Here is a 57,671-nt window from a genome sequence, read left to right as displayed (position 1 = left end):
CGATTGGAAAAGCTTTATTCATGACTGGATGCGCAAGAACGGGCTTCCTGCCGATGGTATGGCGGTACTCGTCCGCGGACCGTCCCGTGAGCATCCCGACGCAAATCACAGCGTCGAAATTATTTTGCCCAACGCGTAATGATCCGGGGCGGAGACCAACGGCGTCACCACTACGCAACGCATGTTCGCCTCTGATTCGATTTAAGACGCGCTCGCCATGACATAAATCCAACGCCCTGCGTAGGCAGGCACCGCGTCAAGGATCAGGATCCCCGCTTCCAGACGAGCATCAAGCACAGCGCCGCGGCTGCCCGGGTGTGCGCCCTGTGCGCATACCTCCACTTGCGTCGCCGTACCCAATTCCGGGACCGGAATGCGCAAGGTACCGGAACCATGATAGAACAGACTCAGCACGGCACCGCCGGGAATCGTTCGGTCTTCGCGAACCGGAGCCCAAGCAATGAGCGGCATGGCCTGATCGGCAAAGGTGGTGGTGATCCCGTCCACCGTGATGGATTGGCTATGACATCCTGTAAAGGCGATGAGCGCGCCCTCGTCATTGACACGAAAACTCAGCGCATGATTGCCGTCGTATGAAACTTTCTTTCCATTCACCTTGAAGTCTTCCAAGTGAATGCGTCCGTCAGGCAGATCAAGAGTCTTTATCAGCGCTTCATCCTCTTCCTGTTTGCGCGCGAAACCGCCGGGCCAATCCTCTTTTAAAGCGTGAAGATGGGGCGCAACGGCCACCGTCTTATTGGGGAAACGGCAACAGAGGTAGTCCGTAGTTCGGGATAGATATTCTGTATTGTCGTTGACGCCCGGGAAAACGCCCGTTGGCGGATAGACACCGAGTGCGACAGCGATTTCAAACCAATGGCGCATTTCATAGCCTAGACTTTTCGATTGATCGTCGCGAGGGCGAAAGCCCAAAGTCGTCACGGTACCCGCGCCAAGACTTCGAAGGGTACCCACCGTATGCTCTTCCACCTGAGCGACCACTTCCGTATCCGCCGCCGCTGTCACGGGATACACCCGATCCACCAAGAAAGAGGTCAAGATGGGCATATCGGGAACAGACGCCAAGGTCCCCGAGAAACGGATATTTCGTCCCGGCAGCAAAAGCCCGTCTTCTTCCGTAGGCGTGTAGGTGGTACCGGTGAGCGTCTCCCATTTTTCAAGAATGGAATCGCCCGCCCTGTTAATCAACGGCGGCGGTCCCGACCAGATCACTTGCCCGCCCTGCTCTGCTAAATCGTGCATCATCGCAAGCAAGGCTTCTTCTGGGAAAGGTTCAAAGAGGGCGGCAAGGGTGGTGAAACGGCGTCCGCCCAACAGTATAGCGCCATCTTCTACCCGCCCCATCTCAAGGAGTTTTTCTTGGGTCACATAATTCGTGTAGCCGTATTGGGTCATCCAACTGCCGAAGCGGTCATTGACCGACACCAGATCAAGAGGATAGAGCATGAGCATTTCCACATCGCGATGCTCCATATCCTGAACCATGCTGAAGTGAGCCGAGCTAAAAGCGCCGAAGGTATTGACCAAGGCATTGCGCAGATGACTGATAGCGCCGGGCATCCCCCAGTGCGCACAATAGGCGTAGGGAATGGGATTGAGAATGCCCGTGGAACAGGCAAGGGCGAGGGCGTAGTAATTACGGTCCAGCCATCCTCCTTCGGGATGATCGTTGCCGCCGCCCGTGAGGAAGTCGTTCCATTTAAAATAATCATGACAAGCGGAGGCGGCTTGATGGACCGTACAAGACCATACAAAATTCGGCGTATATTCGTATTGCTGTTGCGGCCGGTTTTGCCGTTCCACATACCAATGATCAATGGTTGGGCTTTCCGCCCACGTCGCATGAGCCCGTGCCTCCAGACGATGTCCCATCAATCCTTCAACATGTTCTTTGGCGGCAGCGAAAAGATCGACCACCCCATTTTGCAGCATTCGGTAATAATTGGAACGCATCAACGCGGTGCGCCGTATATCCTGCGGTGATGATCCGAATACGTGCATCACATCCATGGTGGCCGTTAAATTGTTAACCGTATCTTCCTGACCATTGACAAAGTAGATCATATACTTTGCAAAATCTTGATAGGCTTCACCATAGCGTTGCGCGAATCGCTTTTCGAAACCCGGGCTCACATAGCGCAGCGCAAATTGTCCGTGATCATGATGTCCAAAATAATTCCAATCTTGTTGGATGTGCATTTCATCACTGTAAAGACCGTTCAACAGAACACCAGCCGCACTATAGCGGTCGCCGAGTTCAGTGAGATAGGGCAGCGCCGAATCGCTAAAATAATCCATTTCCGGCGTACGGTACAGCTGCACGACACAGACCCGATCCAGTCCCTCAGCGCCGCCGCTTCCATGCACGCGTACGCGCACTGCCCCATAATCACCGCTATTATTTTGCAGTCCCTCAAAGACCTCAACGGACGCTGTATCGCTGATATCGACAATGTCTTCAGGCCGCACGACGCGGTAGGGTGTACCGCCAATAGGGCGTTCTCGAAAGGCAAAGACGCGCACACCATCATCCTTCACTTCAACGACACCTTTATTGTTGCCCCAGCGCTGCTGCCGCCAGAGGGACACGCTATAAGCGCCTGTTTCCGGATCGCGCAACCCTTTGCGTACATGCATCCACCGCCCAGATTCACCTGTCGCTTCATGGTATCCGGGCCCGATTTCCAGAGGAGAGAGGAGACTCAGTTCCAAGCCTAAACCATAGCCCTGTGCGAAGCGGCTGATCACGCCAATATGTTCTATGTAAGCGTCACGGTCCGGCGTTAGTTGGCGCGGCTCTTTGAGACCGCCTTCCCTGTATTGGGAAAAAAAGCCATCGAAGGCAAAGATCAACGTCCGTTGTCCCGCGGCTTGGGCACGCTCACAAATCTCACGCAAACTTTCAACTCGCTTGTCGTAGGTCAAGCTTAAATCTACTTTCGCATCGGGGTCCGTCAGTGTCCGCAATTGCTCATCATTCACCAGAATAATATGTTGGCGGTTGAGCAAAAAGCCATAGGGCCCGGGATAGCGGAGCAACTCGCCCGAATACACCAATTCGGGAACGACCTCCGCGGCATCAACAGCGTAAAGAGGGGCGGCGCCAAAGACAATCAAGAGGGAGAAAAGCAGGGTGCAAACAAAAGAAACAGCAGTAGTATTCATAAAAACAATCCTTCAGGCTTAGACGGAAGTGAAGCATACTTCTTCAAGTACGTAAGACAAAGTATAGGGGAAAGACAGCTGTATAAACCACCTCTTTTCTTCAAAAAATCTAGGCCGCTTCGAAATTTATTGGTCGTCTCGGCTTTATAAACTTCCATGGAATAGCCGCCTTATTGGTTGTGTTTTCTCAACGGAGTATGCCACACTATTCGTAGTGCTTGAATCTACAAAAGGAGCCACACCATGAAAACATCCCGCCTGCTGTCTGTTGTTCTGCTGACACTTTTTTTAGTGCCCGCCTACGGTCAGGAACCCCTTCTTAAAAAACTGGAAGATCCCGTAGAAGAGAGGCTTCAAAGCGCGCAATCGACCCAAGCCGATCAGACTGATGTAGCAGTGACCGTTTATAACAGCAACCGTGCTTTGGTACGCGATCGCCGCGCCCTGAAAATGCTGCCCGGAGAACATCCCTTGCGCTTCATGGATGTAGCCTCAGCCATTATTCCGGAAACGGTGAATCTCCGTTCATTGAACGATTCAGGGGCACTCCATATTCTCGAACAGAACTATGAATACGATCTGATGAGCCCGGATAAATTGATGGAAAAGTATGTGGGCAAAGAAGTGTTGCTCGTGAACAAAAACACCGATTACGATTTTTATGAACAGCCGGCAACCTTGCTCAGCGTCAATAACGGTCCCGTATATAAAGTGGAGAATAAGATCTATCTCGGTCATCCGGGCTATGTGGTACTGCCCGAAATCCCCTCCGAATTATTCGCCAAACCAACCTTGGTCTGGTTGCTGGACAACCAAGGCACGGATCATGAAGTAGAAGTCAGTTACATGACAAACGACATCAATTGGCAGGCCGATTATGTACTTACTATGAATCGTGAAGAAACGCTTATTGATCTTGAGGGCTGGGTGACCCTTAACAATCAGTCAGGAACTACTTATCAAGACGCCCAATTGAAGTTGGTCGCCGGTGATGTGAACGTGGCTTCCCCGCAATATCGCATGCAATCGAAACAAGTCATGGCGGATATGGCGATGGCGGGCGCAGCACCCATGATGGAGGAAGAGGCCTTTTCGGAATACCACCTTTATACCTTGGAGCGGCGCACAACCATAGCGGAAAATCAAACGAAGCAAGTAAGCCTGCTCCGCGGCAGTAATATTACCGTTGAAAAAGAGTATCAATTCCGAGGCAGTACGACAAATTACAGCCCTCAGCGGAAACAACAGCAGAATCTACATGCTGATGTGGTCTTGAAGTTTAAAAATTCTGAAGATAATGGACTCGGTATTCCCTTGCCCGCAGGTGTCTTGCGTGTGTATCAAGCGGACAAGTCGGGTATGCTCCAATTTTCCGGCGAGGATCGCATCCAACATATCCCGAAAAATGAAAATGTCCGTTTGATTATGGGCAGAGCATTTGATGTAGTAGCCGACCGCGTACAGACTGAGTGGCAATCGCTTGGACCAAGGACTGAAACAGCCTTTACCATTTCAGTGCGCAATCGCAAAGACACGCCCATTACCGTAGATTTGATTGAGCCCATGCCCAACGCTAATTGGGAGATCATCGAAGAATCTGCAGCCCACGTAAAAAGAGATGCACAGACGATCGTCTATACATTAGCCGTCGATGCAGATAGCGAAGCAATTCTCACGTACCGAGTAAAGAATATAATTTTTTAAGATGAAACAATTGACCACTGCACAAATGCGCGAAGCCGACCGCCGCTGTATTGAAGACTTGGGCATGCCCGGCGTCGTATTGATGAACAATGCGGGCACAGCAGTCTTCAACCACATCACCCGCGGACCTGTAGGCGTGGTTTGCGGTAAAGGCAACAACGGAGGCGACGGCTTTGTGGTCGCGCGGCTGGCCCTCTTAGCCGGATTTGAAACCCGAGTGGTGCTGACAGCGGAACCTGATGCCGTCAGGGGCGATGCTGCTGTCTTTATGCGCTTGTACCAAAATATCGGCGGCTCCCTGATCAGCGCTGCTACAGAAGAGGAAGCAATCCAAGCCGTGACGGCACTGTCGGACTGCGCGGTACTCGTCGATGCTCTTTTAGGCACCGGTATCAAGGGCAGCCTTCACGGCCCTGTTCGCGCTGCTATCGCCGCATGGCCCTCCGTCTACACGATCGCTGTCGATCTGCCCTCCGGCATGGATTCTGATACAGGGCAATCCTGCGGGCGCTGCATTCGCGCTAATCTTACCGTGACCTTTGCCTTTGCCAAGCAAGGTTTTGCTGCTCCGGAAGCACGCGCCAATTTAGGAAAATTGGTCGTGGCAGACATCGGTATTCCTGATTGCTGCTCTGATGATGAGGCTTGGGCACGGTGTAAACCGGCGCCAAGCCGTTAACCCTCAGCGTAATTGTCAGTAATTAACGAGAATAAAATCCTGTCCGTCAAAATAAATAGACTCATCTATTTCAAAAAGGGTGAACGGATCGTCCACAGCTTCATCAAAATCAAAGCGTAACATGGCGCCAAAGGAGGCAAAAGGCAGGGGCTGCGAACCGGACAAGGTAATCCATTGTCCGTCTTCGCCGTCATCCTCAATATCCATGGTCCAATTTGCCAACAAGCCATCATTCGAGGCGCTGACCACCGAAGTCGTAAAGGGGTAAGCGCTCTGTACGTGCAAACGTAAATCTTCAATGCCGTTGGGCACATAGGCAGCCCGTAAAAATACGGTGGAATTATCCGGCGTATCGGACTGCATCAGCACCACCTTGCCTTGCAGCGGGTCACCGGCATAGCTGAGGGCACGGAACGATTTGTCGGCGCGCCAGCTCGCTTCCGTATTGCCATAGATCAGTTTAATAGAGGGTGTCACGTTTTTATTGTCCCGGCGCAGGCTTGCCCACCGAATGACATACTGACCGCTGAGATCTTCCACCACACGTTGGAAGGAATAATGAAGCTCTTCGATGGAAGCTGCGGAAATAGCGCGGCCTCCCGTGCCCAAGGCAACTGTTATCAAGTCGGCGGCTTCCATAGTATCGCCGAAGGTAATAACAACGATACGTACGCCGAGTTTTTTGGCAGAACTAATAATGCTCGGCGCACTTACAAGACTGGATGTGTCGATTCCATTGCAGAATAAGACGATATATTTTTCGTCGGTGGCATTGGATTCCAACGCACTGAAGCGAGACAAGGAAGACGCCAGCGCATCATATACCCGTGATCCGGATGCCCAACCACTAAACTGTTCCGCCCTGATTTTTTTTATTTTATCGGCCACATAGGCGTGATTCATGGTAAAGGGAATCAGCAGCGAGGAGCTCAGGTTATCCCGATAAAAGCCGCTCACCCCGACAAATACGTCTTCGTTTAATTCGGGAAGCAACATGTCGGTGACCGCATTTTCCATCTCATCAATGGCGTTGGGAAGATTGCGCATATAGGCACTATAATCCAGAATGACTTCCATCCATAATTGCCGTGCCGCGCCACGCTGCATGAGCAAGCCGTGGGAAGGTCCTACAGCCAGATCATCCTCCCAGCCATAGACTTGGAACTGGGCGGGTTCTCCCGTAACGGATCGGTTTGTTCCATCACGCAAGGAAAAAGCCAACTCCACCAAATAGGGTGAACTATAGGTCACCACCGGCGTTTGGATATTTAGTTTATCCAGCCGCTCTACAAGGCGATCCTGCACCACCTTGACACGGATAGAAACAGACTTTACGCCTGGGGCAGACAAGGTAATGTTGCCTTCATTTTCTCCTTCTTTGGTAATGAGGCTGCGATCAATACGCACTTCAATCTTGTTTCCGACCAGGCTCCCGCCCCTAGGCGCTTCGCTTGGAACAACGTCCGGCGAAACCAAGATCCAATTTTTGTTCGGTTTCACATGGATGTCTATCGTACCCAGTTCGGTACTGGCATTCGCCACATCAAAATACATGGGGTTCGTATCACGTTCGAAATTAAGTTCGGCGCGGCTCACCCAAATGGCATCTACATCGCAGCCGGCAAGGAACAGCACGGAAAGGATACAGAGACTGAGCAGCCCAAGTTGTTTTTTAGATGACATAAAATCTACCTCCTGAGTTTTGAAGCGGCTTAAAGCCAACATTCTTGGGAGTAACATCGAGAATCACTATTATAGTTTCTACTACTATTTTACACATATTTGTATCGGATCTACTACTTCAAGAATTAAAATGCTGTGAAGGATTGCAGTTCTTTATGTTATTAACGCCAACAGCCACTCTCAAGTACTTGCAAACCATCCAAATACTCACGGTCGTGAGCCGCATACATAAAGCACTCCATCACTTCGCCATCTATAAGTACTTTGACGCGGAACCTGTCAAAGAGCACACCAACACCTTCATAGCGATCTATATGTCTAAGTACTTCATCATCGATTTCCCACACTTCACCCTTGATTGTACCGGTTGGCGTATCCATGGACACCGTCGGAAAGCCGCCGTCATACATTGTATATTTATCTTGGGTCTCACCGTCTCCAATAAATGCAGCGTTGCCCCATTGACTCAGCTCTGCCCTCTGTCCTCGTTTGAGCGTTCCATAAACAAATACTTTGTGCATTCAAAGTCCCCTCAAGGTTATAATCATTGGGTGCAACTACCCAATGATTTGACTGCAACTGCATTTCTAACTATTATACCATTGAACTTCGATAGTGTCACATCGCCTACAGACACTATGCATCGAATCCCTGTTTTATAATACGAATTTTAACCGAAAATCGGATACTTATTTTTGATATGAGTCTCATACGACTGGAAAATGTCTGTAAAAGCTATTCCGGGGAAAGACTCCTGGATAATGTCAACTTCCGCATAGAAAACGGAGAACGGATCGCACTGATCGGACGCAACGGTACGGGTAAAACGACCCTGTTTCGCTTAATTACGGGTGAAACAGAAACGGATGGTGGTGTGGTAGAGCGTATGCGGCGTATACGGACGGTCTACTTGTCTCAAATACCGGAAGTCTCACCCGAACAAAGCATTTATGAAATTGCTTTACATTCCTTTGCTGATTTGCTTGAACAAGAAAAAGTGCTGCAGGAACTGGAGCATCGGCTTGCGCAGGACTCGGACGAGGTATTGTTGACGCGCTACGGAGAATTGCAGCATCTCTTCACGCAACAAGGCGGTTATGAATTTCGCGTGCGCACCCGGCAAATACTCTGCGGGCTGGGCTTTCATCCCGATGAATTTACCAAGCCTTTCCAATCCTTAAGCGGCGGCTGGCGCGCACGGCTCCTACTTTCCCTTGCTTTGTTGCGCGATGCCGATCTGCTGCTCCTCGACGAACCGGAAAACCATCTGGATATGGAGGCGCGCGAATGGCTGGAAGAACATTTGCGTAACCGTCCCGAAGCCATCGTACTCATCTCACACGATCGGCGCATGGTCAATACCCTGGCCCGTCGTGTGATCGAATTAGAACGGGGCGAAGCCCTATGCTTTACAGGCAATTATGATCGCTGGTTAAAAGAGAAACTGCTTCGCCGTGAGCAGCAACAACGCGCCTTTTCGCGGCAAGATGCCTTTATCCAAAAGGAAATGGCATGGATTGACCGTTTCCGTTATAAAAACACCAAGGCGCGGCAAGCTCAAAATAGGCTGAAGCGCTTGGAAAAACTGGAGGTCGTGGAAGCACCGCCCGCTGAAATGGGAGCCGCCTCTTTTCAGATGGGCGCCGTGGAACGGAGCGGAGACATCGTATTGAACGCCCAAGACCTGAGTATGGGCTACAACGGATCAAGCCTCTACAGCGGTCTGTCCTTTTCGCTCCATCGCGGCGACAGGCTTGGTATTATCGGACCCAACGGATCGGGAAAAACAACCTTGCTGCGGCAATTGATCGGCAAACACAAAGGATGGAGCGGTACCATTTGGATGGGCGCCAACGTGATGCCCGCTTTTTATGATCAGCATCAGGAAAGCCTGCAAAATGATCGGGATCTGCTCAGCGAAATGCAGGCGTTTCGGCCCGATTGGTCGGCACAGCTGTGCAGAAACCATCTTGCCCGATTCCTATTCACCGGCGACGAAGTATTTAAAGCCGCCTCCATCTTAAGCGGTGGTGAACGCAGCCGTCTCGCCTTAGCAAAATTGGTCGCCTCTGATGCCAACTTGCTGCTCCTTGATGAGCCGACCAACCACCTGGATATGGCGTCGCGGGAAGCGCTGGAATCAGCTTTGGAGGACTACGAAGGTACACTGGTCGTCGTCAGCCATGACCGAACCTTGATTGATAAGGTGGCGGAACGGCTTGTGGTCATTGAAGAGGGTAAGGCGCAGCTCTTTTACGGCAACTTCTCCGATTGGCGTTTATACCAAAAGGAACAAGGTCTGGAAGAGCGCAGGATTGTTGATGAAGAAACCGTGGAGCGCCGCCAAAAACAGAGCGCTATCCGAGAAGAGAAAAAAGCCCAAGAACGGGAAGACCGACGCAAACAACGACGCGTTGAAGCCCTGGAAAAAGAAATCGAGGCTGCAGAAGACGCCATAGAAGCCTTAAACAGCCGCTTCGCAGAAATTGATCCGGCCGACTTTTCTCTTGCACAGTCGCTTAAAGAAGAGTATGATACGATTCAGCAAGCGGTAGAATCTTTATATGAAGAATGGACCGCACTTCAGGAAGAATAAGGTAACGGGAGAGAAAGAACAGCAATCCCTTTTCTAAAACAATCTGACACGCCGAATGTTTATTCTCCGCGGCAAAGGCAGCTATAAGGAAAAAACATGTCAATCCCAAAACAAATTTGTATGAGTCTGCTTGTTGTTTTTTTAAGCACAATCCCTGTGATCGCACAGGAATTGGTCAAAGAAAAAGACATCGTCATTTATCAGGATGAACGCTTTTACAGCGCCTTTCCCTCCATCATAATGCGGCCCGACGGAGAATTGATTACCGCATTTCGACGCGCCCCGGAACGGCGTTATCTCGGTGAAGCCTCTACCGATCATACGGATCCCAATAGTTACCTCGTTTTGGTGCGGTCGCAAGACAATGGAGAAACGTGGAGCACAGAACCGGAATTGATCTTTGCCCACCCCTTTGGCGGCTCTCAGGATCCCTGTCTCATTCAACTCAAAAACAATAATCTGCTTTGCAGCAGCTATGGTTGGGCACGGATCCAGCCCGAAGTGGCAGAAAAGATTGATACCATCGTCCATGACGGCGGCTTTGTTTTTATGGGCGGGTATTTGCTTCAATCTGAAGATGGCGGAAAGCACTGGAGCGGACCCATCATACCGCCGCCCGTACCGGGCAAAACAGAACAAAACCTATTCAAAGAGCCTTGTCCCGCCTATAATCGCGGGCCCATGTGGGAAGGACGTGACGGATTGCTCTACTGGGCGGTGGCGTGTCGGGCAGACTCAGAATCCGGCCGTACGGAAGTACATTTGATGGTTTCGCCCGATGGGGGAAGCACTTGGGATTACCGCTGCCCTATCGCAACAGACCCTGAAATTACTTTCAACGAAACGGCGTTGATCGAAACACAAAAAGGCACGCTCATTGCCTTTTTGCGTACCGCATACCTGGATGACCACACCGTCGTGGCACGCTCGGAAGATGGCGGCAAAAGCTTTTTACCATGGGAAGATACCGGATTCAAAGGACATCCCCACTGCGCCACGTGCCTGCCCGATGGCAGGATCTTGCTCGTCTATGGGTACAGGCATAAGCCTTACGGCATCAGAGCGCGCATATTAGATCCCGAAGCAACGAATTTCGCAGACAGTACGGAAATCGTCTTGCGCGAAGACGGCGGCAATAGTGACCTCGGTTATCCGTGGGTCACCGCCATGGCAGACGGCCGCTATCTTGTCGTCTATTATTTTAATCAAGACAATGGAATTCGCCACATTGCGGGCAGCATCCTGTCCTTAAATTCGGAGTAATGATCTGTTTTTTCGCGTCGCCACGGCAAAATCCGAAGCGTGAAAAGAGCGGAAGCATTGCAAAATATCTTCCTGCTAGCAATTTGACGGCGTTTTTGTTACACTATAGGGTGTATGCAGAAAGATGGATAAGTGCATACCCAGTACCTGTACGAATAGTTATTGCATCAAAGCGATAAAAAGAAGGTATCATGACAGCCCAAACACCAGAGCCATGGATCAAGCCACAGGAAAGTAATGCCGTGCCCGATGCGAAAGTGTCGGATACCGCATCCGCACTGCAGCAGCTTGAAGACGACGCCCTGATGGCAGAACACAAAAAGGGGTCGGAAGCCGCTTTCGAAGAACTGGTTCACCGCTATCAACGCAGTATCTTCGGCTATGCCTATCAGATGTTACGGAATAAGCATATTGCCGAAGAAATTACACAAGAAGTATTCGTGGCGCTCGTCCACAACGCCGACCGCTACAAAAGGCAGGGCAAATTCGCATCCTATCTTTTCGCCATTGCCTCCAATAAGATACACAAGGAATGGGAACAGCGCCGTACACGCCCCAAGTTTTTCAGCCTGTCTTTCTGGAACAATACGGCAGTCAGCGAAGATGACGACAATATTCCCATGGACGCCATTGAAGATGAAACGGCTTGTGTCGTTCATGCCTTCGAATTGGGAGAAGTATCAGAGGCCGTTAACGCGGCATTGCAACATTTATCAGAACATTATCGGGAAGCCTTTGTGCTCCGCCGATTTATGGATTTGTCGTACGAGGAAATTTCAGAAATTACGGACTGCCCCATAGGCACCATTAAATCCCGCGTTGTACGGGCAGAGCGGGGACTAAGACCTCATCTGGAACGATTTCGGGAATATTTACAAGATTAAACGGAGTCCCATCCTATGCGACTCAATTACAAGGGCATCGGTCATCCGACACAAGGCCAACTGGTAGACTTTGCAGAGTCATTGCTTGATCCCAATGGCTCTGTCTCGTCCTTGTTGGCAGCGCATATTGCTTCCTGCTCCCGTTGTGCCGGGGAAATCAGGCGCATGCGCACCTCCCTTGAGCTGGTGGAATTATCCTCTTCTCCCGCACCATCCGGCGCCCTAACACAGGAAATCATTCTTCGAGCACGCCGTGAATTGAACCGACGCAGTGCCCCGCCTCCGAAAAAACAATACTTCCGCGCCTTTCAATTCGCAGCCTGTGCGGCGGCGTTACTTTTAATCACGCCCCTTTACTTTAGGACAGCGCTGCAAGACGCCGTGATCCGATCCGAAACAGCCGCTTTCAGCATGACATTACCTACCTATAAAAGAACGGATCATTCGGGAGAATTGTTACGGCATACGGCTGCACTGGAAGCGCTCTCCTCATCACCTGCTATCAGAAACGATGCACTCGACTCACCGCGCAAAAAAGAATATCGGCGGTCTCTTGAGTTGTTGGATAATGATTTGAAAGCGGCACAAGCCGCGCTGCAACGTAATCCCGGGCATAATCGCGCGAATCAGGTATTTGTTTTAAGCCTTGAACGTCAGATGGAAGATTTGCGAGATCTCTATTTTGACCGCAGTCTTTAGGGGACCTTATGACAGGAAGTAGTAAATGAAAGACATTCACGGGAGAAGGCTTTTCTTTTTTTTACTGTTGGCGCTGGTGATGGAGTGTACAGCAGGCGCACAAATCATCGAGAACATCCAGACCGGAATCGAAGATTTGGCACGGGGCATGGATTATCTGGGGCGGCGCACAGGCGAGATCATCGGATCGGGCTTATCCTTTTCTGAAGGGGACAGCACCGTAGTTGTCGCAGAACGTACCTTCGACGAACAATACTCCGTCGGCCCAACGCCCATGCTTTTCCTTTCCAATGAATTTGGTGAAATACGCGTCAATGTCTGGAACGAACGTCTGGTACGCATCAACGCCTCCATTATGGTCGGGGCAGAGACGCGGGCGGCGGCAGAACAAGTGGCAGAACTTATAGACGTCAACGTGACAGAAGGAATCGACTTTCTCGAGTGCCGCTCACAGCTGCCCGATATTAAAGGGGGCGGCAAGGTGTCCATGACCGTAAACTATCAAGTCTTGTTGCCCCGCGATGCGAATCTCTCTGTCGAAAACTATTTTGGTGATGTCTATGTCGCCGGTCTAGCCGGAACCCTCACTGCAGGCGTGCAATATGGCGACTTGGAATTGTCTCAAATCAGCGGTACCGTCCGCGCTCAGGTCATTGGAGCCTTCCAAGTGCGCGCCGCCGGCTTAAAACAAGGCGGTGTCTTTACCCTGCAAAATGCCGATGCCGATTTCAGCGATTTCCAAGGCGAACTTTCAGTCCAGCATTTCCGAGGATCCGTAACCTTCCGACGCCCCGCGCCCCAGTCGTCCATCATACTTTCCAGTGACAACGGGCACGTGCAGATTGTGCTGCCCGCAACGACCCGCCCCGATCTCAATGCGACCCTTTCCTACGGGAAGTTTGAATCGCAAGTGGAAGTTACCCGTCAAGAACGGGGCAGGCAATTACTGGTCAAACGATCTGATGCCGATGCAGATCACCACATCCTCATCAACGCGGCTTTCAGCGATGTCTCCATTGCCATGGAAGGCAAAAACTTTGAAGGTGCATTGCCTGCACATAGTGACTTCAAAGCCTTTACCGACCTCGTCACAGAAAACATTCCTATCTCTGAAGACAATTCTATGGTTCTGCAAGCCATACCCGGCAATATCCATATTGAAGGCATTGAAGGGACGGAGCTCTCCCTTGCGGCGACACGCGTTGTATGGGCGCCCTCGGTGGCAGCGGGTATGGGCGCGCTGGAGGCGCTGCACTTGGACACCGACCAAAACGCGTCGCTCCTCTCCTTGAAAAGCCTTGTTGCCGGATCCATGGCAACTTGGGGCTGTGAATCCTATCGCGTCGACTTTGATGTCCAAGCACCGCATAGCATGCCTATGGTCATCACCGCCGAGGAAGGGATAACAACCATTACCAACATGACCAACGGATGCCAATTAAGCCAGAAAAAAGGAGAGATCATTCTGGACAGCTGTCAAGGCGAATTGCGTATCGACAATAAAACCGGCGCAGTAACACTCAAGAACTGTGGCGGAGCAGCCGTGATCAACACACGCTCCGGCGCTGCCGTCGTGGAATCCATGGACGGCAATCTCGTCTTGAATGTGGCAGAAGGCCCGGTCTATATAGACGCCCCGGGAGGGGATGTCTCCATACATTGTAAAGGTGGAGATGTACGTCTCTTATCTTTGGAACCGGTTCGAGGCAACTACGACATCTTAGTGGAGGACGGGAATTTGAATGCCTTTATCAATCCAAATTCTGATGCTTCCATTACGGTTAGGACCGGCGGCGGACGCGTGCAAAGTGCCTTACCGCTTTTAGGATCCATTAACCAGGATGTCCAGGAATTTTTCGGACGCATCAACGAAGGCAACTACACGGTAGTCCTCGAAAGCCGTAACGGCGATGTCATTTTGAATTGAGCGCGGCTCACAGATTGACACAAAAGCAAAGAACCTTAGCCATAGGAAAGGGAGGGAATGCATATGGGGAAAAAGATTTGTGTCCTCGCCGGGAGTCTTGTCTTGCTTGGGCTTGTCCTCGGTATAGGACTGTACTTTACCCGATGGAATTCCCCCATAGAGGATGAGGTATTCACCGCTATAGAAGACTTAGAGCCTCTCCTTGAGAGCGGGGATGTCGTTGCTGCGCCTATCGCCGCCGCCGATGTAAACCTTGCGATATCCCTCATAGAACCGACACCTGTACATAACGGTCCCTCTGTGGTAGTCTCTGTTGCCGGCGCAGTACGACGGGCAGGCACCTATACATTCCAAGAGGGACAGCGCGTTCAAGCCGCCCTGAATAAAGCCGGCGGATTTCTCGAAGACGCAGACATGAGTGATATCAACATTGCCGCGTCCTTAATAGATTGCAGTGATTTATATATTCCCTTTCAGGAAATTAAAAGCGGTACAGATCAAGGGGTTGCGATGCGGCGCAGCGCTTTATCCAACAACGTGAATACAAGATCTTATACGCGCAGCGGCTGGCAAGCTCCCTCCGCAAAATCACCGGGATTACCTATAGACCATCAAACCGGGGCGGCGGCAAGTGAAACCTATGGAGAAGCCGCTGCAGCCCCTAAAGTAACGCAAACAAATGGGTTGATCGATCTGAACACGGCATCCCTCACAGAATTACAGCAATTGCCGGGCATCGGTCCCAAGACTGCAGAAAAAATTGTTGCCTATCGCGAGCAATGTCCTTTCCAAAAGATTGAAGATCTCATGGAAGTCTCCGGTATTGGTGAGAAAAAATTCGACGCCGTGCGGCTTCTTATTAGGGTGGAATAAAATCCGGTCTTCCATGTACGCTCCACAGCGCACACGAAAGCTTCGATGCTCACCAAAGATTTCTCTGTTCTCAATCGTCGTGGATGGTGGGGCGCTCGGACAGTTGTAAGTGTTTCTCCTTTTATACGGCCATTTCGTGTAAAATAGTGGTAGGACATTATGGACTCCTTCGGGTGTTTTGCTAGAACTATTCTACGGAGGATCTCTGTGATGTCCTCTTTTTTTGAACCGGTCGTATTTCAACCTTAAATCGGCTTCTTGAAAAACGCATGCCATCTATTACGTCACACGGAGACGGTCGTGCTACCATGATAAGCGACCATTAGTTCGCGCACTGACGCGGTGCCGATAAGAAAGTGCAACCCGGAAAGCACGGTTATGTATGAAACAAATGCCCACGGTTCCGATGACCACCTCAGAAACTGTGTTGTGGTGGTAATCCCTTGTTTCAATGCAGGGCCGCGTCTCCGTCCCGTCCTGGAAGAAAGCTTCCAGTATGTGAACAGGGTCATAGTTGTCGATGATGGCAGTACGGACGGCGGCACGGAAGACATCGAAAACGAAGCTGTTACGCTCATTCGATTCCCTCATAACAAAGGTAAAGGACATGCGCTGAATGCCGGTATACGCCGTGCCATCGCCATGCCCGGCCTAAAGTGCATTGCCTTGCTCGACGCCGACGGACAGCATAATCCCCACGAACTGCCCCATTTGTTTGCGGTCTTCCAAGAAACTGTCGCCGATTTACTGGTCGGTTCTCGCCATTTAGACAAATCCAAAACACCGTGGCGCAGCCGATTCGGGAATCGACTGACTGCGTGGATCATGAACCGATTTTTCGCCTGCCCTTTAAGCGATACCCAATGCGGCTATCGCTTGTTATCGCCGGGCTTTGCACAAGACTTCGTCCACGCCGTTCCCTGTGGACGCTACGAGACCGAGCTGCTCATGATTCTTTACGCGATTCGGCGCGGGTATCAATTACAGGCTGCATCGGTCTCCACGCTCTACGAGCCGGGCAATCGAAGTTCTCATTTTCGTAAGTTCCGCGATTCATCCCGTATCTATAGCGCTTTGCTCCGCTCCCGCTTCACGTCCAAGCTGTTTCACCCCGGCCCCGCCGACAACGAACACGACCAACCGGCAGGAAAAGAAAATGATCGTCCTTCTTGAAAAGAGCCGCCCATCATGAATAGCGTGTCAAAGTGCTGCTATTCCTTCTTTGTGGGACTGGTCTTCCTGCTAGCCGTCTCGACCACGTCGTCTTGGGGGCAAGATCTACCCATTTCAACGGGAATGACTGTCTACCGTCAGCATGAATCCTTTTACCATCCCGGGCAGCCCTTTGATATAACCATCACCATACTAGGTGCAGATCTGGACAATGCACGGGCTATCGGATTGGAAGAATATCTTCCCGAAGACTGGCGCTTCTTATCCCTTCAAGGCGATGCTTATTCCACACCTGCTGTGGCGCCGGAACCGAACAGCATGCCGCCCTTCGGCTTTGCGTGGATCGTCCCGCCTCGACCAATCTGTGTATTTACGTATACGGTTCTTGTGCCGGAAAGCGCTTGGGGCAATAAGGAACTTTTGGGAAATCTCGAATATCGCCTTGGTGACGGTCCTTTGTGGGCGGCACCTCCAATTAGCTTTGTTGAAGGTCCCGAACCACAGGCGCCGGAATTAACGCTGCTGGGAGCGAACCCCCTCGAAATACAACTCCATGCACTGTGGCAGGAACCCGGCTATACTGCAATCGATCACGATAAACAGGATATATCCGCCTACGTTTTGGTCACCGGTTCTGTGGACACGCAAACTCCCGGTGAGTACACCCTCGAATACAGTGTGAGTTCAAGAACGAGTGAACAAAACGCCACCGCCACACGGCACGTAATTGTGCTGGAGGAAGAGGAAGCGCTGCCCGCAAGAGATCGTCCTGCTTCAATTACCGCGCCGCCGCTGCCTATGGCGATACAACAAAGCGCTCCCTCAACACCTGCCCTTCAGGATCAACAAGACGCAGCCAGTGCACCCCTCACAGAAGAAGCACAGCAACATAGGGCACTTGATCTGCCTGATCTCTCCGCGTTACGGCCAAAATCCTTTAAAGACGAACTGGAAGAAAGAAGTACCGATACGGAAGGAGAACAACAGGCTGACACGGAAACAGAAGGGGACGGTAATATAGGAGAGGAAAAAAAGGAAGCGGCGCTGCTCCATGCGGAGGAATCGAAAAGAAAACAAGAAGAGATGATTCCCGGGCAGGGTTCAAGGGCAAAGACTATGAGAGGCTCTCAAAATAGAGACCTGCCAACAGAAGAGCCCCAAGAAGGCTTCCGCGTATATTTGGTTGTTGCCCTAATACTTGTTGGAATTCCCCTAGCCGCAGGCACCTATCTGATCCGACAAAGAGCCTATAAACCGGGGAATCGACGCCGCGGGAAAAAAGAGCGCTAAAGGGGCAATTGTGTATCGGAGAGGTCAGTAAAGATCAACACTACTCATCCAGATGGGAACCTTCCCACTGGATGCGCCAGACGGGGGCGTATTTGACGACCCAATCAGCGGCAGCAGCACGGCCGAGATCTTTCCGTGCTTTTTCAGACTCAATCCATTTGTGCCGTGAGATGGTCTCGCGCTGATCATGGAGCATACATTGCATACGGCGGGCGCGCCATGCGTCGCAATGATTGTCGTTCCAGTCTTGGCATGCTTCTTCATAAGATACATCACGATCCCACGCTTTCATGAGCGACTCACGATGACGAGAGATGGCACGTTTTTCAGCTTCTTTTAATAAGTTGCGGGCTACTTCATAACAGCGTTTCAATTCGTCTTCTGTATATTGCAACATGGTAGCAAATCCCTTTTATTAAAACTGATATTTATGAATTATAAACAGAAGAATGACAAAAATCAACTCTCTATTGATTGTACCATGAAATTGTCAGCGATATGGGCTATTCGTCAATCCATTATCGAATTAAACAATAGTATTCCTTGTAATCCCATTAAATTTTAAAGACTGGATCTCGATTCAGGAGGATATATTCCCTATAATCCCATATTCAGGAGTTATAACAATTGGATCAATAACGAAATTAAAGAAGGAATAATGAACCTTGGATCAACGAAACACGGCGCCAAAATGGAAAGAATAATGTTCCGTGGCTCCTCTAAAATACCCCTGATTACAGATAACACCAAAAAAAATCCGGAGGCGAGCCTAAACCGCCTCCGGATCCTGATCAAGAATATTTTCTCAGCAGCCATAAAATCGCTTAAAGCTGCTGTTTTGCATCCCTATTATTTCTCAAATTCAGATACAACTTGGTTGAAATATTCGACACACGCCGCGATATCCGGTACATTGTTATCCCAATTGTACTCATATTCGATGGAGAACACGGGGGTTTCAACACCCTGGTCCTTGACTTCCTTTAACAGGGCTTTAAGATCCAAAGCGCCGGTTCCCCAGATCACATCATGGGCGTCCGCTTCGCCTGCCGCATTGAGATCTTTGAGGTGGAAGGAGATGAGACGTCCTTTGAGCGCTTTTACCGCATCAAGCGGATCCAGCCCGGAGCGGGACCAGTGCCCTGTATCGGCACAAACACCAAGGCGCGGGCTGCAGTCCTCCAAGGCATCCAATGCCACCTTATAATCCCAATAGTAGGAAGGTTTGGGATGATTATGAATGGCAACATTGATATTGTATTCTTTTGCCAATTCATCAATAGCAGGCAGGTTCTTCTTCGCCGGTTCCGATACGACCGTCTCAATGCCCATCACTTTCGCAAACTCAAATACTTTCCGCGCCTCAGTTTCATTTCGGGAAAGGCCGACCACGCCATAACACAGCAATTTCACTCCTGCCTCTTCCAATTTCTGCTGCGCCAGCAGACGGTGTTCTTCGCTCATGGTATGGTCGAATTTGACGGTTTCAGGCAGAACAAGACTTAAGCGTTGTCCGGGAAAAGCCTCTGCATATTTCAAGCCAATGGAGGCGGTCTTATCGATAGCTTCCATAAAGCTGAACTTGTTAAAACTCCACAACTGGCAGCCGATACGCCAGCCGATGGCGTCCGCGTCGGGGGCTGTGGAATCGGCAGCGGCTACACCGACGACAACGCCGGGCAACGCAAAGACAAGTGCCATACTTGAGAAAGCCAAAGCGAGGTTTGCTGATTTCATGTTACTCTCCTTTTTGGGTTGAAAAATAAAGATGCTGCAACAAAGATAATGTTACAGAACAGGACAACTCTCAAATTGTATAATAACACTCGTCATGATTCTTCACAAAATTTCATGGCAGAAAAAAACAGGCATGATGAAGGAGACGGGGAGCAGTGCGGAAATCGGCGCGAAGATATTTTAGATCAGCAGCAGCGGCGGGCAAGGATTATCTCAGGGGCAGCATTAATCCTTCCAGATCGGCAAGGGAAAGTTCAGAAAGTTCGCCGCTTTCCATGGCGCCCCAAAAATACTTTTTCACAGCATGATATCCCAACCGTCCGGGCTCTTCATTCGATGCCGTTCCCGTCATCATGACGGCGCAACAGTCCAATTGCTGCAGCATATGGGTTTCAATTTTTGCCAGAAAGGCGCGGCGCTCACCGAGCTTGAGAGCAGGGTCAAAGACAAGACGATCTAAAGCGAAGTAGCGTTCCCCCCGATACACAGGATTGATGTAACCGTGGGCGAGCGCCAGCGGAACCCCCTGGCGCGATAAAAGCCAGCCGAAAGCCTGAATGTCTTCTTGATGAAAAGTAGTCTCCCAAAGGAGTTGTTGCGGCGCGTAATTAAGCGTGACCCCGTCCGTCTGAAAACACTTTTTGAGTAAAGACACTGCCAAGTCCACATTCTCTTGTCCAATGGGCTTCAACACATAATCTTTGGGAAGACGATTGAAGAAGCGGCGGCAGGCGTATAAGAAAGTGAGCAAGGTCATGCCCAGCTTTTCTTTTTTAGAAATGCGCCCCATAACAGCGGCACGGCTAAGGTGCAAGGGTCGCGCAAAAAGCGGTGAGCTGCCTGCATAGGCGAGAGCCTGTCCCGCACTGCGCCCTTTTGATCCTTTTGTGGCGCGCCAATGGAAACTCCACGAAATGCCTTTTTCCGCTAAAGTCAGCCCGTGACGGATCAACAGCAATTGGAGCAGCCCCTGTTTTTCCCAAGTTTTAGTCACACAAAGCCCCGTAGTCAACACGGCAGGCGGCGAAGTCTTTTGAAATTGGACGGGCAGCGGAAAGGCGAGTATTACCCCCTGCAATAGGCCCTCTTCCCATGCCGTCACAGCGAAACCATGGGTTGACTCTGGCCCCATACAATAACGCAGAAATGCCGGCGAATAGGCAATACGTACACGCTCTCCATAGACACGGCACCATGCTTGATCAATGAGCAACGCGATCTCCTCAATAGGCGCCTCATCCAAGGTATGCACCACAATGGAAAGTTGGTTCAACGTGGGATGCATTTTTCGCAGCATCGATTCATGCCGCTCTAATTTTGCATGATCAAAAGCCATGTTGAACAGGTTATACGCCGCAGATAGCGGGTTTTAACGCGACCGTTTCCATGCTTGTGCGGATCTGTTCATTGATGGCGTCGGGGATCGTGCCGTATAAAATCCATTCGCGGGCGACCATAACAGGAACCGTTGAAGAACCCATATAAAACAAGGTGTCGCCCATAGGGACAAGAGGAATATTGCGTGTCCGCAGGTTCTTATAAAAGTGTTCATCAATCGTTGCCATAGCGAATCGAGTTCCCGCTTCCACGAAGATTTCGGTGAGCCGTTGAATTAACGCCTGGCGTACCGTTCCCCCGCGGAATTCAGGGCGGATGACCATGGTTCCAATTTGCATGAGCCGGTCTGTATCCACTTCACGAAGCAGCGAATCCGCCCAGGGCCAAATCTGAAAGGCCTCGAAACAGGGCAGATTGAACAAATGCTTATTGGCGCCGGAATTGATGACCACACGGACAGAGCCCACGGCTTTGTCTCCAGAAAAAGCAACGACGACCTGATGATCGGGATAACAGTCGTTTTCCAGTACGCGGCGATGGGGATTGGGCGCAATATAGCCCGCCTCCAAATAAATTTCGTATTCGAGAGTCTGAACGTGTTCATCAACACCGGATAATGTTTTCAAAGAAATAGTGTCGGACATACAAAAACCTTTACTGCTCATTAAAAAAATCTGACATGATTAATCCCATAGGAAGAACCCATGTCATGTGTCTTACTACGGCACAATACAAGCCAACACAAAAAGTGTTACAATTATGAACAGAAAACTTGCCGTGGCTAGACATCACCTATCCGCAGGATGATGAAGTTCTTATGCTTTATTAAAAAGAAAAAGTCGCGGTATACAGCGTTGATTTGTTGTGACCGGTCTTGAGTCTCTACGTCTCTTTTACCAACGCGTCTTGGAGCCACTGAGGAGTGAATGCGGCATTACGGGACAAGGAGCCCGACAATTACTTTCGCCCCGCTGTATTTTTCAAGGCCTTTCACACGTTATCTTAAACGGTATGTTTGCATTGAACGCAATATAAACCCCACAATATCCTTTTACCTGACTATAAAAATGAGGAGATACCGCCTTGTTAGGCTTGTTAAAAAAGCTCTTTGGTACCAGTACTGAACGAGACATCAAAAAACTAACCCCTTTGTTGGAACAAGTGAACGCCCATGAACGGCGGATCAGCGCCATGAGCAATGACACACTGCGCGGACAAACAGGTCTGTTTAAAGAAAAGCTGCTTCAGGGAGCCACCTTGGATGATCTGCTTCCCGAGGCTTTTGCTGTCGCCCGCGAAGCGGCGAAACGGGTGGTAGGCATGCGTCCCTTTGACGCGCAGATCATGGGCGGCATCGTCCTGCACGGCGGCGGGATTGCCGAGATGGTCACGGGCGAAGGTAAAACACTCGTCGCCGTCATGCCTTCCTACCTCAATGGACTGACCGGCGACGGGGTGCACATGGTCACAGTCAACGACTATTTGGCGCGCCGTGACGCCGAATGGATGGGGCCTATCCATCGCTTTTTAGGGCTCAACGTTGGCATCATTCAACATGATATGTCGGAGTGGGAACGCCAAGCAGGCTACCGTGCAGATATCACCTACGGCACCAATAATGAATACGGCTTTGATTATCTGCGCGATAACGGATCTCCGTCCCTCAAACACTGTGTACAACGCAAGCTGAATTACGCCATTGTGGACGAGGTGGACTCGATCCTCATCGACGAAGCGCGCACGCCTTTGATCATTTCCGGCAGACCTGAAAAAAGCTCGGATATGTATTTGCGCGTAGATGATGTGGTCCGTCAGCTGCGCAAAGATATTCACTTTGAAAAGGACGAGAAACAACGGCATATTATTTTGACCGATGACGGCATGGTCATGTGCGAGCGGCTGCTGGGCGTGGATGATATGTATACAGACGACAGCATCGGCTATGTGCATATGATCGAACAGTCGTTGAAAGCCCATCATTTCTTCAAGCGCGATGATGAATATATGGTAAAAGATGATGAGGTGCTGATCGTTGATGAGTTTACCGGGCGCGTCATGGAAGGACGCCGCTACTCCGACGGATTACACCAAGCCATTGAAGCCAAAGAACGGGTTCCGCTGCGCTTCGAATCCCAAACCATCGCCACCATCACCTATCAGAATTACTTCCGCATGTACAATAAATTGGCGGGCATGACGGGTACCGCATTAACGGAAGCCGTTGAGTTTGAAAATACCTACAACCTAACGGTTACCCAAATCCCTACGAATTTGCCCCTTATACGACAGGACCAAACGGACTTGGTCTTCGCTTCTGAAATGGGTAAATTCAACTATGTTATCCGCGACATTGCGAAAATTACCGCTAGCGGTCGCCCCATTCTCGTGGGAACCGTATCCATTGAAAAGTCGGAACAGGTGGCGCAAATGCTTGATCAGGCAGGCATCACGGGCTATCAGGTCTTGAATGCCAAACATCACGAACGGGAAGCTGCTATCGTTCCGAATGCAGGTAAACGCAGCGCCATCACCATTGCCACCAATATGGCGGGCCGCGGCACCGACATTAAGCTTGCCGAAGGCGTTCGTGAGCTCGGCGGTTTGTACATTATCGGCACAGAACGCCATGAATCCCGTCGGATCGACAACCAGCTGCGCGGCCGCTGCGGTCGACAGGGCGATCCCGGAACCACTCGCTTTTATGTGAGTTTGGAAGACGAAGTGGCGCGTCTTTTCGGCGGCAATCGGGTGAAGAGTTTTATGGGCCAGCGGGGCGGCGAAGAAATGGATGAGACACCCCTGAATATGCGTATTTTGTCGCGCTCCATTGAATCTGCCCAGCGCAAGGTGGAAGAGTTCAACTTTGAAAGCCGCAAACATCTGCTTGATTATGACCAGGTCATGGACAAACAGCGCAAATATATTTACGGCTTGCGTCGCGAGATTTTAGAAGGGCGCAATCTCACCGACCATTTACATCGTATGATCCAAAATATTATTGGAGACATGATGGATACCTATGCGCCGGAAGATAAAAGCCCCGACAATTACGATTATGAAGGACTGGAAGCCGCTTTTTTCGCCATGTTCGGCTTTGAATTCGATCTCGACGATTCAACGGATGAGGCAGAGCCGCTCCCTGATTCGCTATTCCGTCAAGCCACAGAGGAATACCAACGACGTGAAGCCTTGTTTGTAGAAAAGCTACAGATTCATTTCGATGAGAGTGAAGATGAAATCTACCGCACCATCAGTCCTGAAAAATATGCACGCAAACGCTTTCAACAAATAGAAGCTTCGGAATTGCTGCGCGTTATAGATGAAAAATGGATCAACCATCTCTATGAAATGGATTATCTGCGTGAGTCCGTGCGCTTGCGTGCCTTCGGACAAAAAGATCCCTTACTTGAATACAAAGAAGAAGGCTACGAACTCTTCAACAACCTCATTCAGGTCATTGAAGATAGTGCCATTCAAATGTTGTATAGAATTACCGATCCGGAACGGCGGCACGGCATGGCGCCCGACACGGGGCGTGCCCCTGAAGGACAAGCCAAAACGCAGCGTACACGGGAATATCAATACAGCGGCGCTACGAAAGAAGGAGGCGGTGGCTTCGCCCACCTGAATACCGATCAACTGAATGTTGCCGCGCAAAAAAAGAGCAGCCGGTCGGAAAAACAACAACCGGTGCGGGTAGTGGAAAAAATCATGCCCAATGATCCTTGCCCCTGCGGTAGTGGAAAGAAATACAAAAAATGTTGCGGTCGTATAAACAACTGATTCCTATCCTCATCCTTATTTTTTGGCTGGTTATGGTGGGGATGTTGATTTATCGTGAGGCGATTTTACCGCGTATTTATCGCGGTCTGAGTTCCAAAAGAATTGATGTGCCTCTCGACAGTTGGCTGGGCTTGTATTTCGATGAAGACCAGTCCGTGGGCTTCCTCCATTTACGTACGATACCCGAAGAACGCTCCGATGAAAAGGGCTACCACTTAAGCGTGGAAATGCAAATGAACTTTCCGCTCTTCGGTCAGGAAACGAGACTTCGTATTGTCGGCAACACGTGGTCATCCGCCGTGAAGGGACTCAAAGAATTTGATATGCACCTGAAAGCCGATGAGCACGAAACTCGCGTGGAAGGCGTGGTAGAAGATAACATGCTGCGTGCGACCCTCCATACGGCCGGCGAAACCATGCCCTTCAGCCTGCCCGCGCCCGGAGAATTACTGCTGTCCGGTAATCTCGGGCTAAACGCCGCTTCCTTGCCGCCACTCCACCCCGGTGAGTTTGTCTATGTGGATGCCTTCGATCCCACCACACTGTCCATGGGCCGCGCAAAAATTTCTGCCATTGGCCGGGAAACCTTAACCATCAATGACGAGGAAATAGAAACGACCGTTCTGCAAACAACTATTTCCGGGATCAACACGCTGGCGTGGCTCTCTGATGACGAAGAAATTGTCCGTGCACAAACGCCTTTCGGGTTGATCATCAAAAAGATTGCGCCTGAGTCTGCCATCAGCCCCTTGCCTGTAGAAGAATCCGCGAATCTTATGCGTAATTTGTCGGTCACGTCAACAGGGCCCGCTCCCGACGAAGACGCTGACATGTTGCGCTTCAAGATCGCAGGTATTGATGAATCCTTGATGCCTCCCGAAGACTTGCGGCAATACCGCGACGGAGACACATGGTATACAAAACGTTTGGATCCCGAAGATCGCTTTCTCCCGCCTGCCGAAGAGGAAGAAGACCTTGAACCATACTTGGGCGCAGACATGCTGATCCAGACCACCCATCCCCGTATCCGTGCCGCCGCTGAGGACATGATCGGAGATACAGAAGATCCGTGGGAGAAAGCCGTCAAGATCCATGATTGGGTCTATACGCATATCGACAAGCGCAGCGTGCTCAGTGTGCCCAGTGCCTTGGACGTGCTTCAGACGCGGGAAGGAGACTGCAATGAGCATGCGGTCTTATTTGCCGCCCTCGCACGTGCTGTCGGTGTACCAACACGCATTGCTATCGGTTTGGCGTGGAGTTCCTTCATGAACGGCTTCGGATATCACGCTTGGCCCGAGGTCTATGTGGGGCAATGGATCGCCATGGATCCTACCTTTGGAGAACACACCGCCAATGCCACCCACATCAAATTGTTTACCGGAGGTATCGACCAGTGGCCCCGACTTATGGGCTATCTGGGCGTGCTTCGTATTGATATATTATCGGATCCGACCGAGGCAGAAGACCGTCATGAAGGAGAGAGGACTCCATGAACTATTCCATTGAAACCGTGGGGCTGAGTAAACATTTCGGCGAAAAATATGCCGTCGACGCCCTTGACCTTTCAATCAAACCGGGTACTTTCTTTTGTTTTTTAGGACCCAATGGAGCCGGTAAAACAACGACGATAAAAATGTTGACAGGCTTGCTTCATCCCAGTGCAGGCAAAGCGCTGCTGAATGGCTTCGACATCACGAAGGACGCCGTGAAAGCAAAAGAACTGTTGGGCTATGTGCCCGATCATCCTTTCCTGTACAACAAACTTACGGGAAACGAATTCATGCGTTTCGTGGCAGGCCTATACCGCATTCCCGATTCAATCTATCGCGAACGAAGCGCCCATCTTCTCGACATCTTTGAACTGAGCGATGTGGCCGATCAATTGATTGAAGATGATAGCCATGGCATGTGCCAAAAACTGTCTTTCGCCTCTTGCTTCCTGCACGACCCGTGTATCGTCATCGTCGACGAACCCTGGGTCGGCTTGGACCCTAAAAATATACGCTTCGTAAAACGCTTCTTACGCAACCAATGCCGCGAAAACGGATTGACCGTGTTCATGTCGACTCATACCCTCGCCATTGCCGAGGAGGTGGCTGATCTGATTGGGATTATCAACAACGGCCGGTTGTGTACGCTGGGCACGGTGGAGGAGATTAAGGCGCTCAATGACCGCCCGGGCACGCTCGAGGATGTGTTCTTGGAAATAACGCAAGGCGTTGACGAAGAAGCACAAGAAAGTGTTGCAGCCCTCCAATCCGGGGATACACGATGAATCAAGTTTGGACGATTATCCGAGCAAAAATGCGTATTGGCGTACATGAAATTGCAAGTGTACGCCATCAGTCTAAACTCAAAGTGGGCGTGATCAGTGTGGCTGCTCTCGCTTTATGGGTGGGCGCTTTCTTTTTCTTTCGCTCCGGATTTTTGTGGATCATGTCTTTCGGCGGCCAAGGCATAGAAGGCGTGAATTTCGGCGATTTGGTAATGACACGGCTTCTGAGCATTTTGACCTTGTCCATCTTTATGCTCCTCATCTTTTCCAATGTGCTGATCGCTTTCTCCACCCTATACCGTTCTTATGAAGTGATGTATTTGGTGCAGGCACCAATTCGTTTCGATCATTTCTTTTACGCGCGCTTCTTCGAATGCGTTGTCTTCAGCTCTTGGTCTCTCGCATTTTTGGGTTCACCCTTGATGCTCGCCTATGGGCTGGCAACGAAGGCACCTCTCATCTTTTACGGAGCGGTAGCCGCTTTTTTCTTGCCTCTCATCTTGGTGCCCGCTACCTTGGGAGCGATCATTACCATGGTATTGGCGCGGATATTTTCCCGACTCAAAGCGAAGTGGATTGTTGGATTAGGCATTACCATACTCCTTCTCTTTTTCCTGTATATCCGCAATGTTTTGCGGGGCACCAAAATATCTGATGATACGATTTTACCTGTATTCATGGATGTTACACGGCGCGCCCAATCCTGGACATTACCCAGCCATTGGGCGTCGCAAGGTATGTTGGATGCCGCCCACAACAAGCCGAGTGAATCGTTGTTCTGGTTCCTGTTGCTCGTCTCCACAGCGCTCGTATTGCTCCTTTTCGCAGGACGTTTAGCAACCTACATTTTCTATCCCGGCTTCTCTGATCTTGCCGGCATGGACAGACAACGCTTCCGCCCTGAAAATCGGGGGATCCTCAATCGGCTTGAAAGGCTGTTGGTATTTATACCGAATCCGAAGCGCGCCCTCACCGTAAAAGATATTAAGCTTTTTTGGCGCGACCCAACACAATGGTCTCAATTCGTTATTTTCTTTGGAATCATGGCGATCTATGTGGCGAATCTGCGTAACAGCTCCCGATTCTATGAAGGGGAGATGTGGCGCAGTTGGATTGCCTGCCTGAACGTGGGCTCCGTCACCTTGATCCTTGCTACCTTGACAAGTCGTTTTGTTTTTCCCTTGGTCAGCTTGGAAGGGCGCAGATTTTGGATCATCGGTCTTGCGCCGCTCACCTTTCGCGGGCTCGTGTGGCAGAAGTTTTGGCTGAGCATCGGTATCACTTCGTTCTTTACGGTGGGACTCGCCTTTTTGTCCGCCACCATGCTCAAACTTGAACCCGTTTATTTCTGGATGACCGTTTATAGCGTGACCATTGCCAATTTCGGACTTGCCGGATTGGCGGTAGGGCTGGGAGCCCTCTACCCCAATTTTAACGAAGACAATCCCGCCCGCATTGTAAGCGGGCTGGGCGGGACGCTGAACTTGCTCTTAAGCGTCGGTTACATTACGACCCTCGTTGCCGGTCAAACACTGGTCCTTCAATGGAAAGCTATCGGCAGATTTGGCAGCGAAGATACCTTTCATTACGCCCTTACCGGTGCTGTATTGGCCGGTGTTATCGCGACCGTCATCTGTGTCACCCTGCCCATGTATTTGGGATTACGGAATCTTCGTAACATGGAGTATTAAGAATGATCAAATTTAGCGTGAACACGGCGCAGCACAGTGAATTCGTAAATATCGATTCGCAAGTAAATCAGCTGTTGCGTGAAACAGGATTGGAAAATGGATTATTGCAGCTGTATGTACCCCACACCACCGCCGGTATTACAGTCAATGAAAACACCGACCCCGGCGTCCCCCATGATATTCTGCTTGCCTTAGATAAAGTGATTCCGTGGCAATCGGAAGCCTATCGCCACAATGAGGGAAACAGTGCCGCCCACGTCAAAGCATCGCTGATGGGCTCAGGGCTGACGCTGATCATCAAAAACGGGCGCCCTCAGCTGGGTACTTGGCAGTCCGTATTTTTCTGCGAGTTTGACGGACCGCGCAACCGCACTGTATGGGCTCTCCCCGTACCCGAACAATAAGCGCGCCGCCGTTTTCTGCCCCTCGGCTTAATCAATCATCGCCTGCGAAATGGTTGTGTCAATGGGAAGAAGACACAGTGGCGGGGGTGTGCCGTTGAATCTTATGTGAGAATTGCGTATCAGAGGTGTCCAATATAAAGCCGAAGAAAAACACGGCTAAGGCACCCAACACGAAAAATCCAATGTATTTCATAATTTTTGTGCTCCTACTGTTTAGCTAGATTAACAATAGGAATGTAACGTGAATTCCCCCCCCGAAAAGCGAACATAAGAACGATGCAAAGGCCAATCGCCTGTATTGATATAAATACCTGAAGTTTCACCTTCTTCAATGTGCTGAATAAGCGGGGCATGGGCATGACCGCAAATGATAATCGATTCTTGCCCACTTTCGATCATACTGCGTGCATGTTCTTGCAATATAAGGGCTTCCGGCCCTTTTCCGGGATTGGGCGCTTTTAATTTTCTACGACTCAAATTACTCAAAAATTGCGCCAGCGCCATGGCGCGGTCGGGATGGATACATCGGAATAGCCTTTGAAGAAAGGAATTGGATGCGGCGCGCTTAAACCATAAATAGCGGCGGTCATCGGGGTTCATGCCGTCGCCATGAAACAAAAGAGCTTCCTTTGTGCCAAAAGGCAGGCGAAGCCGGTCAGGATGCACCTGCATCCCGGTAAGTTGTTTCAATTGATCCCCTGCCCATAGATCATGATTGCCCCGAAGGAGATGCAATTCTACACCTGCCTCGTGGAGCGTAAAGAGCTGGTGGAGTACATCAAAATAATCAGCAAAGACAACGTGCTTATATTCGAACCAAAAATCAAAGAGATCCCCAAGGCAAACGAGCCGTCCCACGCGATCCGTATCTATTTCCTTCAAAAATCGGATAAACTCTTTTCTGCCATTGTCCTCATAGGCTTTGGGTTTCAAATGTACATCCGAAAAAAGAAGCGTTTCTTTCACGTTATCCGCCAGTCGTATTCCCCTTAAAACCATTGCAATTTAGACAAAGGCCAGAACCTTAAAACTGCACGCCCTACAATTTGCTTATCGGTGACGGCATGGAAACTGCGGCTGTCTTTGCTGACAGAGCGATTATCACCGAGCACATAATATTCTCCAGGTTGAAGGTAACATATATCCCGCCCCGGCGCTTGCCTGGCCGCGTCGGGCAAATAATCGCTTTCGTCAATTTGCCAATTGTTAACACGAACTACGCCGCGGTCATATTCAACCTTCACTTGAGCGGAGCTATCGTTGCCATCAATCAAAGGCGCCGCGTCAACGCTGTGTGAGGAGAGAGCAGGGTTATAGGCTATGAGTCGTTTAACGTAACGTTTGTGCGTCTGGTCTTCGAAGATGATGATATCTCCCTCTTTAAAGGGCTTCACCCAATCGAAATAGTCGACGGTCTTGAACCAATGAGGAAGTTTAAAGACTAGGATATGATCACGGTCATGTAGGTTGGGCAGCATGGAATCTCCCAAGACCTCATAACCTTCCACCACAAAGGTTCTGATTACCCAGAAGACTACAAGAAAAAGGACGACGAGTTTTACCAATTCAAAGGCTTCTCGTTTCAGTCTCGGCTTTTCGATCTCCTCAGGTGTGGAAGAATCACTATGTACCTGTTCGGTGTCCAATAAATACTCCTATGCCTCTGTCCGACAAGGGTAAAAAGAAAAAGCTTGCTGTACAATACGCGGACAGAAATCATCTATAGTAATTATACATGTTTATTTGCACAGCCGCAATGATCATTGACTTAAAGCAAAGGCGTAGACGACCAATTGTTCGTCTTTAGGATAGCTGTCCGGCAGCGGAGGAAACTGTCCCACAAGGAGGATCGCCTGTAACCCTGCTTCACCCAAGTTGGGATCAGCGGCGGGCTTCGAAATTTTAGGCTCTCCTAATAAGCGCCCGTCACGACTGACCCGAAAGGTCACTTCTGCCACGTTTTCCGTATCATCCATGTACAATCCTGAGGGGATAAAAAAAACAGCCTCCACCTTGCGCCGCACCTGGGTAATCCAAAAGCCCAGTTCCGAGGGCACCGATCCGCCCACAACACCGGTGGTAGCAGTCACCTTACCGGCATCGACAAGCTTGGGCTCCGTCGCTTTAATGATCTCCGGTTCAGGATCCACAGGTTTAAGGTCAGGCTGCGGTTTGGGTTTGGGTTCAGGCTTCGGCTCGGGCTTAGGTTCCGGCTTAGGCTCGGGTTTCGGTTCCGGTTTCGGTTCCGGCTTAGGCTCCGGCTTAGGCTCCGGTTTAGGTTCAGGCTTGGGCTCAGGTTTGGGTTCGGGCTTCGGTTCGGGCTCTGGTTCAGGCTCCGGTTCCGGTTCGGGTTCCGGTTCAGGCTCAGGCTCAGGGGCAATCTCCGGTTCAGGTTCAGGTTCCGGCGCGGGGGGCTGCACGGATGCTTCGGCATCACCAACGTCTTGGTTGATTTCAGAGAACCGCCGGAAAAAACAATAATCTCAGGTTCGGCCTGAGTCATCCAAAGAGAGAAAACAATAGCTCCAACTAAAAAGAATAGGTGCAGCACAACAGAAAGTACAATAAGGCGGAACAGCCGTCGCTTACGGTACTGTTCTCCTTTGTAATACTCATTCAAGTATTCATATTCTGTTTCATGATGTGTGGGGCGGTTTTTCATAGCGTACTTTTTGTTGCATAGGCCTAACTAAATGTGATGCTGACACTGGAATAACGGATTGAAAATGGAATGCTTATTCCGGGGAAGTTCTTTTGCAGTGCCGGGCAGAAGGTTCATGAATGGTACATGCTGCCCGCAACGTAGCTAAACATGACAGGAGCCATAACCTCCAACTCCGGCTATTATAGGGGATTTGTATGCAAAAGTGCATCTTTATACCCATTATTATACTGCGACGGATTTAAGGTTGGAATGCAACCGGTGCAAAACAAAAGAGACGTCATAGAGATCTTCAGTACAATAGTTCTTGTGAAACACCCGAAGGAGTCCACAATGTCTAGGCGCCGGATTCTTCGGTACCGGGGGTGTGAGAGGAAGAACCTTTTACTGTGATGGGCAGAATAGATTGTATTTCGAGTTTGAGCTTACGGATAAGCGAATATCGGTTGCCCTGATATCACAGTAAAGACTATACTATGAAGGGAGCGCTGGCTCCGCAGGTCTTTATAATCCCCCAACCCAGTTTAGTTCGGAAGGAAATTCAATGTTAAAAGGACTTGGTGACCTTGGCAAAATGGGCGGCCTTATCAAGCAAGCCATGGAAATGAAAGAACGCATGGAAACGCTGAAAAGTACACTTGCCGATGAGCGGGTGGAATTTTCTGTTGCCGGAGAAGTATCGGTTACACTGAACGGCAATATGGAAGTGGTTTCCTTGACAATCAATCCCGGTCTTCTCCAATCTGAAGATGCAGAAACGATTGAAGGCGTTATTACCGCCGCCATGAATGGCGCCTTGGAAAAGACACGGGCCCTTGTGAAATCTAAAATGAGCGATCTGGCGGGTCTCGCCGAAATACCGGGGATTTTTTAGTGAGAATCGTCTTTTTTGGTACGCCTTCTCTCGCTGTTCCCACTCTGGCCGCCTTATCTGAATCCCATACCATTGCCGCGGTGATCACCCAACCGGATCGTCCGCGCGGGCGCAGCAGCAAACCGGAACCCTCCGAAGTAAAGCAGTGGGCAGTGGCACATGGACTAACTGTAGACCAGCCGCAAAGGATCCATGACGGCAGCTTTGAAGCGTCTTTAAAAGCGCTGGAACCCGATCTGTGCGTTGTCGCCGCTTACGGGCGTTTACTGCGTCAGGCCGTATTGGATGTGCCGCCCCTAGGCTGGCTGAACATGCATCCAAGCCTCTTACCCCGATGGCGCGGTCCGTCTCCCATCCAATCTGCTTTGTTGTATGGCGACGTGGTGACGGGCGTCACGATCATGCGCATGGTATTGGAAATGGACGCGGGCAATATTGTGCTGCAAGAAGAAACGCCCATTGGCGCGGAAGAGACTGCAGGTGAACTTACCGACAGACTGGCCGTCTTAGGTGCAGACGCGATGGTGCGCGCCGTCGATCTGATCGCTTCAGGAACGGCTCCTGATATTGTGCAGGATGTCAGTCGGGTCACGACGACCACCCTCTTTGAAAAGAAATACGGTAACATGGTGTGGGCCGCGTCGGCGTCGGCCCTTCATAATCAAGTGCGCGCCTGCAACCCGTGGCCCATGGCACAGTGTCGTTTTCGCGGCCAATTGTGCCGCATATTAAGGACCCGGCTCATATCCGATTCCGAGGAAAAGGACGCTGCCCCCGGCACTGTTCTTGAAGTCCATAAAGATCATGTTGTGCTCGCAACAGGGAAAGGGAAGCTCGCCCTATTGCAACTCCAAATGGCCGGAAAGAAACCATTGGATGCTGCCGATTTTCTGCGCGGTGCCCACTTGACAGTTGGTGAGCGCTTTGAGGATGTCCACTGATGGCCGTTGATCTTGTACGAGACACTGCCATCCATATTTTGATGGGCGTTCTTCTCCACAACAAACATGTGGATGTGTCGATCGACCGAAAATTACGACGGGGGAAATATTCTCCCCAAGGCTCACGTTTCCTAACACACTTGGTCTATGGCGTAGTCCGCCACAAGACCCTATGCGATTATGTCTTGTCCGATTTATGCAGTCAGCCTTTGGATGAATTGCCTATAGCGGTATTGATGATCTTGCGTATGGGCGTTTTCCAGCAGTTGTTTTGCGATAACGTCACACGCCCCGCCATGGTTCATACTTCTGTGGATCTGGCGAAGCGGCATAGCCACCCCGGACTGGCGCGGTTGGTCAATGCCGTCCTGCGTCGCGTTCCCGATTCATTAGAACAACTTGTTTTGCCGGATAAAGACACAGACTTGGTTGAGTTTCTTCGTGTCCGTTATTCCACGCCTCGTTGGATGATCCGTCTTTGGATTCAGTTATTTGGTGAGGTGGAAGCTGAACGCTTTTGCGAAATTTGTTCTCGCCCCGCTCCGCTCACGCTTCGTGTTAATACACGGGTGACCACACGAGACGCCGCCGCTGAAGCTTTAACCAAAAGCGGTGTGTCTGTTTCTGTCGTCCATGAAGATTTCGAAGCGCTGCAGGTGGAAGGCGGGGTAGACCCCTTATAAACGCAGTGGTTCAAAGAAGGTCATTTCATGGTTCAGAATCCGGCATCTATGCTTCCCTCACGGTTGACGTGTGTGGAGGCCGGACAAACCATTCTGGACATGTGCGCTGCACCGGGTGGAAAAACAACCCATTTGGCTGCCTTAAGCAACGATGAAGCGCGCCTTATCGCCTTGGAACGCTTTCCCACACGGGTCGGAAAAATCGAGGAAAACTGCCTGCGCCTCGGCATACACAGCGTGCAAGCTCTTTGCGGCGATGGGCTGACTCCCCCCTTTAAAGCGGAAAGTTTTGATACAATTATAGTGGACGCGCCTTGTTCGGGCTTAGGCACACTGCGTCGCCATCCCGAAATTAAATGGCGCAGCGGTCCCGACTCTATCCTAGAATTAGCAGAGATACAGCGTGCAATGTTGCGAAAGGCTGTTCAACTTTGTAAGAATGGTGGACTTATCGTATATTCGGTATGCACACTGACACCGGAGGAAACGGTGGATGTTGTTTCTGAAATAGTCGGGGATGGTGTGTGTATGCCTGAAGACGGCCCGGAGTTATTCAATTCGTGGAAGACAAGGACAGGACAATATCAAACAAACCCGTTAGACGCGGCTTGGGACGGTTTCTTCTTGACACGCTTTCGGAAACAATCATAGGCTTTGCGTATTTCATCCTGCACTTTTTTACATGGTGCATACAATGGTCTCTTGCCTTGATCATGTTTATTTTGGTCATGGCGGGAGCAGGGTATTATACGTATAACTTTGCATTGAAAGGCGGCGGTCATGTAACAGTTCCCAACATCGTTGACCGCCCCGTAACGGAGGCGGCACTGTTGCTGACCGAACGTAATCTTGAACTGGGTCATCAAGTTCAAGCGGCGCATCCGACGATTCCGAAATTCTATGTCATTGCCCAACGGCCCGCCGCAGGGCGCATCGCGCGAGAAGGGCGTCGTATCAACGTGGTGGTCAGCCGTGGTCAAGATTTTTTGCGCACGCCGGATCTGTCGGGCAAGTCTCTGGAAGATGCGCGCCGCGAGATCTTAGCCGCCCGTTTTCGGGTTGGCAGCCTCGCGCGTATCCCTGCGGAATTACCCCGTGACTTGGTGATCTCCCAAGATCCTCCTGCAGGCGGCGAATTGCCGGATCAAGGCGAGATTCACTTGCTCGTAAGTGCCGGTTCCGACCGACCCAGCGCGCTGATGCCTGATTTGCGCGGCTTACTGATCAGCGAAATTGAAAAGGCGCTTGCAAACTTCGACGTGTCCCTGGTGCCCAATGAAGTTGACATTCCGGGCGCGACACCCGATGTGGTTCTCGCCCAGACACCGGCGCCGGATACCTTGATTTATGAAAACCAAATCATCGTCTACGATTATGTACCTTCAATCACGGAAGAACGCATAGCGATCCGTTTTGAAGCGACGGTGCGCCATCAAATGTTCTATGACTGGTACAATCGTGAAGTGCGCGTGGACGTTGTAGACCGTATGGGCAGCCGTCAAAAGGTATGGTCGAAATTACCTGAACATGACGATGCCGCTCGAAGTACCTACATATCGGGAACGGCTATTCGTGTACCGGTCATCTATATTGATGAGGCAAATGTAGAGATTTATATTGACGGCAATCTCGAAGCCTCTTATTTACTTCAGGATGGTAATCCTCCCATTAAAACCAGATAATAGGACAGCAATGACTGCTGTCGTACGATGAAAGTATTGTATGAGTGAACAAAGCATAAAAATTTCTCCGTCACTGCTTGCCTGTGATTTTAGTCGATTGGGCGAAGAGATTCGCGCCATTGTAAACGCCGGCGCAGATATGATTCATTGCGACATTATGGACGGCCATTTTGTGCCCAATATTACCTTTGGCGCACCGGTGGTCGCAAAATTACGCGATCATTGCAGCGTGCCCCTTGATGTGCATCTCATGATCGAAGATCCGGAAGACTATGTGGAAGACTTTGTAGATGCCGGCGCAGACATTATCACCTTTCAGGTGGAAGCCACCTATCATCCTCACCGCCTGATACGGCGCATCCAAGACCTAGGCTGTAAAGCAGGGATCGTGCTCAACCCGGGCACACCGGAAACAGCGCTCAAATACCTCGCAGATATGGTGGATATGGTTTTGGTCATGAGCGTTAATCCGGGCTTTGGCGGACAAGCCTTTATCCCCGAGATGTTGGAAAAGATATCACGGGTACGGGATATGATCGGAGACCGTGATCTTCAAGTAGATGGGGGCATCGATGAAAATGTGGCGCCCTCAGTCATACGTGCCGGTGCCAATGTGCTGGTAGCCGGTTCCTATATTTTCAACCACCACTCTTATCAAAAGGCGATTCAGCTGCTGAAATCTGCGGGCAGCAATGACAACGCCATCGCCGCCTTCTGCTAATTAACGATCTACTTTTTTGAGCAGTGCAGCCAAACGCTTCTCGCTTTGGATGCCGGCACGCACTGTGTGATAGTTGATCTTCCAAGCGTGGCCCATGTAATCCCAGAGTCGGTTATTATTCTCATCGAAGAGGGGATACCATTCGCCGACCTCGTGATTAATGACATGATCCATCACAAATCGGTGTACATTTTCATAGGCGTCCCAGTATTTGGAATCCTCAAGAATCAGACAGGCATCTAAGAGTCCGACCAAAGCTTCAGCCTGCTGCCAAAATTCTTTGTTCCGTTCGCGGGCCGGGCCGTCATTGGGCCCCTCGCAGTATACGCCGCCCCGTTCCCAATCGATCCCATATTGCACACAATGGTCATAAATTTTTCGCATAGGCTCTTTATACGGCTCCACGTCTTGCCCCAAAATATCAAGGGCATGTTTGAGCAGCCAGCAAAACTCCACGTTATGACCGAAGCTGGTATTGTTGAGCGGACGTCCTTCATCATCGTCCACATCCCGATCGGAACCCCATACGTTTTTAAAGAGAATCGCGCGAAGGGGTGTCCAGTCATAGGCGAATTGCGCGATACCGGTGCCGAATTCAGGGTGCATCATCCGTTCGAAAATCAACTTGATTACACGCTCTGTGTCGGTTTTATGACCGTGATATCCTGTCGCCTCATATAAGTTCGTGAATGCTTCCATGAGGTGCATATGCACGTCTAAGGACTTACGGTCTCCTCCGTATACGCCCGGCGCTTTCGCTGTCCAGTCCTCTTCAAAGAATTCGCCAAATCCGCCATGCTGCAAATCAGCAGCACGGGTCTTAATGACGCTATAGGTGTTTTCCGCCAGATCCAAAGCGTCACGGTCGCCGGATGCCATAAAATATTCGCTCAAACAATAAATCGCGAAACTATGTCCATACATGATTTTTGCACGGTCTAGGGGCGTGCCATCCTGTTCACAGGTCCAATACCAGCCGCCATTCTTTTTGTCGAGGAAATGATTAATAAGGAAATCCACGCCCTGACTTGCGATTTCAAGGAACTTCCCTTCGCCCAGCCCTGCGCGGTGAACGGAAGAATAGGTGTAGATCATACGGGCTTGGCAGAGCATGGTCTTAACGGTCTCACCCGTTGGATTGCCGTCTTTATCCAAGTAGGTTAAGAATCCACCGTATTGGGGATCAACACCGTGTGTTTTCCAAAAAGGCAAGAGCTCCTTAAACAAATGATGTTGCGTTTCTTCTTGAGCTTTGACGATACGTTCTTTATTAAACATAATTACCTCCCGAAGCGATGGGCTTTGCTGTTACAACGTTTCTATGTGTGTATCCTACCACAGTTATTTTATATGTGCGCGGCTAACATCGGACAAAGAAGCGGCGGAAGGCCGCGCGGTCGGTGATGTCCGGAAGCGTACTCTATCATTATCACGAATGAGGATCCAAGGTTATTCTTGTTCTTCAAGGAGCGCCTGCGCCAAAGAGCGCGCCTCTTCCTTGTTCAGTTTAATCGTGACTTTACCGCCGCCGGGATGAGCGCAGGTAAGGACACAGCCGTCGGCGCCATGTTTCACTTCCCAGCGCACGCCTTGCGGCAGTTTTGCTTCCGGTACCATCCAGTGTTCCGCATCAAATTCAGCGATCTGGATCAAAACGCCAAAGGCATCTTTCGGATGAATGAAAATCTCTTTCCAGCTGCCGTCAGGATATTCGCGGTGTCCGAAATAGGGGACCTTTAAGTCCTCCAGCTTTTTAATGGTTTCACTCATATGGGCTGTTTGCAAGGTTATATGATGGAAGCCGCCGCTTCGTTCTTTGAGGAAGCCCTCCAAAAAGGAACCCTCCGCCGAAGGAGACAACAATTCTAACCGTGACAAATCACCCAATGCTAAAGTCTGCCAAAAGAACTTGCTGATTTTATCTTCGAAACGTCCGCCGGGAAGAGCTCCCAAAATATCGCGAAAAAAAGCAAGCGCCTTGTCATGGTCATTGACCGCAACGGCAACGTGATCTACGCGCATAATCATAAGATATTCCTTTCATTGTGAACCCACTCTTCTTAATCTATAGAATATCCTATAGGAATCGCGTGATTCTCCGCAAGCCTCGATAGGAATTAGATTATAATAACATGATAGAATCAAAGATAGACACCATCGAAAGACAGTGCCATGAAGAACGCAGATAAAATACGATATAGTCAGATCTATCGGGATGGTCTGCTTAATGATACCCTTGACTTTTGGTTTCCCCATTGCGTGGATACAAAAGATGGCGGATTCTTTACTGCCCTTCATCGTGATGGCTCCATCATTGACACCGATAAAAGTGTTTGGCATCAAGGGCGCATTTCATGGCTCCTCGCCACGCTATACAACACGGTGGAACAACGGCCCGAGTGGCTAGCCTGGTCCAAATCGGGCATCGACTTTTTGCGGCGACACGCCTTCGATCATGACGGACGTATGTACTTCCAACTGACACGGGATGGACGCCCCCTGCGAAAACGCCGTTATATCTTCAGTGAAGCCTTCGCCGCCATAGCCTTTTGCGCTTACGCCGTGGCATCCGGTGACGAAAAGGTCGGTGAAGAAGGACAAGCCATTTTTCAACAGCTACTGAAGTACGCAACAACGCCCGGCATGTTAGCTTCGAAAACCATAGAAGCCACGCGCCCTACGAAAAGTCTGGCGTTACCCATGATTCTTATTAACACTGCCCAAGAATTGCGCGCCACAGTGGGCTGTCCGAAGGCGTGCTCGGAAGAAATCGATCGGTGTATTGCCGAGATCCGTGATAATTTTTTATGTCCCGAGTGGGAATGCGTTCTTGAAACCGTGGGCGCAGATGGCCGCTTCTTGGATCATTTTGACGGGCGTACACTTAACCCGGGTCATGCCATTGAAGCGGCGTGGTTCATCCTGCACGAGGCACGTTTGCGCGGCGGCGATAAACATCTGATTGCACTGGGCTGTCAGATGCTGGATTGGATGTGGCTCCGAGGATGGGACAATATACACGGCGGCATCCTTTATTTCGTTGATGCGAGGGGCTTGCCCGTTCAAGAATATTGGCACGATATGAAGTTTTGGTGGCCCCATACGGAAGCCATTATAGCCACCTTACTCGCCTATCATCTGACGGGCAACGAAAAGTACGCGGAATGGCATCGCCAAGTCCATGAGTGGGCATACGCCCATTTCCCCGATCCGGACTATGGGGAATGGTACGGCTATCTTCATCGGGACGGCCGTGTATCTGTTCGGCTAAAAGGTAATTTATGGAAGGGAAATTATCACTTGGGCAGGATGCAATGGTACTGCTGGCAGCTCTTGGAGAAGGATCTGAACGAACAATCTTTAACATTGCCTTAAATGAGGGAGAAGAACAAATCTTTGTTTGTATCACAACGTAATTATCAATCGTCAGCCGTCGCTTGTCTGATCCTCTTCTGTTTTCTGATAGGCTCTTTTTTCTCCCTTCCCGTAAACGCCGCGTCGCTGCACTGGGAACAATTGCCCGATCTTCCTAATACGGATGGCGTTGCCGGTGCTTTTGTCGGTGTACATGGAGATGCGTTGCTTGTGGCAGGCGGCGCCAATTTTTCACAACCCGTCTGGGAATCCGACAAAGCTTTTCATGATACGATCCACGTGTTGCTCCGTGATGAAAAAGAAGGGGAAACCCGATTTCAATGGCGCAGTGATTTTACATTAGATCGACCCATCGCCTATGGAAGTTCCGTTTCTATAGATAACGGCGTGGTCTGCATCGGCGGAAACGATGCTGAACGCTGCTACAACGATGTCTTTTTATTGCGTTGGAACAGTAGCGGCGGGATCGTTGAAAAAGAGCCCTTGCCTTCATTACCCTATCCCTGCACGACGGCCTGCGCTGCCGCAATAGGAAACCGTACCTATCTTGGAGGAGGCACCACGACCTTAGCATTAGAGAGCGCCCGTTCCGATTTTCTATGCCTTGATCTTGATGATCCTGATCCTCAATGGAAGACTTTATCCGCCCTACCGGGACAGCCCCGTGCATTCGCTATAGCCGCCGCTCAAAACAACGGCACTACAGACTGTGTTTATATTTTCAGCGGCCGCTCTTCTAAGGACCGGGGTGAGACCCTATTCCTGAAAGATACTTGGGAATACAATCCGACGCTCGAAGCCAAGAACCCTACAATAAGCCCGTGGCGAAAGCGTGCTGATGCGCCGCGCTGTCTGATGGCGGGCACAGCCATGGACGTGGGGCAAAGTCACATCTTCGTGCTCTCGGGCGCCGATGAAACTCATTTTTATGACGCAGCTATATTGAAAGACGCCCACCCAGGCTTCCCCAAAGAAGCCTTTGCCTATCACACCATCACAGACACGTGGGCAGAGGCGGGCGCAACGCCCATCAATCAAGTGACCACGACGGCAACACGTTGGGGGAAAGATCCCGTCCATGATCCCATCCTTATGGTGAGCGGCGAAATTCGTCCCCGCGTACGAACGCCGGAACTTTGGTCGGTCAGCCCTGTGGCGAGCATGCAGCATTTCAGTTTTCCCGATGCGACCGTGTTAGGCATTTATCTTATCGCCTTGGTATTGGTTGGTCTCGTCTTTACATCCAGAAACAAAAACACCGATGACTTTTTTCGGGGCGGACAACGCATTCCATGGTTTGTGGCGGGTATGAGCATTTTCGCGACCATGCTCAGTTCCATCACGTTCATGGCAATCCCCGCCAAAAGCTACGCCACAGACTGGGTATATTTTCTTGTCAACATGACTGCCGTGGCGGTCGCGCCCTTGGTCATTTTATTTTTCCTTCCTTTTTTCCGAAACATTGACGCGACAAGCGCTTATGAATACCTTGAGAAAAGGTTTAATCGCATCACCCGACTTTTCGCCAGCGCCTCCTTTACGCTCTTTCAGATCGGGCGCATGGCTATTGTGCTGTATTTGCCTGCACTGGCTTTGGCGGCTATCACGCCCTTGTCCGAAGAGCAGAGCATTTTGTTGATGGGCGTGCTGAGTATTTTTTATTGCGCCACAGGCGGACTTGAAGCGGTCGTTTGGACCGATACACTCCAGAGTTTTGTGTTGTTGGGAGGCGGCTTATTCAGCTTGGTATTGATCTTTCTTCAAATTGACGGTGGGTTTGCCGGCTTTTGGCAGACAGCACAGCTCCATGATAAATTTCATTTTGTAAATCTAGATTGGTCTTCCCACAGCATCGCGACCACGGCGCTTTGGGTTGTTGTGCTCGGCGGTCTAGGTCAAAGCTTGGTACCCTATGCCTCAGATATGGCGGTGGTACAACGCTATATGTCTGTATCCGGTACAGAACAGGCCAAACGAGCGATCTGGACAAATGCGTTGGTGATCATACCGGCAACCTTGCTCTTCTTCGGTATCGGAACTGCCCTCTTTGTATTTTATGTGAATTTTCCCGACCGATTGGATCCCACTTTTAAAACGGATGCGATCTTTCCACTTTTCATTTCACAGGAACTGCCTGTCGGTGTTGCCGGTCTCGTCATCGCCGGGATCTTTGCCGCAGCTCAATCCACCATTTCCACCAGTATCAACAGCATGTCTACTGCTGTCACCACAGACTTTATACGGCCCTTTAACTTAGTGAAAACCGAGCGGGGCTATCTCTTACTTGGACGCATCTTTACCGTAGTATTCGGGTGTGCAGGACTGCTTTTGGCGCTTTTATTTGCAGCGTCAAATATCTTGTCGCTTTGGGATCAGTTTATGAAAATCCTGGGACTTTTCGGCGGTGCCATGTGCGGCCTTTTTTGTCTCGGCATTTTCACACGTCGCGCCAACGGAAAAGGCGCGATGATCGGCGCTATCCTTGGCGCGGTCGGGCTCTTCTTCATTCAACAGTATACGCCCGTTCATTTGCTGCTTCATGCTTTCCTTGGCATTGTATGCTGCTTTGTAACCGGATATATGGCGAGCCTCTTTTTTAGAACCGATCAACGCGCCATAGACGGACTTACCCTCTATACCTTGAAAGAAACAATATCCGCCACTGCGCAAGAAAAGGAATTGCTATGAATCGTAGTCGCCTCCTCTTTGGCATCATAACTATCTTTGCACTGTTGACAACGCTTCCCCTCTTCGCAGACAACTCAACCCTTCCTTTATTTCAACAGGGCGAGGGCGGCTTTCACAGCTACCGTATTCCCGCCTTGGCGGTTACCGCTAAAGGAACAATACTTGCGTTTTGTGAAGGCAGAAAATTCTCAACCGGTGACAGCGGCGATATTGCCATTTTACTGCGGCGCTCTGAAGATCAAGGTAAGAGCTGGAGTGATGCGCAAGTAGTCTGGGATGATCCCGGTAATACGAGCGGCAACCCTTGTGTCGTGGAAGATAAAGACACGGGCATTATTTGGCTTCTCATGACGTGGAATCGCGGCGACGATGTGGAAAAAGAGATCATCGCCCAAAACAGCAACGATACGCGTCGTGTTTTCGTGAGCTCCTCCAACGATGACGGCAGACAGTGGCAGCCTGCACAGGAAATCACTTCCTCTGTTAAAAAAGAGAAGTGGACATGGTACGCTACCGGTCCCGGAAACGGCATCCAACTTCAGTTAGGCGCTCACAAGGGACGTTTGGTCATTCCTTGTGATCATATCGAAGCGAAGACCAAGGGCTATTTTTCCCATGTTATTTATTCCGATGACCACGGTGATACATGGACATCGGGCGGGCGCAGCCCGAGGGATCAGGTAAATGAATCCGCTGTTGTTGAGCTGGCCGATGGCAGACTCATGCTCAACATGCGCAATTATGATAGAACACAACGGTGTAGACAAATCGCTTTCAGTGACGACGGCGGCAGCACTTGGTATGATCAGCAATTTGATACAGCTCTCATTGAGCCCGTCTGTCAGGCTTCTCTAATAAGGCATCGCCTACCTACTGACACAGTTCCGGGAAGTCTTGTATTCAGCAATCCTGCCAGTGAAGAGAAACGAGTCAACCTATGCGTACGCGTCAGCTATGATGAAGGGGAACACTGGCATGGGGAACAAATGCTTCACGAAGGACCAAGCGCCTATTCATCTCTTGCTGTGCTGCCCGACGGTTCTATAGCATGCCTCTATGAAGCCGGTCTTAAACACCCTTATGAATCCATTCGCTTCGCTCGTTTTCTCCTGCCAAAGGACAAAACACGACCCTAAAGCTACACCGGGCATTCCCGCCTAAGAGAAGATTCATAACTGATAAAAGCCATCTTCCTATTTCTTGGTCGGACTGCCGGGATTTATTTTACCGAGGAAAGCATGAATGAAAGCCTTCGGTAGTGATAAAATAATTTCGCTCTCCCGCATACGCTGGTGACGAGTACTTAGATGTGTAATCCCTCACCAGTATTGAGCAGATACCGACACGGCACTTTAAGGACATTTATGAATCAAATCCAAACAATATCATGTAAGCGCTGTTTATTCGACAGCCATGTCGCAGGGTTCCGACTTGACGAAGACGGCATCTGTAATTATTGTCACATGCAGGATCATTTGGAAGAACGCTTCCCCACCGGTGAAACAGGAGAACGGATCCTCCATCGGATGGCTGCTAAAATACGGAAAGCAGGGCGCAACAAAGCTCATGATTGTATCGTCGGTGTGAGCGGCGGCAGGGATACTTCCTACTGCCTTTATTACGCTAAAGAAAAGATGGGACTCCGGCCGTTAGCCGTCCATTTTGATAATGGTTGGGACTCAGATTCGGCAAAGTCCAATTTGGAGCAGCTATGCAAAGCCTTAGACGTAGCGTTACACACGGTCACCATGGATTGGGAGGATTCACGGGAATTGACCAACTGCACCATTCGTGCTTGTGTGCCTTATATTGATCTGACCAATGACATTGGCATCGCCAGCGCCTTATACCGTACTGCCGCAGAACGGGGAATCCGCTACATTCTTCTCAGTCATTCTTTTCGTGAGGAAGGAATCACACCGCTGAAGTGGAATTATATGGATGCCCGTTACACACGCAGCCTGATCCGCCGTTTCGCCACCAAGAAATTGAAGCATTTCCAAAATACGGACATCCACCATTTCTTTTATTGGATTTTTATGAAACGTATTTCTGTCGTGAATATTACCAACTATTATGATGACAGGGGCAGTCAGGTAGATGACTTTTTAAAAGAGCGCTTCGGCTGGGAAGACACGGGCGACTATCATATGGACAATGAACTGTTTTCCTTGGTTTACTATTATGCCTTAAAAAAGTTTGGTTATGATTGGCGCATCGTAGACTTGTCGGCAAAGATCCGTTCCGGCGTACTCGCCCGCGAAGAAGCCCAAGCCATTTTTGATACGCCGGCCGAGTTCGAAAACGAGGTATTGGTAAAGCGCTGCTTAGAAAAACAGGAATTATCGGAAGAAGAGTTTGCCGCCATCTTAAAAGCACCGAATAAATTTTTTACGGACTACCCGAATTACTATTTTCTGCTGCGTCGGTTTCGATTCTTTTTCAAACTCCTTTGCCGGTTGCATATCCTGCCTATCCATGCCTATGAAAAATATTTCGACGCCGTTTAATATTGAATCCTGATGAATTTGCAACAGAAGGTTTATTTTGCCATACTATTTTGATAGGGAACCTTCTGTACCATAAGATAGTGTGCAGATCAGATGTATCTTTTGCCGCCGACCGGAGCTTGTCTCCATTGTTGATATAAAGGAAATGCTTCATGACGATGACAAAACGCGATATTGCGGATCAGATGAGTCAAACTCTCCATATTCCTACCAAAGATAGTGTCAAAGTAATTGAGAATATTCTCGCTGTTCTCAGTGATGGTCTCGTGGAAGGGGACTACTGGGAAATGCGAAACTTTGGTGTTTTCAAAACCAAACAGCGCGCTCCGCGAACAGGACGCAACATCCACACGCGCGAAAAGGTGAAAGTCCCTGCTTATCGCGATGTCGTATTTAAACCAGGCAAAGAGATGATAAATCGTGTTGCTAAAGCACCGGTGGTGGTTCGCCCCAAATTGCGTAAAAAATAAGGGGATTAATGAACTCTTGTTCATTTTCATGTTCATCACCTACAGAAGAATAGCCCATGCGTGAACACGAACTATTACTTGCCTGCGATACGAGCACACCCTACTGTGCCCTTTCCTTATGCGCATTCAATGGAGAAGAAAAGCGTGTCCACCTCCGCGCCAACTATTGTGTGGAACGGCATCGACTCCATGCGGAAGGGCTGTTATCGGGTACCCATCAAATGCTTGAAGCAGCGTCTTGCACCCTAGACGATATAAGCTATCTGGCGGTAGCTTCCGGACCCGGTTCCTTTACCGGATTGCGCGTGGGGCTTGCCACATGGAAAGGGCTTGCCTTTGCGCTGCGTCTGCCCTTAATAGCCGTCCCCACTTTAGACGCCATGGCGCGGCTTGTGCCGCTCTATGACGGTATCGCTCTTCCTTTAATTGATGCGCGTATGAATGAAGTCTTCGCTGCGGCATACCGCTATTTTTCAGGGACACGGGAAAAAATAATTTCAGATGCAGCCTGTTCTGTTGAAGCGCTAATTACGCAGCTTGGCGAACAACCGGGGCCCATTTTATTTTTCGGCGATGGCGCAGAACGCTACGCTTCCGAAATCAAAAACTTGTTGCCCTCCGCCCATTTAGTTGCACCGGAAAGCACAACTCCACGTGCGGATACAGTGGCAGCAGAAGCCTATGCCTTGCTTCAACAGGGCGTAGAGACTGATCCCGCCTTGGCCGCCCCCACCTATTTGCGTCGTTCACAAGCGGAACAAGCCCGTGACGCTAGCCTCCAATCGAAGACCTCCCCATAGAGAATTTAAGCATGCCAAGCAAGGACATATCCGAACTACGCTTTTCACCGCTGCAACTGGAAGATATTCCTTTTTTGGTGCTTATGGAAGGCGCTTCTTATCCGGATCCGTGGACATACAACATGTTTCGCCAGGAGATAGACGGCCCAATCAGTTATTTTTGTGTCGTCTTCCAAAACGATCAACGGATCGGCTACGGAGGATTTTGGCTGCTCTTCGATGAGGCACATATTACACGGGTCACGATCACTCTTGAGATGCGCGGCAGACAATTTGGCATGCGATTAATGAATCATCTTCTCGACGAGGCACGGAAACGGTCGGCACACGTCGCCCGGCTCGAGGTGCGCGAAAGCAACCAAACTGCGATCACTTTGTATGAACGGTTGGGCTTTTTTCGGGAAGGCGTACGCAAAGGCTATTACGCACAGACCAACGAAAATGCCATTGTCATGAGCAAGAAGTTCAAGATAGGCAGTTAAATCCGCCGTCTCCTCGTACACAAGCATAAAAAAAACGGCAGCCGAATATTCTTTCGACTGCCGCAATCTTTCATCAACAAGAATCAGAGCATTTGCAGCTTCTACACTCAGACCTTTTCACGAGCCGTGTATTTGGTGTGAAGCAGTTTGTGCGAGATTTCACCCAAAGGCGTTCCGAGGAACTCTTCATAAATCTGGGTGATTTCCGGATTCTCATGGGACTTGCGCAGTTTTTTGCCTTCGTCTTCCTTGTATATGGCTTCAATACGTTTCCGTCGAATGGCGTTGGTCGTCATGCGCGGCTGACCGCCGCCGCCGATACAACCACCGGGGCAGGTCATGATTTCGATAAAGTGATACATGGCCTCACCGGCGCGCACCTTTTCAATCAGGGTCCGGGCATTGCCCAATCCGTGAGCCACAGCAACTTTCGCCGTCACGCCATTGAGGAACGACCATTCAGGCAGACAATCTTCAAAAGTGACTTCCGCCGCTTTGATGCCTTCCAGTCCTTCGACAGGGCCAACGTGCAGATTATCGAAAGGCAGTTCACGACCGGTCACAAGTTCCCAAGCCGTACGCAGTGCCGCTTCCATAACGCCGCCTGTATTGGCGAAGATATCGGCAGCACCGGAACTCATACCGATGGGGGAATCCTGCGGGCTGTCGGGAAGGTTGACAAAGTCAATGCCTGCTTCCTGGATCATGCGTCCCAGCTCACGCGTAGTTAGGACATAATCCACGTCCTGCACGCCGCTGTCATTCATTTCCGGACGTTGCGCTTCGTATTTTTTCGCCGTGCAGGGCATAACAGACACGACAATCATGTCTTCCGGTTTCTTGCCTATCTTTCGGGCATAGTAGGTTTTTGCAACGGCACCGAACATCTGTTGCGGCGACTTGCAGGTAGACAGATTATCCAGCATATCAGGATAGAAATATTCGAGGAATTTAATCCATCCAGGTGAACAGCTCGTAAACATAGGCAGTGCGACAGGCTCTTTATCGACCAACGCTTTTTTCATCCTCGTGAGCAACTCGGTACCTTCCTCCATAATGGTAAGGTCAGCAGCAAAGTTGGTATCAAAGACGGCATGAAAGCCCAAACGCCGCAAGGCAGTGACCATACGGCCGGTGACAAGGGTTCCCGGTTCGAGGCCAAAGCACTCTCCGAGGGCAGCGCGAATGGCGGGAGCCGTCTGCACGACCACAGTCTTGGTAGGATCGTCAAGCGCGTCCCATACTTCCTTGACCTGATCCCGTTCAATGATAGCACCTACAGGACACACGGCGGCACATTGACCGCATTGCACGCAGACCACATCATCAAGATCTTGGGAGAATGCCGGTCCCACGACGGTGGCGAAACCACGACCTTGAGGGAAAATACCGCCAACGCATTGGGTGTCATTATACACCGTGACACAACGTCTGCACAAAACACATTTACCCGTATCGCGGATGAGCGCAGGCGTACTGTCATCAATATGTACTTCGCTCTTTTCGCCGGGATAGGTGATTTCGGTAATGCCCAAATCATGGGCAAGTTCTTGCAATTCGCAGTCATCGTTGCGGTTGCAGGTCTGGCAATCACCACAGTGATCAGACAAAAGCAGTTCGACGACGGTGCGCCGTGCTTCTCTTGCTTTCTTACTGTTGGTGCGCACTTTCATGCCTTCGGTGACGGGTGTCACACAGGCCGCCATGAGTGTGCGTGCGCCTTCCACTTCAACCATACATACACGGCAGGCGCCAATCGCCTGAACGTCTTCAAGATAACATAAGGTTGGAATTTTAATACCCGCTTGCCGCGCGGCTTTCAGCACTGTAGTATCCTGAGGCACGTCAACGCTTACGTTGTCTATTGTCAATGTTGGCATGAGATCATCTCCTTATTGAAAGTTTGCCTTGTAGGGAATTACTGACCGCACGTGTCTTTGCCATAATCACAACGCAAACAACGGTGTGATTCGCGCACGGCAACGCTTTCCGTAAAAGCCATTTCTACTTCGTTGAAATTGTGTATACGTCGTTCACGGGGAATGAGTTTCATCTTCGCACGAGGCGCGTCGGTAGGATCGGCATCGGGATCAAATTCCGCGTCCACCTCATAGGCTTCACGCCAGAAGGCGTGCTCTTCGCCCGTGAGGAAACAATCAATGCCAACAGCGGCGCGTTCGCCTGCGCCAATCGCTTCCGCCACCGAGGAAGGACCGTCAGCGGCATCACCGCCGGCAAAGAGCCATTCCACGGAAGTGCGGCCATAGAGAGGATCTGCAGCAACGAAGCCGTTGAGATTCAGCTTGACCGCCATGTCGCCAAGAACCGACTGGGTATCCAGAGACTGACCGATGGCGGCAATGACCTGATCCGCCGCTTCGATGAAGGATTCTCCATTCTCCTGAATTTGCGGGCGTCTGCGGCCGCTGCGGTCGAAATCGCCCAGCCACATGTGATCGCAACGGACACCGGCGACCTTGCCGTTTTCAACAACAATCTCTTGAGGCGAGACCAGCGTCTTCAGAATGATGCCTTCATTTTCGGCTTCTTCAATTTCTTCTTGATAGGCCGGCATTTCGTCACGGGTACGCCGGTAGAGAATCGTCACCGCCTCTGCGCCCAAGCGCACCGCGGTACGTGCCGCGTCAATTGCCGCGTTACCGCCGCCAATGACCACAACTTTTTTGCCCACTGTCGCGGAACCGCGCAGATTATATTCGCGTAAGAAGTCCATGGAATCATAGACGCCTTCAGCATCTTCATTCGCAATGCGCAGTTTCGCACCGGCGGGAGCGCCGACACCGAGGAATACGGCTTCATAGCCCTGATCGCGCAAGTCTTCTAAGGTGAAATCTTTGCCTAAGGCTTTGTTGGTTTCAATTTCAACGCCCATCCGCTCGATCATGCGAATTTCACGGGCCAACTCTTCACGGGGCATGCGGTAGGCAGGAATACACTGAACCAATAGACCGCCGGGACGGGGAGCCGCCTCAAACACCTTGGGCTGATAGCCAAGACGGGCAAGGAAATATGCGCAGGTAAGGCCTGCCGGGCCGCAGCCAACGATAGCGATCTTTCGTTTGGCATTCGCTTCGTTCTCACGCATTTCCGGCAGCTGAATGGTTACTTCTTGTTCGACCATGAAGCGCTTGATACCGCGAATCGCGACGGGATCGTCCAGATTAGCGCGGCGGCATTTGTCTTCACAGGTATGGAAGCATACACGGGCACAGACGGAAGCGAAGGGGTTGCTGTCGCGGTGAACGCGGAGCGCTTCTGCATAACGTTTTTCACCCACAAGCGAAACGAAACCGGGAATGTACACATTGGCGGGGCACGCACTCATACAAGGCGCGCGAACAAGCGCAGGACAGACACCGGCGGGACACCGTTTTTCGCGAATGTGAATGTCATATTCTTCGCGGAAGTGACGGATGGTGCTGAGCACGGGATTGGGCGCTGTCTGACCCAAACCGCAAAGGGCAGTATCTTTAATTTGTTCGCCCAGTGCGATCAGCTTCTCCACATCGCCTTCTTCTCCCTGACCATCGCAAATGCGGCTGACAATCTCAAGCATGCGTTTGGTACCGACACGGCAGGGCACACATTTTCCGCAAGACTCTTCCTGCACAAAATCGAGGAAGAAACGCGCCATGTCGACCATACATGTATCCTCGTCCATGACGATGAGACCACCGGAGCCCATAATAGCGCCCAGCTCGGTCAATGTTTCATAGTCAATGGGCACATTGAGATGTTCGCGGGGGATACAACCGCCGGATGGTCCGCCAATCTGAGCCGCCTTGAATTTTTTATCGTTGGGGATACCGCCGCCGATATCATAAATAATTTCACCGAGAGGCGTGCCAATGGGCACTTCCACAAGGCCGCTGTTATGAACTGCCCCGGCAAGGGCGAAGACCTTGGTGCCTTTGCTCGTCTCTGTGCCAATACCGGCGAACCAGTCAGCACCCTTATTAATGATGACCGGAATGTTCGCATAGGTTTCTACATTGTTGAGCAAGCTGGGTTTTTCCCAAAGACCCTGAACAGCGGGGAAGGGCGGACGGGGCCGCGGTTCACCGCGCTTGCCTTCAATAGAACGCATGAGCGCTGTTTCTTCGCCGCACACAAAAGCGCCGGATCCCATACGGATTTCCAGCTCAAAGTCAAAGCCTGAACCCATGATGTTTTTGCCGAGCAATCCCAATTCACGGGCTTGTTTCAACGCGTTTTCTAAACGTTCCACAGCAAGGGGATATTCAGCGCGCACATAAACAAAGCCTTCGTCCGATCCTACTGCATAGCCGGCAATGGTCATGGCTTCGATCACACTGTGCGGATCGCCTTCGAGGACACTGCGGTCCATGAACGCGCCGGGGTCGCCTTCGTCGGCATTGCAAAGCACGTATTTTTTATCGCCCGGCGCCTTTCGTGTGAATTCCCACTTGAGCCCGCTCAGGAAGCCGGCACCGCCACGTCCGCGGAGCCCGGACTTTTTCACCGTATCGGTCACCTCTTCCGGCTTCATTTCACTCAGCACTTTGGCAAGGGCTTGGTAGCCGTCACGGGCAATATATTCTTCGATACTGGTGGGATCGATAACACCGCAATTGCGCAGTACGATCTTTTGCTGCTGCTGGAAGAAATTGATCTCTTGCAGGGCAGGAATAATCTGCGCGGTGGCGGTAACTTTAAAATTCAAACGGTCGACGGTACGCCCTTTGAGCAAGTGCTCCGTCACGATCTCTTCGGCATCTTCAGGTTTGATGCCTTGGTAAAATACGCCGTCGGGATAGACAACGGCAACGGGGCCGATGGCGCAGGGGCCGAGACAACCCGTGCGTACAAGGTTGACCTCCTCATTGAGCCCGTGCTTGCGCATAGATGCTTCGAGTGCCTCGATTACTGCATACGCGCCGGAGGCAACACATCCCGCACCGGCGCAAACCAACACATGAGAATGTACGGTATTCATGATATTAAACTTCTCCTTGATTGTTTCGTTTGCTCTCCGGCCGATTACTGGCCAATGAGATATTCCATTACGGGATTGCCTTTTAAAATATGATCTTGAACGATGGTGCGCACGCGCTCACTGTTCAATTTGCCATAACGATATTCTTTGCCGGACTTGTCCACCAACGTAAACATGGGCTCACGGTCGCAAAGGCCGATGCAGCCTGACTGGCGAACAGTAACGTTGTTGACGCCTTCTTGATCAAGGCATTGGGTGAGCGTCGAAAGGACGTCACGCGTACCGGCAGCAATACCGCAGGTGCCCATGTGAACCGTCACGGTAATTTCTTTGGGTTCAGAACGCAGCGCAATCGCCGCACGAGCCTTTTCGCGCAGCGCGCTCAGATCTGCGGGGGATGAAATCTTGGTTGTCATAATTGTCATAACTCCTTGGTTAACGGCTCGTTTCTCAGGACGTCGCCGAAGTGGCTGCCTGATCCTGATCCAAATACTGATCCAAAATTTGGCCCAGCCGTGCCGGCTTGACACGCTGGTGCACTTCGTCATCAATCATGATGGCAGGCGCGAGACCGCAGGCGCCGAAACAACGCGCTACGTCAAGGGAAAAAACCCGATCCGGGGTCGTTTCGCCAACGTCTACACCAAGACGATTTTTCAACTCGGCAAGGACTTGTTTGCCGCCGCGAACATAACATGCCGTGCCCAGACACACACGGATCACGTGCTTGCCTCGGGGCTGTGTGGAAAAATAAGAATAGAATCCTACAACACCCGCCACTTCGCTGTAGGGTTTATTCAAGCCCAGACTCACTTTGCGCAATGCAACATCCGGCAGGTAGCCGAAGATCGCTTGCGCCTGTTGGAGAACCGGAATCAAGGCGCCGGGCTTATCCTTGTACTCCGCGATGACCTCGTCGAGGCGTGAAAGCAGTTCTTCTTCTGTCGCCTCTTCTGTACAGCAGCAACAATGCTCTTTCTCAACCATAGCTATTCTCTCCTTGGGATAGACCCCGGGGCACCAGCCTCGGGCAACACAACTTTTAATGACTTTGTGTGCCTTCCACGGAATTCACTGCTTCCGCTTGGTCACACGGTAACGAGGAATCCAATGCCTTCGACCCCTGACGGGCAAAAAAGGCAACCTTTTCAAATGAACTAGTAAGATCTACATTTTCAACATAGACGCCTTCAGGAACCTGAAGCCGTAAAGAAGCAAAATTAAGAAGCCCCCGCACGCCGGCCGCGCATAAACGGTCTGCCACGTTTTGGGCGGCATCCTTGGGCACTGTCAAGATGCCAACATCGATACGCCACTCCCGCACAATACGCCCAATTTCTGAAAGGGGATAGCAGCGCACACCGCGGATTAAAGTATCTTGTTTCCCCGCGTCCGTATCGAAGGCAGCATGAATATGGAGCCAACGCCAGCGGCCGGAAAAATGATTTAGCAGGGCAAGCCCAAGATGGCCCACACCAATCAGCACGGCACGCTGACTTTCCGGCGCGTCAAGAAAGGTGTTGATGGCATCGAGTAATTCGCTGGTGCGATATCCCGAATTAGGAACCCCCATACAACCGAGATGCATAATATCGCGGCGTACCTGCGCAGCAGTAACACCGGCATGTTTTGATAATTCGTGAGAAAAGACAACCGCCGCATCAGCGTCTCGCAATTGCAATAAGACACGGCGATAAACGCTCAGACGTTCGATACTTCGCTCTGGAATTATTTTTGTCATAAGATTGTTTAGTCTAATGGTGATAAGCTGTCTACTAGATTTACCCATCCGCGCACGACATGCTATCGACCGTTTTTTTGTCCTATTCTTTTTTGACTTACCGGTAAGTAAGTCTACAAAATCCATTCGTGAAAAAATAAACGAACAGATATACTATAGCACATTCAACCACCAATTGCAACTCTTTTTTTAGGAAATTACCCATTTAGATAAGAAAAGCGTAAAAGTACTGCGCACAAAAAAACCGGGAAGCAGTGGTGACGCCGACGAAGAAAGAATGAATCAAAAAGGAGAAATTGTCCTTTTTAGTCCTAGACGCTGTCCGTGTTTTGTGCGCTGCACTTTTTCTATTCCCGTCGAAAGAGAAAAAATAGGGCGGGCAAAAAAAGGCAAACCGCAATCAAACCGAAGAGGCTCAAAAATATCGTAGCGGTCTGAGGGGAAAGGGGAGTTCCATACCGATTTTCTGAACGAAACAGAGACTGACCTCTTCTGATGGCAGACGCATAGTTCGCCTTTGAATGGCCTCCTTTCTTTTGAAAAATCGAGGACGCTGTTTTGGGGTTCTGGTGGGGAACAAAAGTAGCGGTGTCGCACTTCACTTTTTTTCATCCCTTTTTAGGCCTCTCTTTTACGTGATGCGTCGTTTCCTATTTTTGTACTTCACCACGTTCAGAACTGCATTATTTTATCACTACTGGTCTGTTGACTTATTTGATATGTTAAGGTATACTGGATATAGAAGCGAAGTATTATCTAGAGGAAGCATCATAGTTTAAAAGGTTTGTTTTTTTGTTGTTATTGTTGTTTTAAGAGAAGTGGTCGTGGTTCGGAAAGAGGTCTCCCTCCACGAAAACCGTTGTTTACAACATAAGGATTCCTATCATGAAATGTCGTAGTGTTTTAATCGTCGGTCTATTGTGTTGTTTGGGATTGAGCGTACTGCCGGCCGTGAGCCACGCACAGGGTTTGTATGGTGAATATTACGGCACGACGCAATTATCCGATCTTCGTGTGTCACGCATTGATCCGCAAGTCTTTTTTGATTGGAAAGAAGGTTCTCCTGACCCGAAAATCCCCGTTAACTATTTTTCTGTTTGCTGGACGGGAAGCGTCGTGGCTGAAGTAAGCGGTACCTATACTTTTTTCGTCACAGCCGACGACGGGGTTCGGTTATGGATGGATGGCGTCCTCGAAGTGAACGCATGGAAAGGACAATCGCCAACAGAATACTCGGTGGAGATAGACCTCACTGCAGGCGAAAGCCTTCCCGTCCGTTTGGAATATTTTGAAAGTACCGGCGACGCGGTCATCAAGTTTGAATGGAAGGGTCCTGATATTGCCCGCGAGCCTGTTCCCGCCGCATGTTTAGTTCCCGGCGACAGCATTGGAGACCGTGTCCGTTACTGGCATTCCAATCCGAACAATGGTCATTTCTATCGTGTAATCGGATCGTACACCTGGCACAAAGCGAGAGAAGAAGCGATTAAGCTTGGCGGCTACCTTGTAGTGATTAATGACGCCCAAGAAAATCAATGGATCTCGGAAATGTTCCGCCCCGTGGCCAGTGATGCTTGGACCGGCGCCAATGATATTGAAGAAGAAGGGACCTGGGTTTGGGATCATACGGGTGAGAATTTCTTTAACGGCGATTATGAAGACGGTGAAACCGTAGCCGGATTTTATTCTAACTGGTCTTCCGGAGAACCAAACAACGCCAATGACGACGAAGATGCCGGCACCATCACCATGAGCCAGGGAAGTTGGAATGACCTCAATGTAATACGCGAACGTTTTGCCATTGTTGAATCCGACGTTCCACAGATTAACTATGATGGTCCCGTTCCTCTTGCCACGCGGGTAGCCCTCGACAATCCCTATACGGTTTCTGTTACTGTTCTGAATCCCACAGGCGTGGTCCAATATCAGTGGTTAAAAGACGGCGCTCCCGTTTCCGGCGCCAACAGTGCCGTCCTTACAATTCCTCACGTGATCTTTGATGATGCAGGACTTTATAGCTGTCAGATTTCAGACGAGTCGTCGGCAAACATTATGACAAAAGAAGCCGAACTCATCGTTGTGGAAGCATTGCCTGTTGCTACAACAACCGGTCTCATTGCTTTGGGTTCATTGCTGTCCTTAGCCGCGATCTGCAGCCGCCGCAAAAAATAAAAACTCCGGCACACAGGTCCTTAATGCTGTGTGATTGATGTTGTTATTACATCGTCAATAACAGGTACTAATACGGGATTGGGCAGGAAGACTTGTTCACGCAAGTTTTCCTGCCCTGCACTTTTAAGGCTGCCCATCCCATTTAAGCTGCGCCCTACAGGGACTCGTCAAGGGATAATCGGAAGCGAACAGATACAGGAACATGATCACTGAGCGCTTTGCCTTCAGGGTCTACGAAGGCAGGATCGCCCCGTTCCCAGCCCAAAACTTGTAAGTGATGCCCCTCTCCCGCACGAAATAAAACACGGTCAATCTCCGTGCCTGTAGGGCCATTAATGATGTCTGAAGCATCTTCCACATTCAGGGCTTCCACGAGATGATCAAAACCCATGACTTTGGGATTATCTTTGTTCTTCTCTTTATCTTCAGCGCCGCGGCTGGGCCGCATATTAAAATCACCCAAGACAATAAAAGAATGGTCCGAAGGCGAGTTTTCATGAATGAATTGGATCAGCGCATCCCCTTGGGTAAACCGAGCCCGTCGGCTTGCTGGTTTGCTGCCGGCGGCGATGTGCGTGGTATATACATCCAGCATCATTCCGTTCATATCAAAGGTGGCTTTTAACACGCCTTTCGAGGCGGGCCAATTTTGAGCGTCTCCTTCATCTGCAAAATGTGTTTCCGCCACATCCTGCAGTGGGAAGTTGCCCAGAATAGAAAGCCCTGAGGATACCAATTCAAAGGGATGTTTCAGAGAGGCGTGATAAATTTTAACCGAGTGCCGCGCCTCCTGCCACAAACGACGATGATCCTTGAAGCATTCTTGGATCGCGCAAATATCGAATTGATTAAGTAAAGGCGAGATGTATTTAAACTTGTGCCGTGAATTATCGAGCACCGGCCGTGCCTGCACATTATACGTGGCAATGGTAAATTCGACAGCACCCGTTTCTTGTGAGTCTGCAGCCAAAGCGTCAGTATGTACCTCAACGATGATACCACGCTGAGCACGGAGCCATAGACCCAAGGCGGCCAACAATACACACCCCACCACTACAATTAGGACACTGCGCCGAGAAATTTTTGAAGCAATCAAAAATGAACCTCCTCCGTATACTGCTTGATGTAATAGCGATCACCTATCGCATGGCAAAAGCGGCCTATTCCGCTCTCAAAAGATATGACCCATCAAGGGCGCTATCGGTTGCAAGAGCACAGGCGCTTTCACGGAAAACAGAAGGGGACAGATCGTCAATCTTTAGTGTTATTGTTTTCAATAATACTCGGATATTTGACCGGTGTCTTTTTCATAGGTGTTTTTAGCTTATAAGGTTTCGGTTCTATCGATGGTGTTTCCGCTTTGGGCGGTTCCGTCTCTTCTGTGAGCATCTTATGTTGATACCACATTTTTTCGCGGGAGTGATCCTCATCAGATTTCACTTCTATGCGCTCTGAAGGCTTCGAGTAGTCCCGCAGCTTTGTGCCCGGTAAGGTAGGCGAGATGGTATCATCCTTAATGCATGTGCTCGGCTTTGAGTAGTCGCGAAGACCGGAGCCGGGCAGGGTCGGCACCATGGTGTCTCCCTGAATGCGTGCACCCGGTTTCGAATAATCGCGCAGACTGGAGCCCGGCAGAGTCGGATAGATCATAACGCCCTCGATACGCGCTCCCGGCTTCGAATAATCGCGCAAACTGGAGCCCGG

Annotated in this window: 48 protein-coding genes and 1 pseudogene (1 of these 49 running past the window's edge); 30 read left to right on the top strand and 19 right to left on the bottom strand. The window is 50.4% G+C overall.

Annotated features, from left to right (window positions below):
* Positions 1-139, top strand: the end of a protein-coding gene (gene pyk, locus GX117_07270; GenBank protein ID NLO33138.1) for a pyruvate kinase. 1,289 nt of this gene lie to the left of the window's left edge; the window shows 139 of its 1,428 coding nt (coding positions 1,290-1,428); its start codon lies off the left edge, out of view; the stop codon is at positions 137-139.
* A gap of 62 nt (positions 140-201) precedes the next feature.
* Here the strand turns inward: pyk and GX117_07265 are convergent, their stop codons facing one another.
* Entirely contained in the window at positions 202-3,078 is a 2,877-nt protein-coding gene (locus tag GX117_07265; GenBank protein ID NLO33137.1) for a hypothetical protein, read from the bottom strand.
* 351 nt (positions 3,079-3,429) lie between these two features.
* Between GX117_07265 and GX117_07260 the strand changes: the two genes are divergently transcribed.
* Together GX117_07260 and GX117_07255 are read left to right on the top strand one after the other, a co-directional pair.
* Positions 3,430-4,890 (top strand): DUF4139 domain-containing protein, encoded by a 1,461-nt coding sequence (locus tag GX117_07260; protein NLO33136.1) that lies wholly within the window; start codon positions 3,430-3,432, stop codon positions 4,888-4,890.
* A 1-nt stretch (position 4,891) separates the two neighbouring features.
* Positions 4,892-5,569: an NAD(P)H-hydrate epimerase gene (locus tag GX117_07255; protein NLO33135.1), complete on the top strand. Its 678-nt coding sequence runs from the start codon at positions 4,892-4,894 to the stop codon at positions 5,567-5,569.
* Positions 5,570-5,584: 15 nt separating this feature from the next.
* On the opposite strand, the gene GX117_07250 is transcribed toward GX117_07255, so the two are convergent.
* Both GX117_07250 and GX117_07245 read right to left on the bottom strand, forming a co-directional pair.
* On the bottom strand, positions 5,585-7,252 hold the full coding sequence (locus tag GX117_07250) for a hypothetical protein (GenBank protein NLO33134.1): 1,668 nt from the start codon (positions 7,250-7,252) through the stop codon (positions 5,585-5,587).
* 161 nt (positions 7,253-7,413) lie between these two features.
* Positions 7,414-7,773 (bottom strand): gamma-glutamylcyclotransferase, encoded by a 360-nt coding sequence (locus tag GX117_07245; protein ID NLO33133.1) that lies wholly within the window; start codon positions 7,771-7,773, stop codon positions 7,414-7,416.
* Positions 7,774-7,952: 179 nt separating this feature from the next.
* Here GX117_07245 and GX117_07240 point away from each other — a divergent pair, with 179 nt between their 5' ends.
* The 8 genes from GX117_07240 (at position 7,953) to GX117_07205 (ending at position 17,957) form a co-directional block, all read left to right on the top strand.
* Complete coding sequence (locus GX117_07240) at positions 7,953-9,848, top strand: ABC-F family ATP-binding cassette domain-containing protein (protein ID NLO33132.1); 1,896 nt, start codon at positions 7,953-7,955, stop codon at positions 9,846-9,848.
* Positions 9,849-9,944: 96 nt separating this feature from the next.
* Entirely contained in the window at positions 9,945-11,111 is a 1,167-nt protein-coding gene (locus GX117_07235; protein ID NLO33131.1) for an exo-alpha-sialidase, read from the top strand.
* A 191-nt stretch (positions 11,112-11,302) separates the two neighbouring features.
* Entirely contained in the window at positions 11,303-11,995 is a 693-nt protein-coding gene (locus GX117_07230) for an RNA polymerase sigma factor (protein ID NLO33130.1), read from the top strand.
* Between the two features lie 15 nt (positions 11,996-12,010).
* Positions 12,011-12,694, top strand: coding sequence for a hypothetical protein (locus GX117_07225; protein NLO33129.1), 684 nt, complete (start codon positions 12,011-12,013; stop codon positions 12,692-12,694).
* Positions 12,695-12,719: 25 nt separating this feature from the next.
* Positions 12,720-14,621: a hypothetical protein gene (locus GX117_07220; protein ID NLO33128.1), complete on the top strand. Its 1,902-nt coding sequence runs from the start codon at positions 12,720-12,722 to the stop codon at positions 14,619-14,621.
* Positions 14,622-14,684: 63 nt separating this feature from the next.
* Positions 14,685-15,494, top strand: coding sequence for a ComEA family DNA-binding protein (locus GX117_07215; protein NLO33127.1), 810 nt, complete (start codon positions 14,685-14,687; stop codon positions 15,492-15,494).
* A 378-nt stretch (positions 15,495-15,872) separates the two neighbouring features.
* Entirely contained in the window at positions 15,873-16,667 is a 795-nt protein-coding gene (locus GX117_07210; GenBank protein ID NLO33126.1) for a glycosyltransferase family 2 protein, read from the top strand.
* Positions 16,668-16,682: 15 nt separating this feature from the next.
* A complete protein-coding gene (locus GX117_07205; protein NLO33125.1) occupies positions 16,683-17,957 on the top strand; it encodes a DUF5011 domain-containing protein in 1,275 nt (424 codons plus the stop codon).
* Between the two features lie 40 nt (positions 17,958-17,997).
* Here the strand turns inward: GX117_07205 and GX117_07200 are convergent, their stop codons facing one another.
* The 4 genes from GX117_07200 to GX117_07185 form a co-directional block, all read right to left on the bottom strand.
* Positions 17,998-18,354 (bottom strand): hypothetical protein, encoded by a 357-nt coding sequence (locus GX117_07200; GenBank protein ID NLO33124.1) that lies wholly within the window; start codon positions 18,352-18,354, stop codon positions 17,998-18,000.
* A 452-nt stretch (positions 18,355-18,806) separates the two neighbouring features.
* On the bottom strand, positions 18,807-19,694 hold the full coding sequence (locus GX117_07195; GenBank protein NLO33123.1) for a sugar phosphate isomerase/epimerase: 888 nt from the start codon (positions 19,692-19,694) through the stop codon (positions 18,807-18,809).
* Positions 19,695-19,902: 208 nt separating this feature from the next.
* Positions 19,903-21,030, bottom strand: coding sequence for a hypothetical protein (locus GX117_07190; protein ID NLO33122.1), 1,128 nt, complete (start codon positions 21,028-21,030; stop codon positions 19,903-19,905).
* A gap of 10 nt (positions 21,031-21,040) precedes the next feature.
* On the bottom strand, positions 21,041-21,676 hold the full coding sequence (locus GX117_07185; GenBank protein ID NLO33121.1) for a hypothetical protein: 636 nt from the start codon (positions 21,674-21,676) through the stop codon (positions 21,041-21,043).
* A 439-nt stretch (positions 21,677-22,115) separates the two neighbouring features.
* Between GX117_07185 and secA the strand changes: the two genes are divergently transcribed.
* From secA to GX117_07160, 5 genes are read left to right on the top strand one after another with little or no spacing between them, the layout of a single operon-like run.
* Positions 22,116-24,815 (top strand): preprotein translocase subunit SecA, encoded by a 2,700-nt coding sequence (gene secA, locus GX117_07180; protein ID NLO33120.1) that lies wholly within the window; start codon positions 22,116-22,118, stop codon positions 24,813-24,815.
* Positions 24,791-26,311 carry a transglutaminase domain-containing protein gene (locus GX117_07175; GenBank protein ID NLO33119.1) on the top strand — a complete coding sequence of 507 codons (1,521 nt, stop codon included), beginning with the start codon at positions 24,791-24,793 and terminating at the stop codon, positions 26,309-26,311. Before secA ends, GX117_07175 begins: the two co-directional genes overlap by 25 nt.
* On the top strand, positions 26,308-27,093 hold the full coding sequence (locus tag GX117_07170; GenBank protein ID NLO33118.1) for an ABC transporter ATP-binding protein: 786 nt from the start codon (positions 26,308-26,310) through the stop codon (positions 27,091-27,093). Before GX117_07175 ends, GX117_07170 begins: the two co-directional genes overlap by 4 nt.
* Positions 27,090-28,784 (top strand): hypothetical protein, encoded by a 1,695-nt coding sequence (locus GX117_07165; GenBank protein NLO33117.1) that lies wholly within the window; start codon positions 27,090-27,092, stop codon positions 28,782-28,784. Before GX117_07170 ends, GX117_07165 begins: the two co-directional genes overlap by 4 nt.
* A 2-nt stretch (positions 28,785-28,786) precedes the next feature.
* Entirely contained in the window at positions 28,787-29,188 is a 402-nt protein-coding gene (locus GX117_07160; GenBank protein NLO33116.1) for a YjbQ family protein, read from the top strand.
* 222 nt (positions 29,189-29,410) lie between these two features.
* Here the strand turns inward: GX117_07160 and GX117_07155 are convergent, their stop codons facing one another.
* From GX117_07155 to GX117_07145, 3 genes and pseudogenes are all read right to left on the bottom strand, one after another.
* Complete coding sequence (locus tag GX117_07155) at positions 29,411-30,154, bottom strand: UDP-2,3-diacylglucosamine diphosphatase (GenBank protein NLO33115.1); 744 nt, start codon at positions 30,152-30,154, stop codon at positions 29,411-29,413.
* A gap of 23 nt (positions 30,155-30,177) precedes the next feature.
* Positions 30,178-30,834: a signal peptidase I gene (gene lepB / locus GX117_07150; protein NLO33114.1), complete on the bottom strand. Its 657-nt coding sequence runs from the start codon at positions 30,832-30,834 to the stop codon at positions 30,178-30,180.
* Positions 30,835-31,350: 516 nt separating this feature from the next.
* Positions 31,351-31,623 (bottom strand): annotated as a pseudogene (locus GX117_07145) (hypothetical protein).
* Between the two features lie 771 nt (positions 31,624-32,394).
* On the opposite strand from GX117_07145, the gene GX117_07140 reads away from it, so the two are divergent.
* The 6 genes from GX117_07140 to GX117_07115 are packed head-to-tail and all read left to right on the top strand — an operon-like array spanning position 32,395 to position 36,751.
* Positions 32,395-32,724 (top strand): YbaB/EbfC family nucleoid-associated protein, encoded by a 330-nt coding sequence (locus GX117_07140; GenBank protein ID NLO33113.1) that lies wholly within the window; start codon positions 32,395-32,397, stop codon positions 32,722-32,724.
* A complete protein-coding gene (locus GX117_07135) occupies positions 32,724-33,665 on the top strand; it encodes a methionyl-tRNA formyltransferase (GenBank protein ID NLO33112.1) in 942 nt (313 codons plus the stop codon). The genes GX117_07140 and GX117_07135 overlap by 1 nt, the downstream gene beginning before the upstream one ends.
* A complete protein-coding gene (locus tag GX117_07130) occupies positions 33,665-34,348 on the top strand; it encodes a hypothetical protein (protein ID NLO33111.1) in 684 nt (227 codons plus the stop codon). Before GX117_07135 ends, GX117_07130 begins: the two co-directional genes overlap by 1 nt.
* A 27-nt stretch (positions 34,349-34,375) precedes the next feature.
* Positions 34,376-34,999, top strand: coding sequence for an RsmB/NOP family class I SAM-dependent RNA methyltransferase (locus tag GX117_07125; protein NLO33110.1), 624 nt, complete (start codon positions 34,376-34,378; stop codon positions 34,997-34,999).
* 56 nt (positions 35,000-35,055) lie between these two features.
* Complete coding sequence (locus GX117_07120; protein NLO33109.1) at positions 35,056-36,030, top strand: PASTA domain-containing protein; 975 nt, start codon at positions 35,056-35,058, stop codon at positions 36,028-36,030.
* A gap of 40 nt (positions 36,031-36,070) precedes the next feature.
* Entirely contained in the window at positions 36,071-36,751 is a 681-nt protein-coding gene (locus GX117_07115; protein NLO33108.1) for a ribulose-phosphate 3-epimerase, read from the top strand.
* Here GX117_07115 and GX117_07110 read toward each other — a convergent pair whose 3' ends face one another.
* Together GX117_07110 and GX117_07105 are read right to left on the bottom strand one after the other, a co-directional pair.
* Positions 36,752-38,029 (bottom strand): N-acylglucosamine 2-epimerase, encoded by a 1,278-nt coding sequence (locus tag GX117_07110; GenBank protein ID NLO33107.1) that lies wholly within the window; start codon positions 38,027-38,029, stop codon positions 36,752-36,754.
* A gap of 171 nt (positions 38,030-38,200) precedes the next feature.
* Positions 38,201-38,779 carry a hypothetical protein gene (locus tag GX117_07105; GenBank protein NLO33106.1) on the bottom strand — a complete coding sequence of 193 codons (579 nt, stop codon included), beginning with the start codon at positions 38,777-38,779 and terminating at the stop codon, positions 38,201-38,203.
* Between the two features lie 144 nt (positions 38,780-38,923).
* On the opposite strand from GX117_07105, the gene GX117_07100 reads away from it, so the two are divergent.
* The 7 genes from GX117_07100 (at position 38,924) to rimI (ending at position 47,076) form a co-directional block, all read left to right on the top strand.
* Positions 38,924-40,126: an N-acylglucosamine 2-epimerase gene (locus GX117_07100; GenBank protein NLO33105.1), complete on the top strand. Its 1,203-nt coding sequence runs from the start codon at positions 38,924-38,926 to the stop codon at positions 40,124-40,126.
* On the top strand, positions 40,127-42,814 hold the full coding sequence (locus tag GX117_07095) for a sodium/solute symporter (protein NLO33104.1): 2,688 nt from the start codon (positions 40,127-40,129) through the stop codon (positions 42,812-42,814). It abuts the gene before it with no gap.
* Positions 42,811-43,950 (top strand): exo-alpha-sialidase, encoded by a 1,140-nt coding sequence (locus tag GX117_07090; GenBank protein ID NLO33103.1) that lies wholly within the window; start codon positions 42,811-42,813, stop codon positions 43,948-43,950. Before GX117_07095 ends, GX117_07090 begins: the two co-directional genes overlap by 4 nt.
* Positions 43,951-44,178: 228 nt before the next feature.
* Positions 44,179-45,324, top strand: a complete 1,146-nt coding sequence (locus GX117_07085) for an N-acetyl sugar amidotransferase (GenBank protein NLO33102.1) — start codon at positions 44,179-44,181, stop codon at positions 45,322-45,324.
* A 152-nt stretch (positions 45,325-45,476) separates the two neighbouring features.
* Positions 45,477-45,794, top strand: coding sequence for an integration host factor subunit beta (locus GX117_07080; GenBank protein ID NLO33101.1), 318 nt, complete (start codon positions 45,477-45,479; stop codon positions 45,792-45,794).
* A 56-nt stretch (positions 45,795-45,850) separates the two neighbouring features.
* Complete coding sequence (tsaB, locus tag GX117_07075) at positions 45,851-46,594, top strand: tRNA (adenosine(37)-N6)-threonylcarbamoyltransferase complex dimerization subunit type 1 TsaB (protein ID NLO33100.1); 744 nt, start codon at positions 45,851-45,853, stop codon at positions 46,592-46,594.
* Positions 46,595-46,605: 11 nt separating this feature from the next.
* Entirely contained in the window at positions 46,606-47,076 is a 471-nt protein-coding gene (gene rimI, locus GX117_07070) for a ribosomal protein S18-alanine N-acetyltransferase (GenBank protein ID NLO33099.1), read from the top strand.
* A 107-nt stretch (positions 47,077-47,183) separates the two neighbouring features.
* Here the strand turns inward: rimI and GX117_07065 are convergent, their stop codons facing one another.
* The 5 genes from GX117_07065 to GX117_07045 are packed head-to-tail and all read right to left on the bottom strand — an operon-like array spanning position 47,184 to position 53,795.
* On the bottom strand, positions 47,184-48,956 hold the full coding sequence (locus GX117_07065) for a 2Fe-2S iron-sulfur cluster binding domain-containing protein (GenBank protein ID NLO33098.1): 1,773 nt from the start codon (positions 48,954-48,956) through the stop codon (positions 47,184-47,186).
* 38 nt (positions 48,957-48,994) lie between these two features.
* Positions 48,995-52,054 (bottom strand): FAD-dependent oxidoreductase, encoded by a 3,060-nt coding sequence (locus GX117_07060; protein NLO33097.1) that lies wholly within the window; start codon positions 52,052-52,054, stop codon positions 48,995-48,997.
* 44 nt (positions 52,055-52,098) lie between these two features.
* Positions 52,099-52,470 (bottom strand): (2Fe-2S) ferredoxin domain-containing protein, encoded by a 372-nt coding sequence (locus tag GX117_07055; protein ID NLO33096.1) that lies wholly within the window; start codon positions 52,468-52,470, stop codon positions 52,099-52,101.
* 34 nt (positions 52,471-52,504) lie between these two features.
* Entirely contained in the window at positions 52,505-53,041 is a 537-nt protein-coding gene (locus tag GX117_07050; protein NLO33095.1) for an NAD(P)H-dependent oxidoreductase subunit E, read from the bottom strand.
* Between the two features lie 55 nt (positions 53,042-53,096).
* A complete protein-coding gene (locus GX117_07045) occupies positions 53,097-53,795 on the bottom strand; it encodes a redox-sensing transcriptional repressor Rex (GenBank protein ID NLO33094.1) in 699 nt (232 codons plus the stop codon).
* A gap of 885 nt (positions 53,796-54,680) precedes the next feature.
* Here GX117_07045 and GX117_07040 point away from each other — a divergent pair.
* Positions 54,681-55,967, top strand: coding sequence for a hypothetical protein (locus tag GX117_07040; GenBank protein NLO33093.1), 1,287 nt, complete (start codon positions 54,681-54,683; stop codon positions 55,965-55,967).
* Positions 55,968-56,121: 154 nt separating this feature from the next.
* Here the strand turns inward: GX117_07040 and GX117_07035 are convergent, their stop codons facing one another.
* Positions 56,122-57,063, bottom strand: a complete 942-nt coding sequence (locus GX117_07035; GenBank protein ID NLO33092.1) for a hypothetical protein — start codon at positions 57,061-57,063, stop codon at positions 56,122-56,124.
* 155 nt (positions 57,064-57,218) lie between these two features.
* A partial coding sequence (locus GX117_07030; protein ID NLO33091.1) for a hypothetical protein occupies positions 57,219-57,671 on the bottom strand: 453 nt, incomplete at its 5' end.

Source organism: Candidatus Hydrogenedentota bacterium, assembly GCA_012523015.1.
Lineage (GTDB): Bacteria > Hydrogenedentota > Hydrogenedentia > Hydrogenedentales > CAITNO01 > JAAYBJ01.
This window is presented reverse-complemented; position numbering and strand designations above follow the sequence as displayed.

What these genes read in the sequence shown, in the direction of transcription:
- GX117_07045 (NLO33094.1), bottom strand. Translation starts at nt 53,795, where the DNA reads ATGACAAAAATAATTCCAGAGCGAAGTATCGAACGTCTGAGCGTTTAT.
- GX117_07080 (NLO33101.1), top strand. Translation starts at nt 45,477, where the DNA reads ATGACGATGACAAAACGCGATATTGCGGATCAGATGAGTCAAACTCTC.
- GX117_07200 (NLO33124.1), bottom strand. Translation starts at nt 18,354, where the DNA reads ATGTTGCAATATACAGAAGACGAATTGAAACGCTGTTATGAAGTAGCC.
- GX117_07170 (NLO33118.1), top strand. Translation starts at nt 26,308, where the DNA reads ATGAACTATTCCATTGAAACCGTGGGGCTGAGTAAACATTTCGGCGAA.
- GX117_07255 (NLO33135.1), top strand. Translation starts at nt 4,892, where the DNA reads ATGAAACAATTGACCACTGCACAAATGCGCGAAGCCGACCGCCGCTGT.
- GX117_07235 (NLO33131.1), top strand. Translation starts at nt 9,945, where the DNA reads ATGTCAATCCCAAAACAAATTTGTATGAGTCTGCTTGTTGTTTTTTTA.
- GX117_07220 (NLO33128.1), top strand. Translation starts at nt 12,720, where the DNA reads ATGAAAGACATTCACGGGAGAAGGCTTTTCTTTTTTTTACTGTTGGCG.
- GX117_07225 (NLO33129.1), top strand. Translation starts at nt 12,011, where the DNA reads ATGCGACTCAATTACAAGGGCATCGGTCATCCGACACAAGGCCAACTG.
- GX117_07165 (NLO33117.1), top strand. Translation starts at nt 27,090, where the DNA reads ATGAATCAAGTTTGGACGATTATCCGAGCAAAAATGCGTATTGGCGTA.
- GX117_07040 (NLO33093.1), top strand. Translation starts at nt 54,681, where the DNA reads ATGAAATGTCGTAGTGTTTTAATCGTCGGTCTATTGTGTTGTTTGGGA.
- GX117_07240 (NLO33132.1), top strand. Translation starts at nt 7,953, where the DNA reads ATGAGTCTCATACGACTGGAAAATGTCTGTAAAAGCTATTCCGGGGAA.
- rimI (NLO33099.1), top strand. Translation starts at nt 46,606, where the DNA reads ATGCCAAGCAAGGACATATCCGAACTACGCTTTTCACCGCTGCAACTG.
- GX117_07115 (NLO33108.1), top strand. Translation starts at nt 36,071, where the DNA reads ATGAGTGAACAAAGCATAAAAATTTCTCCGTCACTGCTTGCCTGTGAT.
- GX117_07100 (NLO33105.1), top strand. Translation starts at nt 38,924, where the DNA reads ATGAAGAACGCAGATAAAATACGATATAGTCAGATCTATCGGGATGGT.
- GX117_07185 (NLO33121.1), bottom strand. Translation starts at nt 21,676, where the DNA reads ATGTCCGACACTATTTCTTTGAAAACATTATCCGGTGTTGATGAACAC.
- GX117_07230 (NLO33130.1), top strand. Translation starts at nt 11,303, where the DNA reads ATGACAGCCCAAACACCAGAGCCATGGATCAAGCCACAGGAAAGTAAT.
- GX117_07060 (NLO33097.1), bottom strand. Translation starts at nt 52,054, where the DNA reads ATGAATACCGTACATTCTCATGTGTTGGTTTGCGCCGGTGCGGGATGT.
- GX117_07055 (NLO33096.1), bottom strand. Translation starts at nt 52,470, where the DNA reads ATGACAACCAAGATTTCATCCCCCGCAGATCTGAGCGCGCTGCGCGAA.
- GX117_07125 (NLO33110.1), top strand. Translation starts at nt 34,376, where the DNA reads ATGGTTCAGAATCCGGCATCTATGCTTCCCTCACGGTTGACGTGTGTG.
- GX117_07215 (NLO33127.1), top strand. Translation starts at nt 14,685, where the DNA reads ATGGGGAAAAAGATTTGTGTCCTCGCCGGGAGTCTTGTCTTGCTTGGG.
- GX117_07140 (NLO33113.1), top strand. Translation starts at nt 32,395, where the DNA reads ATGTTAAAAGGACTTGGTGACCTTGGCAAAATGGGCGGCCTTATCAAG.
- GX117_07105 (NLO33106.1), bottom strand. Translation starts at nt 38,779, where the DNA reads ATGATTATGCGCGTAGATCACGTTGCCGTTGCGGTCAATGACCATGAC.
- GX117_07205 (NLO33125.1), top strand. Translation starts at nt 16,683, where the DNA reads ATGAATAGCGTGTCAAAGTGCTGCTATTCCTTCTTTGTGGGACTGGTC.
- GX117_07110 (NLO33107.1), bottom strand. Translation starts at nt 38,029, where the DNA reads ATGTTTAATAAAGAACGTATCGTCAAAGCTCAAGAAGAAACGCAACAT.
- GX117_07050 (NLO33095.1), bottom strand. Translation starts at nt 53,041, where the DNA reads ATGGTTGAGAAAGAGCATTGTTGCTGCTGTACAGAAGAGGCGACAGAA.
- GX117_07130 (NLO33111.1), top strand. Translation starts at nt 33,665, where the DNA reads ATGGCCGTTGATCTTGTACGAGACACTGCCATCCATATTTTGATGGGC.
- GX117_07195 (NLO33123.1), bottom strand. Translation starts at nt 19,694, where the DNA reads ATGAAATCAGCAAACCTCGCTTTGGCTTTCTCAAGTATGGCACTTGTC.
- GX117_07175 (NLO33119.1), top strand. Translation starts at nt 24,791, where the DNA reads ATGTTGCGGTCGTATAAACAACTGATTCCTATCCTCATCCTTATTTTT.
- GX117_07250 (NLO33134.1), bottom strand. Translation starts at nt 7,252, where the DNA reads ATGTCATCTAAAAAACAACTTGGGCTGCTCAGTCTCTGTATCCTTTCC.
- GX117_07095 (NLO33104.1), top strand. Translation starts at nt 40,127, where the DNA reads ATGAGGGAGAAGAACAAATCTTTGTTTGTATCACAACGTAATTATCAA.
- GX117_07160 (NLO33116.1), top strand. Translation starts at nt 28,787, where the DNA reads ATGATCAAATTTAGCGTGAACACGGCGCAGCACAGTGAATTCGTAAAT.
- GX117_07245 (NLO33133.1), bottom strand. Translation starts at nt 7,773, where the DNA reads ATGCACAAAGTATTTGTTTATGGAACGCTCAAACGAGGACAGAGGGCA.
- GX117_07085 (NLO33102.1), top strand. Translation starts at nt 44,179, where the DNA reads ATGAATCAAATCCAAACAATATCATGTAAGCGCTGTTTATTCGACAGC.
- GX117_07190 (NLO33122.1), bottom strand. Translation starts at nt 21,030, where the DNA reads ATGGCTTTTGATCATGCAAAATTAGAGCGGCATGAATCGATGCTGCGA.
- GX117_07260 (NLO33136.1), top strand. Translation starts at nt 3,430, where the DNA reads ATGAAAACATCCCGCCTGCTGTCTGTTGTTCTGCTGACACTTTTTTTA.
- GX117_07210 (NLO33126.1), top strand. Translation starts at nt 15,873, where the DNA reads ATGTATGAAACAAATGCCCACGGTTCCGATGACCACCTCAGAAACTGT.
- GX117_07065 (NLO33098.1), bottom strand. Translation starts at nt 48,956, where the DNA reads ATGCCAACATTGACAATAGACAACGTAAGCGTTGACGTGCCTCAGGAT.
- GX117_07090 (NLO33103.1), top strand. Translation starts at nt 42,811, where the DNA reads ATGAATCGTAGTCGCCTCCTCTTTGGCATCATAACTATCTTTGCACTG.
- tsaB (NLO33100.1), top strand. Translation starts at nt 45,851, where the DNA reads ATGCGTGAACACGAACTATTACTTGCCTGCGATACGAGCACACCCTAC.